The sequence below is a fragment of the Mycobacterium sp. NPDC003323 genome (assembly GCF_053589535.1).
The window spans coordinates 197,298-254,968 of record NZ_JBSFSB010000007.1; the positions used below are offsets into that span (position 1 = coordinate 197,298).

Here is a 57,671-nt window from a genome sequence, read left to right on the forward strand (position 1 = left end):
CTGATTTGTCGCTCAAAGGCACCGGCATACCCCACCCGGAAACAGCCCGCGAGTTCCGGTCCGCGGGGCGGGCAACCGCCCCAACCCGAGCTAGCAGTCGCCGCGCTTGTTCACCGCAATGGCGGTCCAGGTCTTGGCCTCCAGTGCCTTTCCGGCCGCCGGCTGCTGCTTGCAGACGTCGTACATCTTCGGCGCACGGATCGTCCAACCCTCGTGGTAGCCGTTGATGACCTCGAGCCACGGCCCACCGGTGTTCTTGATGGCCTCGTCGTACGCGATCTGCGCCTCTTCCAGGCTCATGCCCACCAGATCCGGCATCGTCCAGGCCGGCTCGGCGGCCGCGCTCGGAGCCCCCGCCACCGCCAGCGCAAACACCGCGGCACCGCTCACTGCAAGCGTCCTGATCAACGCGAACCCCCTCTGTCATCGTGCCGAGGCACACACCAAACTCGTCCCGCAGCGAAAACCGCTCCGGCAACCTTCATATTGTCATGTCGTCGTGTCAGACCCGCCCGTTACGCTGAGCGCGATGGCCTTGCACCTACACCGCGCCGAGCGGACGGACGTGCTCGCCGACGGCCTGGCGACACTGCTCGCCGACCCACTGCCCGACCCCTTCGCCACCGAACTGGTCCTCGTCCCCGCAAAGGGCATCGAGCGCTGGCTCAGCCAACGACTGTCCAACCGCCTCGGCGTATGCGCCGGCGTCGAGTTCCGCAACCCACGCTCCCTGATCGCCGAACTCACCGGCACCGACACCGCCAACCCCTGGGCCGCCGACGCCATGGCGTGGCCATTGCTCTCCGTCATCGACGACAGCCTGGACGAACCCTGGTGCGCCACCCTGGCCAACCACCTCGGCCACTTCGCCACCGGCGAGGAACGCGAACTGCGCCAGGGCCGTCGCTACGCCGTCGCCCGCCGACTCGCCGGCCTCTACGCCTCCTACGCCCGCCAACGCCCCCACCTGCTCACCGACTGGGACGGCCTACCCGACGACCTCGCCTGGCAGCGCCCGCTCTGGGACCGCCTGGTCGCACGGATCGACGCCGACCCGCCCCACCTCCGCCACTCCGAAACACTTGCCCGCCTTCATACTTCACCCAGCGACCTACCACCACGGTTGTCCCTGTTCGGCCACACCCGGATACCGGCTACCGAGATCGAGCTGCTGCAGGCCGTCGCCACCCACCACGACCTGCACCTGTGGCTCCCCCACCCCAGCGACCCACTGTGGCGCACCCTCGCCGACCGGCACGGCAACCTCCCGCGCCGCGAGGACACCGACCACCGCGACGTCGGCCATCCACTGCTGGCCACCCTGGGCCGCGACCTACGCGAACTGCAACGCGCCCTACCCACCCCGGACACCGACGAATACCTGCCCACCACAACATATCCCGACACCATGCTGGGCTGGCTGCAATCCGATATCGCCGCCGACGCCATCCGCCCCGCCGACCGTCGCCACCTGAAAACCGACCGCTCGGTGCAGGTACACGCCTGCCACGGACCGGCCCGCCAGATCGACGTACTGCGCGAGGTCCTGCTCGGCCTGCTCGCCGACGACCCCACCATGGAACCGCGCGACATCTTGGTCATGTGCCCAGATATCGAGACCTACGCCCCGCTGATCAGCGCGGGATTCGGGCTGGGCGACGTCGTGCACAACGCCCACCCCGCGCACCGGCTGCGCGTCCGCCTGGCCGACCGCGCACTGGTGCAGACCAACCCCCTCCTGGCGGTCGCCGAACAGCTGCTCGCCCTCGCCGGCGGACGCGCCGGTGCCAGCGAAGTGCTCAACCTGGCCGGCGCCGCCCCGGTCCGCGCCCGCTTCTCCTTCACCGACGACGATCTGGACGCCATCAGCGCCTGGGTCCGCGAGGCGAACATCCGCTGGGGCTTCGACCAGCAGCACCGCAAACCGTACGGCCTCGAGTTCCTGCACAACACCTGGAGATTCGGCCTGGATCGGATCCTGGCCGGGGTCGCGATGTCCGACGATTCACACGCCTGGTTGGGCACCACCCTGCCCCTGGACGACGTCAGCAGCAACCGCGTCGAACTCGCCGGCCGGTTCGCCGAGTTCGTCGAGCAGCTGCACGCCGCCGTGCGCGCCATGAGCGGCACCCGCCCGCTGACCGACTGGCTGCAGTCGCTCACCGAGGCGATCGACGCGCTGGCCCATGACGACGAGGAGTGGCCGGCGGCCCAGGTGCAACGCGAGTTCGCCGAGATCCTCGACGACGCCGACGGCACAACCCTTTTGCGGCTCAGCGATATCCGGGCCCTGCTGGGTCGCCACCTCGCCGGCCGGCCGACCCGCGCCAACTTTCGCACCGGCACCCTGACCGTGTGCACCATGGTGCCGATGCGCTCGGTGCCGCACCGGGTGGTGTGCCTGGTCGGCCTCGACGACGGCGTCTTCCCCCGCCAGGGCGCCATCGACGGTGACGACATCCTGGCCCGCGACCCGCGCACCGGTGAGCGCGACATCCGCTCCGAGGACCGCCAACTTCTGCTCGACGCCATCGGCGCGGCCACCGAGACACTGGTCATCACCTACACCGGGGCCAACGAGTACACCGGCCAGGCGCGCCCGCCCGCGGTACCCATCGCCGAACTGCTGGACACCGTGCGCGCCACCGCCGCCGAACCGCTCGACGACCTGGTCACGCGGCACCCGTTGCAGCCCTTCGACATCCAGAACGTCCAGCCGGACAAGCTGATCCCGGCCAAGCCGTTCACCTTCGACCGCACCGTGCTCGACACCGCCAAGGCGATGGCGGGCAAGCGCGCCGCGCAACCACCGTTCGTCGCGGGCCCGCTGTCCGAACCGCCGCTCGACGACGTCTCCCTGGCCGACCTGGTCGCCTTCTTCAAGAACCCCGTCAAGGGCTTCTTCCGCGCGCTGGACTACACGCTGCCCTGGGACGTCGACGGCGTCTCGGACGTGATGCCGGTGGAGATCGACGCGCTGCAGGAATGGACGGTCGGCGACCGCATGCTCGCCGACATCATGCGCGGTATGACACCCCAGGACGCGCAGCAGGCCGAATGGCGCCGGGGCACGCTGCCCGCCGGCAAGCTCGGCTGGCGTCGCGCCGTCGACCTGCGCGATCAGGCCGCGCTGCTCGCAGCCGCCGCACTGCGCTACCGCGGCACCGACGGCCGCGCCTTCGACGTCGCCGTCGACCTGGGTGCGGGACGGCGCCTGACCGGCACGGTGTCCTCGGTGTTCGGCGACCGGCTTGTCACCGTCACCTACTCCAAGCTCGGCGGTCAGCACCTGCTGGCATCGTGGATTCCCCTGCTGGCCCTGACCGCTGCGCACGGCACCCGCTGGAGCGCGGTGTGCATCGGCCGTCCCCCGCGCGGCACCGACCCGCGGGTGACCGCGCTCAGCGGACCCGCCGACGCACAGACCCTGCTGCGCGACCTGGTGGCCATGTATGACGAGGGCCGGACCCGTCCGCTGCCGTTGCCGATCAAGACGTCCTACGCCTGGGCGGCCGCCCGCCAGGCCGGTGAAGACCCGCAGCAGCCGGCCAACTACCGCTGGCGCAACGAACGCGACGACCCGGCCATCCAACGCGTCTGGGGCCGCGACGCCGATCTGGAGGACCTGGTCGGCCTGCCCGACTACGCACCGCGACTGTGGCTGCCGCTCCTCGACGCCGAGGAGGCCGCGCCGTGAAGACCTTCGACCTCACCGGGGCGCTGCCCCCACCCGCCACCACCACGGTGCTGGAGGCCAGCGCCGGCACCGGCAAGACGTTCGCCCTGGCCGGCCTGGTCACCCGGATGGTCGCCGAAAACCGCGCCGGACTGGACCAGATGCTGCTGATCACCTTCGGCCGCGCCGCCAGCCAGGAACTGCGCGAACGGGTCCGGGGCCAGATCGTCGAGGCGATCGCCGCCCTGGAGGATCCGGGCAAGGCGACCACCGACCTGCTGCGCCACCTGGTCCGCGATGACCGGCAGGCCCGCCTGCAGCGCCTGCGCGACGCACTGGCCGGCTTCGACGCCGCCACCATCGCGACCACCCACCAGTTCTGCAGCATCGTGCTGAAATCGCTGGGCGTGGCCGGGGACAGCGACAGCGGCCTCACCCTGGTGGAGAACCTGGACGAACTGGTGTCCGAGATCGTCGACGACCAGTACCTGGCCCGCTTCGGCCACGACGGCGACGACCCGGCGCTGTCCTATCGCCAGGCCCAGCAGCTGGCCAAGCAGGTGGTGCGCAACCCGGCCACCGAGCTACGGCCCACCGACCCGGACCCGGACCCGGACTCCGGTACCGCCGTTGCGTTGTCCTTTGCCCGGGATGTGCTGGCGGAGTTGGAGATCCGCAAACGCCGCAACGGCATCCTGGGCTACGACGACCTGCTGACCCGGCTGGCCCAGGCGCTGGCCGACCCGGATTCGCCGGCCCGGGTCCGAATGCCGCAGCGCTGGCCGGTGGTGATGGTCGACGAGTTCCAGGACACCGACCCGGTGCAGTGGCAGGTACTGGAACGCGCCTTCGCCGGGCAGTCCACGCTGATTTTGATCGGCGACCCGAAACAGGCCATCTACGGGTTCCGCGGCGGCGATATCGACACCTATCTGCACGCGGCCGAGACCGCCGGGGACAAGCAGACGCTGGGCACCAACTGGCGCAGCGACGCCGATCTGGTCGACCGACTGCAGGTGGTGCTCGGCGGCGCCCAACTCGGCGGCCCCGAGATCGTCGTGCACGATGTCCAAGCCCACCATCGCGGCCACCGGCTGGCCGGCGCACCGCGCAACGACCCGTTCCGGCTGCGGGTGGTCACCCGAACGGGCAAGGGCACCAGAACCATTCCGATGGACCGGCTGCGCACCCACATCGGTGCGGACCTGGCCGCCGATATCGGCGCGCTGCTGGCCGCCGGCACCACCTTCGACGGCCGTCCGCTGCAGGCCCGCGACATCGCCGTAATCGTCGAGACCCACCGCGACGCCCGCGCCTGCGATGCCGCACTGGCCGAAGCCGGGATCCCGGCGGTCTACACCGGTGATTCCAATGTGTTCGCCTCCCGCGCCGCGCAGGACTGGCTGTGCCTGCTGGAGGCCTTCGATCAGCCGCACCGCTCGGGTCTGGTGCGCGCGGCGGCGTCGACGCTGTTCTTCCGGGAGACCGCCGAGACGCTGGCCGCCGGTGGCGACGCGCTGACCGACCGGGTGGCCGAGGAACTGCGCAGCTGGGCCGGACATGCCCGCGAACGCGGGGTGGCGGCGGTCTTCGAGGCGGCCCAGTTGGCCGGGATGGGCAAGCAGGTGCTGTCCTGGCAGGGCGGCGAACGGTTGATGACCGATCTGGCCCATGTCACCCAACTGCTGCAGGACACCGCGCACCGCGAGGGTTACGGCCTGCCCGCCCTGCGTGATTGGCTGCGCGCCCAGGCCGGCGAGGAGGGCGGTTCGGCCGAACGCAACCGCCGCCTGGACAGCGACGCCGCGGCCGTGCAGATCATGACGGTGTGGGTGTCCAAGGGCCTGCAGTATCCCGTGGTCTATCTGCCGTTCGCGTTCAATCGGTATGCGCCCGACCCGAATCCGGTGCTGTACCACGACGACGGGATACGCTGCCTGCACGTCGGCGATGCCGGCCCGGGCGTACTGCGCGCCGGTAAGGCCGAGGCCGCCGCCAACGACAGCCGGCTGACCTATGTCGCGTTGACCCGGGCCTGCTCGCAGGTGGTGGCGTGGTGGGCGCCGTCCTGGGATGAGCGGCACGGCGGGCTGTCGCGGCTGATGCGCGGCCGCGCCCCCGGCGAGGCCGAGGTGCCCGCGGTGTGTTCCCCGGAACGGATCTCCGATGCGGACGCCCGGGCCCGGTTGCAGGCGTGGGCCGATGCGGGCGGACCGGTGCTGGAGGAGTCGGTGATCGACACCGTCGAGCCGCCCGACATCGGAATGCCGCCGACGGATCTGGCGGTGCGCCGGTTCCACCGGTCCATCGACCTGTCCTGGCGGCGCACGTCGTACTCGGGCCTGCTGCGCGCCGCGGAGGAAGCCCCGGTGTCCAGTGAGCCCGAGGTCGTCGAACTCGACGACGAGGTGGCCGACATCCCCGTGGTCGCGCCGGCGTCCGGGGCCGATGTGCCCTCGCCGATGGCGGCGCTGCCCACCGGCGCGGCGTTCGGGTCGCTGGTGCACGCGGTGCTGGAGACCGCCGACCCGTTCGCGGCGGACCTGACCGCCGAACTGCGCACGCATATCGAGCGGCACAGCGCGCGCTGGCCGGTGACGGTCGCGGCCGACGAGCTGGCCGCCGCGCTGGTGCCGATGCACGACACCGATCTGGGGCCGCTGGCGCCGGGGGTGACGCTGCGCCGGATCGGGTTGGCGGACCGGTTGCGGGAGTTGGACTTCGAGTTCCCGCTGGCCGGTGGCGACGGTACCGTCGGCGGCTTCGCCCGGTTGTCGAATCTGGGTGCCCTGCTGGCCGAGCACTTACCCGCCGACGACCCGATGGCCCGCTATGTCGACCGGCTGTCCTCGGGCGCGCTGGGCGGCCAGCCGCTGCACGGTTACCTATCGGGTTCCATCGACGCGGTGCTGCGCGTCGACGGGCGTTATGTGGTGGTGGATTACAAGACCAACTGGCTGGGCGTCGGTGACGCGCCGCTGACGGCGGCCGACTACGGCCCGGAACGGCTGGCCGAGGCGATGCTGCATTCGGACTACCCGCTGCAGGCGCTGCTGTACAGCGTGGTGCTGCACCGGTACCTGAACTGGCGGCTGCCCGGTTATGACCCGGACGTGCACCTGGGCGGCGTGCTGTATCTGTTCGTGCGCGGCATGTGCGGGGCCGACAACCCGGTGACCGAGGGCAGCCCGGCCGGCGTGTTCAGCTGGAAGCCGCCCGCTGCGCTGGTCATCGCGCTCACCGAACTGCTGGGGGGCCTGTGAACATCGACTTCGAACCCGCCGATATCCATGTGGCGCAACGGCTGACGGCCCTGGCCGAGGAGACCTCGCCCCAGGTCACACTGGCGGTGCAACTGGCGGTGCGGGCGTTGCGCGGCGGTTCGGTGTGCGTCGACCTGCGTGCGGCGGCGCGCGAGGTGGACCTGGTGGCCGACGAGTGGCTGGCCGCGGTGGCCGCCAGCCCGCTGGCCGGAACGCCGCCGGTGCTGCGACTGCTGGGCGATCTCCTGTATCTGGATCGGTACTGGCTCGAAGAGCAGCAAGTGTGCGCCGACGTGCTCACGCTGGTGGGCCACCGGCCGACCGGCGAGCTGCCGGATGTGTTGCGGCTATTCCCCGATGACTGGGCCGAGCAGCGCGCCGCGGCGCAGATGGCGCTGACGCAGGGACTGACCGTGCTGACCGGCGGACCCGGCACCGGCAAGACGACGACGGTCGCGCGGTTGCTGGCCCTGCTGGCCGAGCAGGCCGCACTGGCGGGCCGGCCGACACCGCGCATCGCCCTGGCCGCACCCACCGGCAAGGCCGCCGCCCGGTTGCAGGAGGCCGTGCAGATCGAGGTCGATGCCCTGCCGCCGCAGGACGGTTCGCGGCTGGCGGGTCTGCAGGCCACCACGCTGCACCGGCTGCTGGGCTCGCGCCCGGACACTTCATCGCGGTTCCGGCACCACCGCGGAAATCGGCTGCCGCACGATGTGATCGTCGTCGACGAGACGTCGATGGTGTCCTTGACGATGATGGCCCGGTTGTTGGAGGCGGTGCGCCCGGACACGCGGCTGTTGCTGGTGGGTGATCCGGATCAGCTGGCCTCGGTGGAGGCCGGGGCGGTGCTGGCCGATCTGGTCGACGGGCTGGGCGCCGACCGGGTGGCCGCGTTGCGGACATCGCATCGGTTCGGCGCAGCGATCGGGGCGTTGGCCGCCGCGATCAGGGCCGGCGACGCCGACGCCGCCTTGCAGGTGCTGGCCGCCGGTGGAGCGCATATCGAGTGGCTGCCCACACCCGGTGGGTTGCGCGACGTGCTGCTGCCGCATGCGCTGCGGTTGCGTGAGGCGTGCGTGCTCGGCGACGCCGGCACCGCGCTGGCCACGCTCGACGAGCACCGGTTGCTGTGCGCGCACCGGCACGGACCGGTCGGGGTGACGCACTGGAACCGGCAGGTGCAGCGCTGGCTGACCGAGGCAACGGGTGATCCGTTGTGGGCGACGTGGTATGCCGGTCGGCCAATTCTGGTGACCGCCAACGACTATGGACTCAAGCTCTACAACGGCGATACCGGCGTCACGGTGGCCGCACCGGACGGTCTACGGGTGGCGGTCGGCGGTATGTCGTTCGTCCCTGGGCGGCTGACCGAGGTCGAGACCATGCACGCCATGACGATCCACAAATCGCAGGGAAGTCAGGCCGACGAGGTGACGGTGCTGCTACCGACCGAGGATTCGCGGTTGCTGACGCGCGAGTTGTTCTACACGGCGGTGACGCGCGCGAAGACCCGCGTGCGGGTGGTGGGATCGGAGGCCGAGGTGCGCGCAGCGATCTCCCGCCAGGCCGTCCGGGCGACGGGCCTGGGACTGCGGTTGCGTGCCTAGACGGTCTTCGCCGCGAAGGCGGCGCTGGAGACGATGCCGATGGCCAGAGCCAACGTGCCGTAGCCGAGGATTGCGGCGGCCACGACGGCGCCGACCGCGCCGGCACCGAGCAGAACCATGATCACGCCAAGCAGAACACCGCTCATGTCCACCTCTTTCGTATGACTGCCGTCACAATGTAGCTCAGTGGGTGGTCTGAATCACACACAATCAGGTGTCCGTTCGGCGACGATCACTTACGCGCGTTTGCGCAGGCAGCCGTGCAGACTGATGCCCCGCGGGACGGAAGTTTTGTTAGCTCGGCATAGCACCGGTCGCGAACTGGTGCACTAAGGCGAACTAACGATCTCGGACCCTACGCTGGGCGCGAATTCGGCACAGCCGCAGCGCCGCGGTCCGATCCAGGTTCATCCGATCGGCGGACACCGTCACCCGCCCGGCTCTCCGGGCACCGCGAGGCGCACGTTGGTCCGCAGCGTCTGCAGGTACTGACGCGGCAGCGACCCGGTGGTGTAGGCGATGCCGTACTTCTCGCACAATTGCCGGACCCGCACGCTGATCTGCGCATACCGGTTGCTCGGCAGATCGGGGAACAGGTGGTGCTCGATCTGATAGCAGAGGTTTCCGCTGGAGAACGCCAGCACCGGCCCGGCCCGGAAGTTGGCCGCGCCCAGCATCTGGCGCAGATACCAATGCGACCGGGTTTCGTGCTCCAGGACGGCCGGCTCGAACTGCTGCACACCATCGGGGAAGTGCCCGCAGAAGATCACCATGTAGCTCCACAGATTGCGCAGCAGATTGGCCACGGTGTTGGCCGCCAGCGTCCGGCGCCAGCGGCGACCGCTCAGGGCGGGCAGCAGCACGTAATCCTTGGTCACCTGCTTGCCGATCTTGGCCAGCAACGTGCGGCCGACGGCACGGCGGGCCTGCGCGCTGTCGGCCCGCTCGCACTCGGAGTGATAGCCATGGCGCGCGATGCCCCATTCGAAGATGGCTCCCAGCAACAGGTTTCGCAGCGGCTGCAGCAGATGTTCGCGTTTCCACGGCTGATCGCGGGTGACCCGCAGGACCCCGAACCCGAGATCATCGTCCACGCCCAACACATTGCTGTACACGTGGTGGCGATAGTTGTGCGAGTAGCGCCACTGCACCGACGGGCCGACCATGTCCCATTCCCACGTGGTCGAGTGGATCTCCGGGTCGTTCATCCAATCCCACTGGCCGTGCGAGACGTTGTGCCCGATCTCCATGTTCTCCACGGATTTCGCGTACGCCAGCGCCGAGGTGCCGATCAGCCAGCCGGTCCGCGACCGGGTACCGGCGATCACCAACCGGGCCGCGGCGTCCAGGGCCCGCTGGAAGATGATCGCGCGGCGGATATAGGCCGCATCCGCCGCGCCGAGGCTGTCCTGCACGTCGGCTCGGATGCGGTCGAGCTCGGCACCGATCGCGTCGATATCGGTGTCGGTCAGGTTCGCGTATGCCGCGATATCGCTCAGAGCCACTGGAATCCCTGGTCCGTCTGTGTGCGGCGGGAAGCCCCCGGACCACTGTGGTGCGTCTGCGAGCCTAGGCCGCGCCGGGCCTGCGTGCCACGCGAGCGCGCGTGGGCCACACTGGACCGGTGACCGAAACCGCTCCCACCCGCGTCGCGGTCTACCTCGACTTCGACAACATCGTCATCTCCCGGTACGACCAGGTGAACGGGCGCAATTCGTTTCAGCGCGACAAACGCGACCAATCCGAGGGGTTGCCCGCCGAGGCACTGGAACGTTCGACCGTCGACGTCGGCGCGATCCTGGACTTCGCGTCCTCGTTCGGCACGCTCGTGCTCACCCGCGCCTACGCCGACTGGTCGGCCGAGGTCAACGCCGGCTACCGCCAACAACTCGTCGGCCGCGCGGTGGACCTGGTGCAGTTGTTCCCGGCCGCGGCGTACGGCAAGAACGGTGCCGACATCCGGCTGGCCGTCGACGCCGTGGAGGACATGTTCCGACTGCCCGACCTGACCCACGTGGTGATCGTGGCCGGTGACTCCGACTACATCGCCCTGGCGCAGCGCTGTAAACGGTTGGGCCGCTACGTCGTCGGCATCGGTGTCGCCGGATCGTCGAGCAAGGCACTGGCCTCGGCATGCGACGAGTTCGTCGTCTACGACGCGCTGCCCGGGGTGCCGGTGTACGAGCCGCCGGACCAACCGAAGAAGGGCACCAGGCGCACCAAGAAATCCGACGAGCCCGACCCGCAGGCGGTGGCCACCGCGCTGCTGGTGCGCGCGTTGCACATCGGCCTGGAGAAGGACGATGTGGACTGGCTGCACAACTCGGCGGTCAAGGCGCAGATGAAGCGCATGGACCCGTCGTTCAGCGAAAAGTCGCTGGGATTCAAGTCTTTCAGTGATTTCCTGCGGTCGCGCACCGATGTCGTCGAGCTCGACGAGAGTTCGACGACGCGAATGGTGCGACTGCGCTGATTCACAATCCATCGGGGTAGGTCTCGGATTCCGCGCCGGCGGGTTCGGCGACGACTTCGAGCGGTTCGAGCGCGGTGGTGCGGTCGATGTGGATCAGGGCGTCGTACTGGTCGGCGGGCCGGGCCATGAAGTAGTGGCTCTGCCGTTCGGTGGCGGGCCGATAGATCACCCCGATGGCGCGGTGCAGCAAGCGTTCGGCCGGCAGTTCGTCGGCCCGCAGCAGGAAGTCGCCGCCGGCCTGGTGGAACAACGCCTCGACGCTGCCGGGCAACGCCGGGCGCACCGTCATGGTCTGGGCCGGTTCGTCCCACTGGTCGGCCGCGGTGACCGTGCCGCTGTCGGTGGTGAAACCGATGGTGCAGCTGTGCCCGGGGAATTGTTCGCGCACCAACTGGCCGAGGTTGAGCTGACCGTCGTCGCCGAGTTCGGTGGCGCGCGCATCACCGAGGTGAGAATTGTGCGCCCACACCACGATCCGTGCCCCGCGTGAGAGACCGTCGAGATGGTCGGCCAGCTGCCGCAGGGTCTCCAGCATGTGCCGGTCCCGCAGGTTCCAGGATTCGTTGTGGCCGACGAACATGGTGCGGTAGTACTGCTCGGCGGCGGTGACCAGGCGGGCGTTCTGCTGCGCGTAGAACCGTTCGTCGTCCTCGGCCATCCCGTCACCACGCACCCGGTCCAGATCGAGGCGCTGGAATTCGGCGAGCTGCGCGACGACTTCGTCCTCGCAGGACTGGCCGGCCCCGAAGGCCGCGCGGTAGCCGTACCGCTGTTCATCGGTGATGTGCTCGAAGCAGCCGTAGCGCCGCCGGGCCCGCTGTGCGGCATCCGGATCGCGCCGGTCCAGATAGCTGATCACCTCGGTCATCGAGCGGCGCAGGCTGTACAGATCCAGGCCGAAGAAACCCACCGGCGTCGAGCGGCGACCGTTGAAGTCCTGCAGCCACTCCACGAAATCGCGGACGACGGTGTTGCGCCACATCCATTGCGGGAAGCGCTGAAATCCGGCCAGCGCGGCCTCGGCGAGCGCATCGGTGCCGGTGTGCCGGACATACCGGTTGACCCGATACGCGTCGGGCCAGTCGGCCTCCACCGCCACCGCCGCGAACCCCTGCTCCTCGATCAGCCGGCGGGTCATGTGGGCGCGCGCGGCATAGAACTCGTGCGTGCCGTGGCTGGCCTCCCCGATCAGCACGAACCGCGCATCGCCGACGAGGTCGAACAGCACCTCGTCGGGCAGGATGCCGTTGTGCGCGTCGATGCGGTGCAGGCCGATGGCATCCACATGATCCATATGACGGCGCTACCCGGTGGGCGGGCGTTCAAACCGCGTCGAACCGCCGACGCAACCTAGCGTGCGGCCCCGTTGAGCACGGGTTCGGTGATCATGCCGCGCTCGACACCCCACATCGTGGCGATGGTGCGGTACTCGCCGGTCTCGATCAGATGTTTCAGCGCGGCCAGCAGCGGTTGGGCCAGCGCCGAACCCTTGGCCACCGGCCACCCGTACGGCGCGGAGTCGAACACCTCACCGGCCGGGACCAGCGCCCCGCCGCTGAGTTTGATGGCGAACCCGGTGACCGGCGAATCCGCCGTCATCGCATCGATCTCACCGGCGATCAGCGCCGCGGTGACATCGTCCTGGCGGGTGTAGACCACCTTCTCGATCGGCGCGAGGCCCGCGGCGACGCACTCGTCGCTCTTGGCGGGCAGTTCCACCGTCTCCTGGATGACGCTGTACGCCACCCCGACGCGCAGCCCACAGGCCGCGGTGGGATCCACCGCCGACCCGCTGCGCTGCGCCCACAGCGTGCCCGCCTCGAAATAGGTGACGAAGTCGACGAGCTTCTGCCGCTCCAGGGTGTCGGTCACCGAGGACATCCCGACGTCCACCCCGCCGTCGCGCACGGCCGGGATGATGTCGTCGAATTCGCTTTCCCGGTACTCCGTCGTCAGGCCGAGCGTGCGGGCGACGGCGTCCATCAGGTCGACGTCGAAGCCGACGATCTCACCGTCGGAGTTGGTGAACTCGTTGGGCGCGTACGGCACGTTGACGCCGACGACCAACGTGCCCGCCTCGCGCACCGGCACGGGCACCGTCGACGCGATCGCGGGCACCGCGCCGTCGGGCCACTCGGTGGTGTCGCGGGAGTCCCACCACTTCCAGGCCCCGACCGCACCGGCGCCGACGAGCACCAGCACACCGGCGACGATCAGCGCGCGTTGCGGCAACCGGCCCGCACCCGAGGGCTGCCGGCGGGCGGTGTGCCTGCCGGAACCGGTCACCCGCACCGGAGCCCGCAGGGCCCGCGCCGCGGCGGCGGCCAGCTCGGCGCCCGACTGGTAGCGCTTCTCCGGCTTCTTGGCCATGCCCTTGGCGATGACCTCGTCGAACGGTGCCAGCCGGGGATTGGACTCCGACGGCTTGGGCACCGGCGCCACCATGTGCCCGGCGATCTGTTGTTCCAGGCTGTCGGCCGGGTATGGCCGCGCCCCGGTCAGGCATTCGTAGAGCACACAGGTCAACGCGTAGGTGTCGGCGCGGGCATCGGCGAACCCGCCGTCGAACCGTTCCGGCGCCATGTAGGCCAGGGTGCCCAACGTGCTGCCGGCCGTGGTCATACCGGATTCCCCGGCCGTGCGGGCCAACCCGAAGTCGATCAGGTAGGCGAAGTGCGACCGCGTCAGCAGGATGTTGGACGGTTTGATGTCGCGGTGGATCAGCCCCTGCTGGTGCGCGGCGTCCAGCGCCGAGGCGATCTGCTCGACCACCTGCACCGCGAACGCCGGGTCCAGCGGCTTGTCCGTCTCGGACAGCATCGCGCCCAGCGTGCGGCCCTCGATGAGGCGCATGTCGAGATACAGCCGGCCGTCGATCTCGCCGAAACCATGGATGGGCACCACATGCGGGTCGTTGACGCCGGCGGCGGCCTGCGATTCGCGCCGGAACCGCTGCTGGAACACCGCGTCCTGGGCCAGTTGCGGGGGCAGCACCTTCACCGCGACGACCCGGTCGGTCCTGGTGTCGTAGGCCCGGTAAACCTCGCCCATACCGCCCCGGCCGATCAGCTCCTGCAGCTGGTAATGGCCGAAAGGTGTCGAATCCACCTGTTTTCCTCTCGGCGCTGGCCCCCGGGCGTCGATGTGTCGATCGAAGTTACATCACAGGTGGCAAAAATGTCATGACGAGTCACTTGGGCCGGGGGCAGCTCGCGGCACCGGATGCGAAATCAGGGGTTATCTCACAGCGTCGATGGACCCGCTTCGCGCAGGAAGCCGTCCCGCCCGGTTACGTTTGTCCCCGTGCGAGTCGACGGCCGGGACATCAGCGTCACCGGCAGCCTGCTGCAACCGCTGACCCGGCGCACCAACGAGATCCTGCGGGTGGTGTTGTCGGCGCTGTTCCTCGCCGTCGTCATCACCAGCTCGCTGATCACCCGCAACGAGTGGGTGTCGCTGGAACGGTCGATCTCCGGGATCATCGGCGTGCTCACGCCGACCCAGTCCAATCTGGTGTACCTGGCCTACGGTGTCGCGATCCTGGCGTTGCCGTTCATCATCCTGGTGCAGCTGATCCTCGGCAGGCACTGGCTACTGCTGGCGGCCTACGGTGCGGCCGGGGTGATCGCGGTGCTCGCACTGTCCATCAGTGGTCGCGGAATCGCGGCGCCGCAGTGGCATTTCGACCTGCGCGACCGCCTCGACACCCAGCTGTCGCAGTTCCTCGACGACCCACGCTGGATCGCCCTGCTGGCCGCGGTGCTGACGGTGTCCGGTCCGTGGTTGTCGCGTCGGCTGCGCCGCTACTGGTGGGCGCTGCTGCTGGCGTTCGTACCGATCCACCTGGCCGTCAGCGCCGTGGTGCCGGCGCGCTCGCTGCTGGGTCTGGCCGTCGGCTGGTTCGTCGGTGCCCTGGTGGTGTGGGTGGTGGGCACCCCGGCGCTGGAGGTTCCGCTCGACGGTGCGGTGCGTGCGCTGACCCGGCGGGGCTTCATCGTCTCGGCGCTGGCCGTCATCCGGCCGCCCGGTCAGGGCGCGCTGGTCCTCGCGGCCACCGGCCCGGACAGCACCGCCGTCGTCGAGTTGTACGGACCCAACCAGCGCAGCGGCGGCGCCCTCACCCAGCTGTGGCGCAAGGTCCGGCTGCGCACCGACGAGACCGCCCCGCTGCACGCGTCGATGCGCCGCACCATCGAGCACCGCGCGCTGATGGCCATCGCGATCGACACCCTGGGGCTGTCGAACATCTCGTCGGTGTCGGTCAGCGCGCTGGACCGCGGCTGGACGCTGTATGCCCGCAAGCCCGCGCGCGGGGTGCGTCTGAGCCCGGAGTCCGCGTCGGTGACCGATGTCTGGAAGGCGCTGAAAACCCTGCAAGACAACCAGATCTCGCACGGCAGCCTGTGCCGCGACGAGATCACCGTGCATGACGGGCAGGTCCAGTTCGGCGGGTTCACCAACGCCGAATACGGCGCCACCGACGCTCAGCTGCAATCCGATATCGCACAGCTGCTGGTGACCACCTCGGACGTGTACGACCCGGAGACGGCCGTCGCCGCCGCCATCGAGACGCTGGGCCGCGACACCGTGCTGACCGCGTCGCGCCGCCTGACCAAGACGGCGGTGGCCGCGCGCATCCGCGATTCGGTGCACAACCCGAAGGCCGTCATCGAGGCCGCCCGCGAGCAGGTGCAGCAGCAGACCGGCGCCGACAGCATCCGCAACGAGACCATCACCCGGTTCACCCGGGTGCAGCTCATCCAGCTGGTGCTGCTGGTGGCGCTGGTCTACGTCGCCTACCCGTTCATCAGCACCGTGCCGACCTTCTTCGACGAGCTGGCCAACGCCAACTGGTGGTGGGCGCTGGTGGGGCTGATGGTCTCGGCGCTGCGTTATGTCGGTGCGGCCGGCGCGCTGTGGGCGTGCGCCGACGGGCTGGTGGCCTACCGGCACCTGGCGATCATGCAGGTGGCCAACACCTTCGCGGCCACCACCACGCCCGCCGGGGTGGGCGGACTCGCGCTGAGCACCCGGGTGCTGCAGAAGGGCGGGCTGAGCACCATGCGCGCCACCGCGGCGGTCGCGCTGCAGCAGAGCGTGCAGGTGATGGTGCACGTGCTGCTGCTGATCCTGTTCACCACCATCGCCGGCGCGTCGGCGAACCTGTCGCATTTCGTGCCGAGCGCGACGGTGCTGTATCTGGTCGCCGGTGTCGCGCTCGGACTGGTCGGGGTGTTCCTGGCGGTGCCCAAGCTGCGGCGCTGGCTGGCCTCATCGCTGGCGCCGAAACTGCAGGAGGTCAAGACCGACCTGTGGGAGCTGTCCAAGGAACCCAAGCGGCTGGCGCTGATCGTGCTGGGCGCGGCGGGCACGACGCTCGGGTCGGCGCTGGCGCTGTGGGCCAGCATCGAGGCCTTCGGCGGTGACACCTCGTTCGTCACCGTCACGGTGGTGACGATGATCGGCGGCACGCTGGCCTCGGCGGCGCCGACCCCCGGCGGTGTCGGCGCGGTGGAGGCCGCCCTGATCGGTGGCCTGGCCGCGTTCGGTGTGCCCGCGGCCATCGCGGTGCCCGCGGTGCTGCTCTACCGGGTGCTGACCTGCTGGCTGCCGGTGTTCGTCGGGTGGCCGGTGATGCGGTGGCTGACCCGCAAGGACATGATCTGAGCGTTTGACGCTTGCGTCGACTGGATACTCCGGGGTGACCGTTCAGCCCGAACTTGGAGCATCCCTTGCAGATTCGCACGTTCGTCCCCACCGCGCTGGCCGTCGCCGCGACCGCCGCGGTCGGCAGCCTGGCCAGCAAACCCGCCGTCGAATCCGCGTGGTACGCCAAGCTCCGCAAGCCCCCGTATCAGCCGCCGCGCCAGGCGTTCCCGATCGCGTGGACGTCGCTGTACGCCGATATCGCGACCGTGTCCGCGCAGACGCTGGACGACTCCCCGCCCGAGGTGCGCCGCACCTACATCCGGGCGCTGGTGATCAACCTGATCCTCAACGGCGGCTGGTCGTGGCTGTTCTTCAACCAGCGCAAGCTGGGCGCCTCGGCGATCGCGTCCGGCGCGTTGACGGTCAGCAGCGCCGATCTCACCCGCCGCGCGGCCGCGGTGCGCGGCGTCAAGGCCGCGCCGCTGGGGCTCTATCCGTTGTGGTGTGCGTTCGCCACCGCCCTGTCCACCCATATCTGGGTGCTCAACCGGCGCTGATTTGCCCCGCTCGAAGATCTGGCGGACGGGCTCCGGCGCCTACTACCGCCAGCAGTTCCAGCTGTGGTGGAACGACGACGTCGACCACACCTGGATGCTTGATTTCCTGCGCACCCGCGGGTTCATGCTGCCGCTGCGCGCGGTGGTCGCCGCCGTCGGCGTCGGGATGGGCGTGGCGCTGCTGAGCCTGCAGTTCGTCGCGCTGGCGGAGCCCGTCGGCGTCAGCCGCGGAATTCTGGCGCTGATGGCGGTCGCCGCGTTCGTCTGGCCGGTCTACTGGCTGCTGTTCCCGTGGCCGTCTCCGCGCACGTCGATCGTCCTGTTCCTGGCCATCGATCTGAGCATCGCGGTGGCCGCCGCCGTCCGCGCCGACCCGCTGGCCGGGCTGACCAGCACCCCGCTGTTCGCGGTGACCGGCATCTACATCATGTTCTTCCACGGCGCCCGCGCGACGGCGGTGCACCTGCTGATCGCGGTGGTCGCGATCATCGCGCTGGCAACGCGGCTGGGCACCTCCGACTATGCGGACGCGGTACCGCTGGCGGTCGGCAAATCGGTGATCTCGTTTCTGGTCACCGTCTTCATCCTGCCGTTCGCCCAGTTCGGGTTCTGGTTGATCCGTAACAGCTCGGTGGAATCACTGGCCGACCCGTTGACCGGGCTGGCCAACCGGCGCGGGCTGCGCGATCACGTGGCGCGCATGATCGACACGGAGGCCGAACCGGAATCGGTGTGCGTGTTCGTCATCGACATCGACAAGTTCAAGAGCGTCAACGACCGTTACGGCCATGCCATCGGCGACGACGTGCTGGTGCAGACGGCGGCCGCACTGCGCGGGATCCGGCGGCGGCCCGCCTTCGCGGCGCGCACCGGCGGCGAGGAGTTCGTCATCGTCGACCTGCTCGACGCCGACGGCGCCGAATCGGTCGGTGACCGGCTGCGCGCGGCGATCGCCGCGGTCGGGCCGCCCGCGGTGACCGCCAGCGTCGGTGCGGCGTGCGGGCCGGTGGCGAGCATGGAGGCGTTCGAGTTGCTGCTGCGCCGGGCCGATACCGCGATGTATGCGGCCAAGCGCGGTGGCGGGGACAGGGTCGTCATCGCCGACTGAAGATCCGGCGCCGATATGCTCTGCACCTTGCACACGACACAGCTGACCCCGGTTTATCTCGCGCCCGCCGGGCGCCGGGCGCGTCCCGATCTCGACGCGCTGGCCGTCGTCGCCGTCACCCTCGTCGTCATCGGCCACCTGTGGCTGGGCCGGGTGTCCGGCGGGGTCGACGTACTGCTGGTGCTGGCCGGCTACTTCTTCGGCTCGCGACTGCTGGCCCGTGACGGCTCGGTGTGGGCCGAGGCGGGGCGGTGGGCGCGGCGGTTGATCCCGGCGCTGGTGCTGATGCTCGCGGTGTCGGCAGGGCTGACCGTGCTGGTGCAACCGCAGACCCGGTGGGAGTCCTTCGCCGAGCAGACGCTGCCGAGCCTGGGCTTCTTCCAGAACTGGACGTTGGCCACGACGGCCGGCGATTACCTGCAGGCCGGCGAGACGGTCACCCCGCTGCAGCATCTGTGGGCAGTGTCGGTGGCCGCGCAGGTCCTGCTCGCGGTCGTCGTGGCGGCGTGGCTGATCCGTCGACGCGGTGCGCTGATCGCGGTGCTGGCCGCGGCCGCGGTGACGTCGCTGGTGTGGGCGTGGGTGCAGAGCGACCCGGCGCTGGCCTACTACAGCAGCCTCACCCGGGCGTGGGAGGTGCTGGCCGGGGTGGTCGCCGCCGCGGCCGCCGGCCGGCGGGCATGGCCGTTCTGGTTGCGGCAGGTGGCCGTCGTCGTCGGCGTGATCGCGATCGTGGCGTCCGGGTTGTTGGTGGACGGGGTGGCCGAGTATCCGGGGCCGTGGGCGCTGGTCCCGGTGCTGGCGACGGTGCTGGTGGTGGTCAGCGGTCCGGCAGGGGCGCCCTCGCCCGGTGTCGTGGGCTGCGCGTACGCGCTGTATCTCTGGCATTGGCCGCTGCTGATCTTCTGGCTGGCGCACACCGACAACGACTCGGTGGGGATCGGCGAATCGGCGGCGATCCTGACCGCCGCCGCCGTGGCGTCCTGGCTGACCTGGTGGTGTGTGCGGGGTTCGTCGGACGGTTGGCGGCCGGTGGTGTCCGGCGCCGTGACGGCCTGTCTGGTGGTGGGGCTCGCGGCCGGTGCGACGGGCTGGCGCGAACACGTCGCGCAGGTCCGTGACAGCGGCACCGAGTTGGCCGCGCTACCCGCGCGGGACTATCCGGGTGCGAGCGCGATCCTGGAGCAGCGCCGGGTGCCCAAGCTGCCGATGCGCCCGACCGGACTGGAGGCCTCCGACGATGTCCCGGCCTCGACCATCGACCGCTGCCTGGCCGACTTCGGCGGCGAGGATGTCGTCACGTGCGTGTACGGCGACCCTCGGGCGTCGCGCACCATCGCCCTGGCCGGTGGCTCGCATTCCGAGCATTGGCTGACCGCGTTGCATGCGCTGGGGCGCCAGCACGGTTTCCGGGTGGTGACGTATCTGAAGATGGGTTGCCCGCTGACGACCGCAGAGGTGCCGATCATCGCCGGGCCGTTCACGCCGTACCCTTCGTGCCGTACCTGGTCGGACAATGCGCTGGCGCAGATCATCGCCGACCGTCCCGATCACGTGTTCTTCACGACCACCCGCCCGATCCTCGACGGTGACGGCGACTATGTGCCCGACCACTATCTGGGCATCTGGGATGAGCTGTCCGACAACGGGATCGGCATGCTCGGCATCCGGGACACCCCGTGGATGCTGCGCGATGGACGGTTCTTCTCACCGGTGGACTGCCTGGCTGTCGGCGATGACGCCGACACCTGCGGGGTGCCGCGCTCGGAGGCGCTGGCCGACCGCAATCCGACGCTCGATGTCGCGCAGGCCTATCCGCTGCTGCAATTGCTGGACCTCTCGGATGCGGTGTGCCGGCCCACCATCTGCCGCGCGGCCGAGGGCAATGTGCTGATCTATCACGACGCGCATCACCTGTCGGCGACGTATGTGCGCACCATGGCCGAGGAGTTGGGTCGTCAGATGGGTGCGGCGACCGGGTGGTGGACGCAGTAGAACCCCTGATCGAGGCGCTGCCATTCCGCTACCTGAAGTGAGATGGATCACGTGATCTTGGTGGAATCCCGCTCCCGCCCGCCCGCTTGTAGCAGGTAGCTGCCACCACTACCGAAGAGCGATGGCACAGCGGATTCCAGAAGGGACATCTCATGAGTGCATCGCCACTGACCAGCAGCGCACGGGCCGTGCGGGCAGCGATCTTCTCGGCACTGGCCGTCTTCGCCGTCGCCGCCGGCATGTTCGCCGGGCCCGCGGCCACCGCCAACGCCGCCGACGACTCCTGTGTGGACGTCGCGGTGGTGTTCGCTCGCGGCACCTTCGAGGGCCCCGGCGTCGGCGCGACCGGGCAGGCCTTCGTCGACGCGCTGAACGCGCGACTGCCCGGCCAATCGGTGAGCGTGTACGGCGTCAACTACCCGGCCTCGCTGGACTTCGGCCGCGCGGTCGACGGAATTGCCGACGCCACCAATCGGATTCAGCAGATCGCCGCCGAATGCCCCGACACCAAGATCGTGCTGGGCGGTTACTCGCAGGGCGCCGCCGTCGCCGGCTACAGCACCAGCAGCAGCGTGCCGGCCGGGTACGTGCTGCCGGCCGGGCTGTCCGGACCGATGCCGGCCGAGGTGGCCCCTCACGTCAGCGCGGTGGTCCTGTTCGGCACCCCGAACAACTGGTTCCTGAGCCTGGCCGACCGCAGCGCTCCCCCGATCGCCGTCGGCGATTTGTACGCCGGCAAGACCCTGCAGCTGTGCGCCGTGGGTGACCCCATCTGCTACCCCGGTGGACTGGACCGCTCGGCCCACAGCTCCTACAAGGTCAACGGGATGGCCGATCAGGCTGCCGATTTCGTGGTGAGCCGGCTGGGCGTGCCCGCCCCGTCCGCCACCCTGGTGCAGGCGGCCGCACACGCCGGCTGAACGGCTTTCACGAATCAGGCCCCCTCGGTTGAGGGGGCCTGACTGCTATTCGGTGTCGGTGTCGGTGTCGGTGCCGGGATCGGAGGCTGGGGACTGCTTTTCGGTCTCCGTCGGCTCCGGTGCACCGGCTTCCTCGTCGTTCTCCTGCGGGTCCGGTTCGGAGGTCTCCGTCACCTGCTCCTCCCCGAGGTCCTCGTCGATGTCGGCGTCGAGTTCGGTTGACTCGTCCGCATCCTCGACCGAGGGCGTCGAGTCCTTGTCGCCGACGAGTTCAGGCTCCCCGACCACGTCGTCGACCTCCCGGACCGCCGCGAACCTGGCCTCCTGAATGGTCGTGCCGTTGAGTTCCGCGTCGCGGTCCTCCATCGCGTCGATGATCTCGGGCGTGGTGTCCGGCGCGGTGACCACGGGAGGTTCCTGCGGCTCTTCGGGTTCGGGGTAGTTGCCGGCCAGGATCTGGCCGGCGCGCTCGAATCCCGCTGCGACCGCCTGCAGTTGCTCGAACAACTTCTGCGGGGACGGCAGCAGCCCGACCCTGCCGGTTTCGTACATGCCGGTGCTCTCGACCATCGGCTGCAGGATCGCCTGGAACGCATCGATGATCCGGGTGGGCACCCCGAGAAGCTTCAACGGCATCAACAGCGGCATCACCGGGCTGTTGACCCGCACGGTGACGACGTTGCCGTCGACGGTCACCACGTTCTCCGGATCCTCGAAGTCGAAGTCCTGCAGCCGCGAGTGCTCGAAGACGAACCCGGCCGCGAGCTGGATCCAGCTCATCGGGTTCAGAAGGTACTTCGGGAAGTACGCGATCGGGTCGTACTCACGGTTGACCCGCAGATAGGTACCGTCCGGCAGCGCGACGGCCCCGCCCAGCACGTCGGAGCCGAAGGTGGGCTCATCGGGACGGTATCGGGAGAAGATGCCGGTGCCCGGTGTGTTCGAGTCGCCGTAGAAGACGCCGAACACACTGGACATGTCATAGCCCGTGGCGGCCAGCCGATTCAGCGCCTCGGCGGCGACGCGGCCACCGAAGGAGCCGGTGTTGATGGCGCTGACGGTCGTCGACGGATCCCGGGCCAGCAGTAGTTCGGTCAGCCAGGTGACGCCGGCCTCCACGGAGTCCCGGGTGACGGTGCCCGGGTAGCGCTGCGGGTCGTTGAGCACGGTCAGGTCGGGGATGCGCAGCCACACACCACCGTCCTGATCGCCGATGGCGCCCTCGGGGAACTGGACGCCGGCACCCGGCACGGCGAACAGTGCCAGCGCGGCCAGCGCGACGGCGTCGGTGGACACCGTGCGGTGCTGCTGATGGAGCGGGGCCGGCTCGGGCGGGGCGGCCACCGAGTGGTCGACGACTCCGCCGGCGAGCAATGCGGCCGCCGCCGGAACGGCCACGGCCCTGGCCACCCGATTGCGCTTCTTGACTCGATGCCGCCCGCTCATCCTGGCTCCCCCACACGAATGCCCACCTGTTCCGGGGGATCGTACGACCGAGTTCGCAGACCGTGCTGCCCGCGTTTTCGCGGTCCGATTTGCTCGCATCATCACCGCGAGTTCGCTATGAGCGGGCCCGCTCGGCGGCGCGGCCGCGCGTCACATCGGTAGCTCGGCGGGCGAGCTCGGGCGCGGCCGCGGTGGCCACCGCAACGGCCGTCGGCGCGCCTTGCTGCAGCATCCGCGGTGGGGTCGGCCGCGTCAGCGATCGGTGCCGGCGGCTGTGATTATTGACGCAGGGGTTAGCCGCTGTGCGCGACGCGGGGCAGGGTTCGTGACGGTTGGGCGCATCAGCCGGCCGTAGCTGCGCGCGTTCGTCGAAGTTGACGGGTGTCGGAGAAGTTCACCCGATCGGCGGACGCCAACGGTAATCGCAGGCCAAGCGGCCCGGGCTGGCGCGCAGGTCGGTTGCCTGAGGCCGCGGCGACGTGCTCCACAGACACGTCAGGCCCCCTCGAAAGGGGGCCTGATCAGCGTGGCAGGTACAGGATTCGAACCTGTGTAGGCGTTAGCCGACGGATTTACAGTCCGCTCCCATTGGCCGCTCGGGCAACCTGCCGGAATTTGGTGCGAGTAGCAGGGTACAACGAGGATGTACTGAAGACGAAAACGGCTGGTACCAACAGGAGGGTCCAATGGCGGATTCAAGCTTCGACATCGTCAGCAAGGCCGATCGCCAGGAGGTCGACAACGCGCTCAACCAGGCCGCGAAGGAACTGAGCACCCGGTTCGACTTCCGCGGCACCGACACCACGATCGAGTGGCAGGGTGAGGAAGGCATCATCTTGGTGTCCTCCACCGAGGAGCGTGTGAAGGCCGCCGTCGACGTCTTCAAGGAGAAGCTGATCCGCCGCGACATCTCGATGAAGGCATTCGAGGCCGGCGACCCGCAGCCCAGCGGCAAGACCTACAAGGTCATCGGCGGCATCAAGCAGGGCATCGACAGCGAGAACGCCAAGAAGATCACCAAGCTGATCCGCGACGAGGGCCCCAAGGGCGTCAAGGCGCAGATCCAGGGCGACGAGATCCGGGTCAGTTCGAAGAAGCGCGACGACCTGCAGGCCGTCATCGCCCTGCTGAAGGGCGCCGATCTACCCGTGGCGCTGCAGTTCGTGAACTACCGGTAGCTCCGCGGCACATACCCGTCCCGGCCCTATGGCGAGATCGACACCAGGGTCGCGAAAGCAGGCACGAGGCGCCGGATCGGCGGCCATGGTGTCGATCTGGCTGTAGGGCGCCGAGAGCTATCTTGGGAGAAACCTCGATCAGGTTCCAACGAACTCCGGCCGCAGGATCGGGCTCAGCGCCGACAGCGGGATGTGCGCCTGCACCGTGCCCCCGTCCATCGACCACTGCATGATCCCGGGCGTGAAGTTGACCGGAGTGTCATGTCCCACCGGATAATCCGGCATGTACAGGATCAGCTCATCGGGTGTGAGCGCCCACGCCTGGTACCCGCCGGAATAGACATTGTCGGGCGTCCAGCGATCCGCGGTGAACGGGTAGCTGCCCGGCTGATGCGCCGGCGGCGCCTTGTCCAACGCGGCCACCACGAACGGTCGGGCCAGCGGCTCGATGGCGGTCAGCGGATCAACACCGGGCCGCACCAGATCGGCCAACTGCAACTGACGACCCCCGCCGAAGGTGAAGGTGCGATAGGCGTTGTTGAAGTCCGGTCCATCGGCATGGTAGGTCTCGCGGAACACCACCGATACCGCGTCACCTCGCCCGAACACCTGAAAGTTGGCCTCACCGAAGCTGTCTGCGACCATCCCCCGCCCGACCCGGCGCCAGTTGCCCACCAGGGTGCTCAGGTAATCGCGCAGCACCGGCCCGGCCACCGGATCGTCGACCAGGTCCGGGATCGCCACCTTGATATCGCGAACCGCCTTGCGGTCGGACTCCACGGAAGTGTGGCAGTACGGCCCGCTCCGCTGTCCGCCCAGTTCCGCGCAGAACGACTGCGGGGACGCCACCGCCGCCGGCGCGCACACCAGCCCGGCCACCGCCAGGGCACCGATCAGGATCCTCATGGCGCTCAGGGCAACTCGACCTTCGAGGCCCGCCACTGGCCGTCCACCTTGTCCATCGTCATCTTGATGCGGCTGCGGTCGATGCGCGGATCCGGCACGGTGGAATTGGTCACCGACTGGTCGACGAACAACAACACCACCACCTGGTCGGGGCTCGCCGACTGCACCGCGGACTCGACCACGACGCCGTGCGCGGACGCCTTGTTGTCGATCAGCAACTGCCGCAACTGCATGCTGGACTCGGAGTACATGTCCTTGAACTCGCCGGTGGCACCGGCGAGCACCTGGTCGAAGTTCTCGTCGACCTTGTCGGAGTCGATGCTCGTCAACACCGGGGCGTACGCCACGGCGGCGTCGCGGGCCTGCTGCGCGGCCTGATCCACCCGGTGGTCCTGCCACACCAGCCACCCCAGGAAGCCCGAACCGCCCAGCAGCGCAGCGACCGTCACGGCCGCCGCGGCGATGACCAGTCGTCGGCGACCGGGCCTGGTGGTCTCGGTGTCCGTCTCGGCTTCGGCTTCGGCCGCCGCCTCCACCTCGCTTTCGTCGGCCGGCGTGGTGTTCTCGCCATCGCACTTCTTGTCGGTCGTCACAGTCACAATGTGTCCTTTCTCAGCGAGGCGGTTCGATGGGCAGCACCGGACCCCCGTACGGCGTGGGAATCGTGTAGCGGCCCTTCGGTGTCGGATCGGTGGTGCGGCCCAGATCCGCCCCGGGCGGCGGGCCGGCGGTGTCATCCCCCGCAGGCCTCGGCGCGTTCTTCGCGCCGCGCACCAGCAGACCCGGGTGATCGTCGCGGCAGTAGGTGTACATGAACGGCTCGGGGTAGTCCGCGTTGGACGGTGGCCGGCGCGGCGTCCCGTAATCACAGGAGTACCGCGGGTAGATGTCACCGGTCACCCACAACCCGTTGTCGTGCATGATGCTGCCCAGTGCATCGAGCACCGAGGTGCGGTAGGTCGGGAACAGTGCGTTCAAAGCCGGCACCCGCAGATACAACAGTTCCGCGGTGGTGGTGAGATCGCCCAGCAACTGCACCATGGTGTCGGAGTTGTCGACGAACAGGTTGTCGACGTGGGTGAGCGTGCCCGGCGCGCGGTCGGTGAGCCGACGGAACCCGTCCCGCATGCGGTTCACCCCGTCGAAGGTTGCGGTCAGGTTCTCCGAGGCCACCCCGATGCCCTCGTTCTTGTCAGCGGCCAGTTCCAGCACCACACGACTGGTGCGCAACAGGCTCGACGTCTCTGGCAGCACCGTGTCCAGTGTGGACAGCAGGAAGGTTCCGCCGTCGATGATGTCCTTGAGCTTGCCGGGCCCGGCCTCGCTCATGCTCAATTCGCGCCGGATGATCTCCAGTTTGTCGACGTCGACCTGTGCCAGTGCACCATCGGCGTCGGCCAGCAGCTCGGCGAGACTGACCGGCACGGTGGCCCGCCCGAGCACCACCGTGCTGCCGTCCTGCAGGAAGGGCCCCTGGTCACCGTCCGCCGAGAAGTCGATGTATTGCTCACCGGCCGGCGACAACCCCGACACCCGCACAGCGCTGGACTGCGGAATCGGCACCGAGGAACGGATGTTCACCACCGCGTTGACGCCGGCGGGGGTGATGTCGAGGCGCTCCACCCGGCCGATCGGCACACCGCGCAGCGTCACATCCTGATTCGGCAGCAGACCGGCCGACTCCGGAAGCTCCACGGTGACGCGGTAATCGGAGGCGAACAGCCGGATCCGCAACGCGCCGACCAACAGATACCCGGTCGCGACGACCAGCACCATCACCAGGGCGATCGCCGACAGCCAGGCGCGCTTGCGGTGGCCGAACCGGACGACGTCGACGACGGTGTTCGCGACGGTGTTGATCATCGGGGCGCCTCCACGGGCAGCTGCGGCACCCCCGGCCCGCGGCCCACCACCCGTTCCTGCAGTCGCAGCAACGTGTACTGCAGGCTGCCGACGAGCTTGTGCCAGTCATAGCGTTTGGGTCCGTGCAGGCCGGGGTCGCCGGCGAAACCGATGTCCGGGATCGAACCCAGCACCAACCGGTCGATACTGGCCCGTGTCGAGATCGCATTACTGGCAGTGGCTTTGACGAACGGCGGCATCAACTTGTTCAGCTTGTACAAGGTGGCATCCGGGGTCAGTGCCACATCGTTCCAGGCCTCGGCGACCTGGTTCGCGTCGGCGATGACGCTGCGCCCACTGGTGTCGGTACCGGCGATCGACGGGAACTTGCGCAGTTGCTCGGTGGTGTCGCCGATCTGCACCACCAGGTCGGCGATATCGCTGGTGTGCTCGGCAAGCGTCTCGGTCGCCGGCGCCGCGGCATCCATCAATTCACCCAGCGCATCGTTCTTCGCCGCGAGTTGATCGACCAATTCGGAGGTCGCGGTCATCGCGTCGGACAGCTGATCGGCGCGCGCATTCAGCGTCCCGAGGGTGTTGTTGGTCTTGGCGATCAACGTGCCGAAGGCTTGGCCCTGGTCACCCGTCGCCTTGCCCAGACCGTTGATGATGTTGGTGAAGTTGCGCACGGCTCCGCCGTTGACCAGGACCGCCGCCGAACTGAGCAGCGACTCAACCGTTGCGGCCGCCTGCGTCGACTCCAACTCGATGGTGTCGCCGTCCCGCAACATGGGGGTACCGGCGACTATCTCACCGGCCGGCGGCCGGATCGAGACGAACACATCTCCCAACGGTGTGGCCGAACGCAATTCGGCCGTGCTGCCGTGGGGCAATTGCACCCCGTTCATGATCCGCAGGGTGGTGACGGCGGTGTAGTTGCGAGCCTCCATCGACTCCATCTCGCCGATATCGGCGCCCGCGAGTTTGACCTTCGCATTGGCCGGCAAATTCAGCGCGTTGGAGAATACCGCGGTGATCGTGTAGCCGCCGGCGCCGGAACCGGGCGCAGGCAGCGGCAGGTCGGCCAGCCCCTCGGTGGCGCAACCGGTGGCCAGCAACCCCGCCAACGCCAGTGGGAGAACCCGTTTGGTGACGATGTTCATCAGCGCTGCCCCATCGCCGTCATGCCGTCGAGAATGTAGGACAACCCGAAGTCCGGTCCGAAGTCCTGCAACGTTCCGGTGCTGCAACCCAATTGGCGCAGACCCATCATGTTGCACATCTCCTTGACCGTCTGGGTGTCGAACAGCACCTTGTCCACCAGCACGTGCGCACGCGCCGACCCGTTGGTCTTGTCCACGATGTTGTAGAGGTTGTCCAGCGTCATCGGGGTGAGGTCCAGGAACTCGGCGAGATCACGCTGATGGTCGGTCAGGGTGGTCATCGCGACGTCGCCGTTGGCCACGATCGCCTTGATGGCGTCACGATGGGTCTCCAGCACCTCACCGACCTGAGTCAGCACCTCGTCGATCTTCTTGCCGGTGGTGCCACTGCCGAAGTGCTCGTCGGCCAGCACCTGGCTGAGTTGGCGCACGCTGGAACCGAACTCGCGCAGAGTGGCGTCATTGTCGGCCGTCGCCTGCATCAGCGAACTCAGGTTCTCGATGATCGTCGTCAGCTGATCACCGGTGACCTCGCCGCGGTCCGAGCTCATCCGCAACGCATCCGAGAGCGCGCCGAGCGCGTCCTTCATCTGCTGCCCGTTCCCGTCGGCAATCGCGGCGCTGGCGTTCACCACATCGGCCAACGGCCCGTTGCCCTTGCCGTCACCACGCAATGAGGACGACAGCTTGTCCAACACATCGAGCACCCTGGCGAACTCGATCGGGGTCTTGGTCCGGTTCAGTCCGATGGTGTCACCTGCCACCAGGACCGGGCCCTCTCGGTAGGGCGGGGTGAGTTCGATCTGCCGGTCGGTCAGGATCGAGTTCGAGATGGTGACCGCCTGCGCGTCGGCGGGGATCTTCACGTCAGCGTCGACGGTGAACTCGACCTCGACGTAGCCGCCCTTGGGGGTGATCGTGGTGACCTGGCCGACCGGCATGCCGAGGACCGCGACCGTGTTACCGACGTAAAGACCAGCCGCACTGTCGAACTGCGCGGTCAGCGTGATGGTGTTGAACCGATCGCCGAGGTAGGACCAGCCGACGACGCCGGCCACCAGGGCCAGCACCGCACCGACGGCGCCCAGCAACAGCAGTCTGCCTCGTGTCATTTGCAGTCCTGGAAATACTCGATCATGCCGAACTGTTCGGCTCGTCCGCTGATCGCACACATCCACGAATCGATCAGCAGACCGTTGCTCACATTGATATCGGCGGCATTACCGCTTCCGGTGGCATTGGCCAGCCCGCGCAGGGCGACCGGCCCCGACTGCAGGATGCTGCGCAGCAGATCATCATGCTTGCCCAGCAGGTCCGACAGTTCGCGCAGATTGACCAGCGTCTTCTCCAGTTCGGGGCGGTCTTCGATGATGATGCCGCTCAGTGTCTCGACCAAGCTCGTCAGCGCGGCCATCATCGACTGGAAGGACGCCCGGCGTGCCACGAACTCGCCGACCAGGGCATTGCCCTGGTGGACCAGATTGCCGACGGTGGACTGCTGCGCGCGCAGCGTGTTGGCCACCGTCTCGGTGGTCTGCAGCAGACTGCCCAACTGGTCGCGCCGGCCGGCGATGATATTGGCCAGGTTCTGGGTGTTGGCCAGCGCCTGGGGCACCACCTGCGGCAGGCCGTCCATCTGCTTGCCCAGCACGCTCAGCGTCTCGGCGAACTTGTCCGAGTCGACCTGTTCGTAGGTGGTGGTGACATCGGCCAGCGCCTCCTGCAGGTCGTAGGGCACCTCGGTGCGCGACAGTTCGAAGGTCCGGTTCGGCAGCGATCCGGAACCGGCCGGCTCCAACGACAGATAGCGCGAACCGAGGATAGTGGTGATCTTGATGATCGCCCGCGAATCCTCGCCGAGGGCAACGTCATTGCGCACCTTGAGTTTCGCCTCGACGTGATCGCCCATCAGCTTCATGCTCTTGACCTCGCCCACCGGGATACCGGCGACGGTGATCGGGTTGCCCACCTTCAGCGCCGCGGCCTGCAGGAAGCGCGCCGTGTAGCTGGTGTAGCCCACATCGGCGACCTTGACGATCATCAGGATCCCTACCAGCACCGACACCGCGGCAATGGCCATCACCCCGAGCCACAGCCGGTTGTAACTCTCCAGAATCCGCCTGCTGCTCTTAACCATTGGCCATATTCCTGCACCGCGGCGTGTACGCCGTCTTGTTTCCGGGGGTGGCCGCCGCGACGATGATCGGCGTCACGTCGTTGAGGCCGGGGAAGAATCCGGTCGCGTTCAGATCACATGCGTAGGTGTTCGCGTAGGCACCCTCGTTGGTGATGCGGGCAAAACCCTTCAGCAGCAGCGGCAGATTCGCGCCGGTGAAGGCCAGCTGCGGCTCGATGGTCACCAGGTGCGCGGCGAAGCCGGGCTGCCGGACCACCAGCTCGTTCAGCGGCGGGTACACATCGTCGGCGACGACCGAGAGCTGCTGCACGACACGCGAGATCGACCCCATGGACTGGACGAGTTCGGGCCGGCGCGCATCGAAAGTGCTGACCAACGTGCGGGCCTGACCGATCACATGGTCGAGTTCGGAATTGTGTGCCGCCAGGTTCGACGCCACAAGGTTCAGATCGGTGATGACATCGCCGAGTTCCTCGTCGCGCCCGGCGAACGCATCGGTCAGCTGAGCGGTCTGGTCGACCAGCGCGACGATTGAGGCGTCATCGCCCTGCAGCGAGGCGATGACCCCCTTGGTGAGGTTGTCCGCGTCGCGGGGGTTCAGCACGCTGAACAGCGGCTCGTACCCGTTGAGCAGGGCACCGACATCGAACGACGGATCGGTCCGCTCGATCGGGATGGTGCTGCCCGCCGGCAGCGGATCCGGATCACCCACGTTGCCCAACGACAGACCGAGATAACGCTGACCCACGATGTTCTGATAGGTCACCGATGCCACGGTGTTGCCCAGCACCTGCTGATCGGCCTGCACCACAAAGGACACCTTGGCGTCGGCACCTTCGAGTTCGACCTTCTCGACCCGGCCGACGCGGACCCCGGCCATGCGCACGTCGTCGCCCTCACGCAGACCGAACACATCCGTGAACACCGCCGCATACGGCACCGTCTGCCCGGCGACATCGCGCCGCAGCGTGACATACACCAGCCAGGTCAGCGTCACCGAAACGACCATGAACAGCGACAGCCCGACGAGCGCGCCGCGATATCTGATCATGCTGCTCCTCCCGCCGAGATCGTGGTGCCCCGAGCGACCGGACCCAACAGCAGTTGGGTTGCCGTGCTGGCAGGTTGGCCGATCGCCGCGCTCAGCACATCACGCTCCTGGGTGCTGCCGACCGGACCGACGTTGCCGCCGAACGACGCCGGGGCGGCCTCGGCGGCTCCGGGCGCGGGCAGTGAAGGAGGCGGCGCGCCGGGTTTCGGCGCGACCGGCGCCAGCGGTGACAAAATCACCGGGGGCGGTGGCACCGGCACCAACGCCGGGTTGGCGGTCAACGGCACCGGCGGTGACGGGAACATCCACGGCGGCAGCGGCGGATTCGGTTCCGCCAAGCTGGGATTCGGATTGATCAGCGGCGGACCGACGGCCACCAGGTTGCCGTTCGGGCCGACCACCGTGCCGGGCGGCGGCGCCAGGTCCTCGGGTGGCTGGTAGTTCTGCGGCAACAGCACATCGGGCAGGTTGGGCCGGGTGGGCACGAGTGGCGCGGTGAAACAACTGGGCCCCTTGAGCCCGGCGTACTGCGGGCAGTCCGCGCGGGTGTAGGTGTGGCTCGGCGTGAAGGACAGGTTGATCCGCATGTTCCCGAAATCGTGCTCGGCGATCCACGCGTGCTCGAAGAACTTGTCGGACAGCTGATTCAGCTTGACGAAGGCGGGCACCCAGTGGTGCGAGGTGTCGGCGAGCTGGCCCAGTACCGGCGTCAGGTCCTTGGTGATCTCCACCATCCGGTCGGTGTGATTGTTCAGTGCGGTGTGAGTGGTGCCGACGGTGTACATACCGCCGTTGATCAGCGACGTGAGTTGCGCGCGCTGCTGAACCAGCGTCTGCATGGGCGCCACGGCCTTGTGCAGCGAGTTCACCAGTTCCGGTGCGGTCTGCTGCAATCCGTTCGCGGCGTCGATCAGGGCGGAGACGGTGGTGCCGTCGGGTTCGGTGGCGACGATGGCGTCGAGCTGGTCGATCAGCCGGTTGAGCTGAGCACCGCTGGTGAGCAGCTCGGTGCGGCGGTTCTCGGTGGCCGCGTTGACCGCGGCCAGGACACCGATCGTCTTGTCCTCGCGACCGCGCCCGGTCGCGGCCAGGATATCGCGCAGCTTGCTGATGGTCGTCTGGAACAGCACCGTCGGCAGCTCGGTGTCCTCGGGGATTTTCGCCCCCGCCTGGATCGCGGGCCCCGGCCCGTTGTCGACCAGCTGCACCGAGGACACCGCGAACACGTTGCTCGGGACGACGCGAGCCGTCACGGTGCTGGGAATCGATCCCGCGTAGGTCGGATCGAGGTTGATGTCAACGTAATTGGGGTGACCGTGGGTGGCCGGGGTGACGGCGTCGACCATGCCGACGAGCAGCCCGTGGTACTTGACGTCGGAACGTTGCGGCAGCCCGTCACCGACGTTCTGCAGCGCGGCGACGATGCGCACGTAGGGGTCGAGCCGACCGGTCGATTTGATCAGCAGCAGTCCGGCCACCAGCGCGCCCACCAGCGCCACCGCGATACCGCAGATCAACAGCTGGGTGTTCGAGGGCCCGCGCCCGTCCATGTCCAGGGAGTTGCTCATCTAACCTCCGAACCTCGCACCGGAGTCGACCGTCCACAGCGCCATGGTCAGCAGCATGTTCACCAGGATCACCACCGTGATGCTGGCCCGCATGGCGTGCCCGGCCGCGACGCCGACGCCGACCGGGCCGCCGGATGCGTAAAAGCCGTAGTAGCACTGGATCGTCGAGGCGATCCAGACGAAGATGACCGCTTTGATGAGCGAGTAGATGATGTCCTGACCCGACAGCATCAGCGAGAAGTAGTGCATGTAGGAGCCGTCGGACCCGCCGCTGATCACCAGGACCACGATCTGCGTGGTCAGATAGCTGACCGCAAGGCAGGCGACGTAGAGCGGGATGGTGGCCACCGTGGCGGCCATAAGCCGGGTGGTCACCAGATACGGGATGGGCCGGATGGCGATGGCGTTGAGCGCGTCGATCTCCTCGGCGATGCGCATGGCGCCCAGTTGCGCGGTGAATCGGCAGCCCGCCTGCGTGGCGAATGCCAAAGACAGTGCGATGGGCGCCAATTCGCGGGTGTTGACCAGCGACGAGATGATCCCGGTGGCCGGTCCCAATCCGAGCAGGTCCAGGAAGTTGTAACCCTCGATACCGACCAGCGCACCGACGGTGACGCCGAGGACGACGGCGACGCCGACGGTGCCGCCGCCGACCACCAGAGATCCGTTGCCCCAGGTGACATCCGAGAGCAGCCGGATGAATTCCTTGCGATAGTGCCTCAGCACCAACGGAACCGCGGCGATCGCCTGGCAGAAGAACACCACCATGTGCCCGAGCCGGGTGAACGGCATCGCGATGCGCCGGCCCCCTGCCTTCCACGGCGCCAGCAGCTTCGGTACGTAGGTCGTGGCCGCCATGTCAGAGCCCGACCCTCGGGAACAGCATGATGTAGAGCTGGCTGATCACGACATTGACGACCATCAGCAGCAGGATCGATTCGACGACCGCGGCGTTCACCGAGTTGGCCACACCCGTCGGACCGCCGGCGGTGGACAGCCCCTTCTGGCACGAGACGACGGCGACGATGGCGCCGAAGATCACCGCCTTGACCAACGCGACGACCATGTCGCCGGTGGTCGCGAAGGACGCGAACGTCGCCACGAAGCTGCCCGGCGCACCGTTCTGGAAATACACGTTGAAGATGAAGCTGGCCAAAAAGCCGACGAAGCACACCATGCCGGTCAGCGCGACGCCGATCATGATCGCGGCGGCGAACCGCGGGACGACCAGGCGGCGGATCACGGAGACACCCATGACCTCCATGGCGTCGGTCTCTTCACGCATGGTCCGCGAACCCAGGTCGGCGGTGATGGCCGAACCCACCGCGGCCGCCATCAGGATCGCCGCGGTCAGCGAGGCCGCCTGCCGGATCACCGCCAGGCCGCTGGCCGCACCGGCCAGTGAGGTCGCGCCGACCTGACCGGCCAGCAACGCGAACTGGATCGACAGCGTCACCCCGATGGGCAGCGCCACCAGAACCGTCGGCACCACGGCAGTGCCCGCCATGAAGGCGCCCTGCCGAACGAACTCCTGCCACTGGAACTTCCCGGTGAACAGGTCGACGAACAGATGCTGGATGGTGCGGACGCCGAGGACGAACTGGTCGCCGACGGTCTGCAGCGACGCGATCGGATGACGTCTGGTGAATCCGGCGGTCCACTCGCCGATGGCGTCGAGCCCGTTCGTCGGCCCGCCGGCACCGGACACACGCTCGGTTGAGGAGGTCATCCTCTCCCGTTCGGCAGCTGAGTAGACGGCAGCTGAACAGACACAGCGAATCCCTCCCGACACCGCGCCACGGCCACCTCCTGGCCGATCACTCACGGTGGTTGGCACGGTATCGGCGACGCTCGATCATCGTCAACATTTTGAAGAATTTTCATTCACATATTTCGAGCGAGCAGCCTAACACTTACAGCGAACATCGGATCTGGGCGCTCTATGCTGCGGATCAGCGGCCGACGGATCCTGTCGTCGATGCACACATAGCCATTAACTTAGCCGCGCCGGGCACGCGACAACGACGGATACAGTTGCCCAACTCGCGGTCAACGGACCCTCACCGCAATACGCTGACCGGATGGCACCTGCACAACGCGAACCGAACGTCGTCGTCCTCGGCGGCGGATCTTGGGGAACCACCGTCGCCTCCATCTGTGCGCGGCGCGGGCCGACCCTGCAGTGGGTGCGTTCGGAGGAGACCGCCAAGGACATCAACGACAACCACCGCAACGCGCGGTATCTCGGCGACGCGTGCGCCCTGCCCGAGGGATTGAAGGCCACCACCGACTTCTCCGAGGCCGCGCGGTGCGCCGATGTCATCGTGATGGGCGTGCCGTCCCACGGGTTCCGCGGCGTGCTGATCGAACTGGCCCGCGAGTTGCGGCCGTGGGTGCCGGTGGTGTCGCTGGTGAAAGGCCTTGAGCAGGGCACCAATATGCGGATGAGTCAGATCGTCGACGAGGTGTTGCCCGGGCATCCGGCCGGGATCCTGGCCGGACCCAATATCGCCCGCGAGGTCGCCGAGGGGTACGCCGCGGCGGCGGTGTTGGCCATGCCCGACCAGCATCTGGCCGCCAACCTGGCCGGCCTGTTCCGCACCCGGCGGTTCCGCACGTACACCACCGACGATGTCGTCGGCGTCGAGATGGCGGGCGCGCTGAAGAACGTCTACGCCATCGCCGTCGGCATGGGCTACTCGCTGGGCATCGGGGAGAACACCCGCGCGATGGTGATGGCCCGCGCGGTGGCCGAGATGTCCAAGCTGGGTGTGGCCATTGGCGGGCACCGCGACACGTTCGGTGGGCTGGCCGGGATGGGCGACCTGATCGTCACCTGCACCTCGCTGCGCAGCCGCAACCGGCACGTCGGTGAGCAACTCGGCTCGGGCAAGACCGTCGAGGAGATCATCGCCGCGATGAATCAGGTCGCCGAGGGCGTCAAGGCCGCGTCGGTGATCATGGAGTTCGCCGAGAAGTACGGCTTGACCATGCCGATCGCACGCGAGGTCGACGGCGTCATCAATCACGGGCGCACCGTCGAGGACGCCTACCGCGGCCTGATGGTGGAGAACCCCGGCCACGAGGTGCACGGCTCGGGGTTCTGAGCTCAGTTGAAGTACGGGTTGCGACCCTCGGGCCGGTCCAGCAGCGGGTTGGTCGGGTTGACGATCCAGCTGCCGCCCGGGCTGATCACGAAACCCGACTGGTCGAACGAGTTCTGGCACGTCACCATGGCGCCGTCGGTGCCACACGTGACGTGCTGGAAGCTGATCCGCGAGTTCGCCGGCAGCGGTGTGGCCGGCTTGTCCCCCACGTACACCGGATTGGCGGCGGTGGCGAAGCCCGGCGCGCCGACCTGTCCACCGCTGACGACGTTGGCTCCGTTGGGTGCGCCCGGGAAGGCTCCGCTGCAACCGTAGCTACCGTTGGTGCGGCTGAGCACGCAGGTGATCCCGGCACCGGCGGTGAAGGCGTACAGGCTGCCGTCGTTGACCGCGTACTCCGACGGCTTCACCAGGGCGTAGCCACCGATGTTCGGCGCCGGCGGCGGAGGTGGCGGCGGCGGGGGTTCGGCCGACGCCACGGCGGCGGTGCTCACAGCGGCAGCGGCCGCCACCGCAAACAGCAGACCACGGGTACGCATGCGCCACACCCTATCTCTTCTCGCGATTTCGGTGAGGGTACGTGCGGCAGTCGCACGAATCCTCACCGAAACCGCAGAGAGTGGAACCGGTCGGGGCGGTGCCGCGTCCGAGTAAGCATGTTGAACGATCACCTGCGGTGCCACGACGGCGTCATCACCCTGACGCAGGCCCGTGCGCTGGGATTGAGTCCTGACGCGGTGCGGCGGCGGGTACGGTCCGGCCTCTGGCGACGTTGTGCACCGGGGGTGTACTTCGTCGACGACCGTCCGTTCGGGGATGCCGCGCGGGTGCGGGCCGCGGTCTGGTCCTATGGACATACCGCCTGCGCCAGCGGACTTGCTGCGGCATGGTGGCACGGACTCACTCGTTTCGCACCCAAGGTGGTGGAGGTGACGTTGGCGCGCAATGGATACGGCCGCGCCCGTCCGGGCTGCCGGCCCAGGCGGCGCGATCTCGATTCCCGCGACGTCATCGAACTGCGAGGTCTGCGCGTCACCGATCTCTGCCTGACAGCGGTCGAAGCAGCCGCCCGCCGCGGCGGCGGGCCGAAGATCATGGATTCGGCTCTACAGACCAGCACCACGCTGCCCGACCTGTGGGACGCACACATGCGCAACAAGGGCCGGTACGGGTCGCCCGCCGCGCGACGACTGCTGCGCGCTGCGGCGAGCGGTGCCCAATCCGAAGCTGAACGGCTGCTGATCAAGCTGCTGGAGGAGCACGGCATCACCGGATGGGTGGCCAACTATCGGGTCGGACCATACAAGGTCGACGTCGCGTTCCCGGGTCTCATGGTGGCCATCGAAGCCGACGGCTGGGCCTTTCACAGCGATCCGGACAAGTTCGTCAAAGACCGCCGCCGGCAGAATTATCTCGTCCTCAACGGGTGGACGGTGCTCCGGTTCACCTGGCTGGACCTCGTCGAGTATCCGGAGCGGGTCATCGCGGTGATCCTGGCCGCGATTTCGGTGAGATAACGTGCGCGCTCCGCACGTATCCTCACCGAAATCGCAAACACTAACCGCGGGCCATCTGCTCCAACCGGCGGATGCGGTCCTCGATCGGCGGGTGCGTCGAGAACAGCTTGCCGATCTTCTCCCCCGCCCGGAACGGGTTGGCGATCATCAGATGGGCCTGATCGGCCAGCTGAGGCTCCGGCGGCAGCGGGGCGGCCTGCACGCCGTAGGCGATCTTGCGCAACGCACTCGCCAGTGCCAGCGGATCCCCGGTCAGCTCGGCGCCGGACTGATCGGCCTGGTACTCGCGCGAACGTGACACGGCCAGCTTGACGACGGTGGCCGCGATCGGGCCGAGCAGCGAAACCAGCAGCATCGCAAACGGATTCACGCCACCCTCACGGTTCCCGCCGAACATGCCGGCGAACATCGCGATATTGGCCAGCGCGGTGATGACCGACGCCATCGCACCGGCGACGCATGAGATCAGGATGTCGCGGTTGTACACATGGGACAGCTCGTGACCCAGCACCGCGCGCAGTTCACGCTCGTCGAGGATCTGCAGGATGCCGGTGGTGCAGCACACCGCGGCGTTACGGGGATTGCGGCCGGTGGCGAACGCGTTGGGCGCGGCGGTGTCACTGATGTAGAGCCGCGGCATCGGCTGGCGCGCGGTGGTCGCGAGCTCGCGCACGATGCGGTACATCGCCGGGGCCTGCATCTCGTTGACCGGCTGCGCGTGCATCGCCCGCAGCGCCATCTTGTCGCTGTTGAAGTAGACATAGGCGTTCATGCCGACGGCGAACAGCACCGCCAGCATGAGGATCGACTGGTTGCCGAACAGCGAGCCGATGAAGACGATCAGCGCGGACATGCCGACCAGCAGCACGAACGTCTTCATCCGATTGGCATGAGGATGCCAGGTCATCAGCTTTTCCTCCTACGAAAGTCTTCGCTGACCTAACGAACGAACGACCCCCGCGGGTTCCACTAGCCGTGCCGGTTGACGGTGTAGTCCACCAGGGTGGCCAGCGCCGCCCGGCCCGGACCGTCGGGCAGATTCGCCAACTCGTCACGCGCCCGCACCGCGTAGTCGGCGACGGTCTCCTTGGCCTTGGCCATGCCCGGCGAGCGGCGCAGCAGCGTCAGCGCCTCGGCGACCTCGCCGTCGTCCTCCAGCGGCTTGGCCAGCAGCACGCGCAGCCGCTCGGCGTCCTCGCCGGTCTCGCGCAGGGCGTACAGCACCGGCAGGGTGTGCACGCCTTCGCGCAGGTCAGTGCCGGGAAGCTTGCCCGACTCGTCGGGGTCGCTGTCGATGTCGATGATGTCATCGGAGATCTGGAACGCCGTCCCGACGATCCCGCCGAGCCGCGACAACCGCTCGATCTGCTCGGTGTCGGCGCCGGAGAACGTCGCCCCGAACCGGCCCGACGCCTCGATCAGGCAGGCCGTCTTCTCGTAGACGACCTTGAGATAGTGCTCGATCTCGTCGGTACCGTCGGCGGCCCCGCGAGTCTCGCGCATCTGTCCGGTGACGAGCTGGGCGAATGTGTCCGCAATCACGCGCACCGCATCGGGCCCGAGCCGCGAGACCAACCGCGACGCGGTGGCGAACAGGTAGTCGCCGGCCAGGATCGCGATGTTGTTGCCCCAGCGGGCGTTGGCGCTGTCCGCCCCGCGGCGCACCTGCGCCTCGTCCATCACATCATCGTGGTACAGCGTCGCCAGGTGCACCAGTTCGATGACGGCCCCGGCAATGGTGACCTCGGGATCCTCCGGCCGCGGCCCCAGCGACCCCGCCAGCACCGTGAACAGCGGCCGGAAGCGCTTGCCACCGGCCTGGAACAGGTGCTGGACGGCCTCGGCCATCAGCACGTCGGCCTTGCCCAACTCGGTGGACATCAGGTCCTCGACACGTGCCACGCCGTCACGCACCCGCGCCGCGAAATCGGGGTCCCCGAAATCCACGCCCGCCACCACGCTCGCCGGTGTCCTCATTGTTCCAACATACTGTGGGGGTGCCCAGTCCAGCAGATGTGGTTGTTGTCGGCGCCGGTCCCGCCGGTTCGTCGGCGGCCGCCTGGGCCGCCCGCACAGGTCGCGACGTGCTCGTCATCGACTCCGCGCAATTCCCCCGCGACAAGGCCTGCGGTGACGGACTGACCCCGCGCGCGGTCGCCGAGCTACGTCGACTGGGCCTGGGCGACTGGCTGGCGGGCAGGATCCGCCATCACGGGCTGCGGATGTCGGGCTTCGGTGCCGATGTCGAGGTGCGGTGGCCCGGCCCGTCGTTCCCCGCGGTGAGCAGCGCGGTGCCGCGCACCGAGCTGGACGACCGGATCCGCATGGTCGCCGCCGACGACGGCGCCAAGATGCTGCTCGGCGCCAAAGCCGTTGACGTGCGTCATGATTCGTCGGGCCGGGTTCGCGAGTTGATCCTCGACGACGGATCCGAGGTCGGGGTGGGTCAGCTGATCGTTGCCGACGGCGCGCGCTCGACGCTGGGTCGGGTGCTGGGCCGGACCTGGCACCGCGAGACCGTCTACGGCACCGCCATCCGCGGCTACATCGCCACGCCGCGGGCCGACGAACCATGGATCACCTCGCATCTGGAGTTGCGCTCCCCGACGGGTGAGGTGCTGCCCGGGTACGGCTGGATCTTTCCGCTGGGCAACGGCGAGGTGAACATCGGCGTCGGCGCGCTGGCCACCGCGAAACGCCCCGCCGATGCCGCGCTGCGACCGCTGATGTCGTATTACTGCGGGCTGCGGCGCGAGGAGTGGGGGTTCGAGGGTGAGCCCCGGGCCGGCCTGTCGGCGCTGCTGCCGATGGGCGGGGCCGTCTCCGGCGTCGCGGGACCCAACTGGATGCTGATCGGGGACGCCGCGGCGTGCGTCAACCCGCTCAACGGCGAGGGCATCGACTACGGCCTGGAGACCGGACGGTTGGCCGCCGAGATGCTCGGGTCCGGCGATTTGAGCGCCGCCTGGCCGGCCGTGCTGACCGAGCATTACGCCCGCGGCTTCTCCGCCGCGCGGCGCCTGGCGCTGTTGCTGACGCTGCCCCGCTTCCTGCCCGCCGCCGGGCCGGTGGCGCTGCGCTCGCATTTCCTGATGCAGGTCGCGGTGCGGATGATGGGCAATCTGGTCACCGAGGAGGACGAGGACTGGATCGCGCGGGTGTGGCGATCGGCGGGCAAGCTGTCGCGGCGTTTCGACGAGCGCACACCGTTCAGCTGACCGGCGCGCGCCCCAGCAGCGTCAGCTCCATCATCAACCGGACACACGCCCGGGAATAAGCGGTGTCCTCGTACTGCACCAACCGGCCCAGGTCCACCACCAGTCCGAAGGCGGCGTGTACGGCGAATCGTGCTTGCGCAGCACTGAATTCGGTGCGCGCCTCGGACACCAGGCGTGCCCACTCGTCGATGGTGGCGCGCTGGATGTTGCGCAGCACCATGCGGTCGGGTTCGGGCACGTTGCCGCGCTCGGTGTAGTAGACGTAGGCCAGTTCGGGTTCCCGGAAGGACCGGCTGACGTACAGGTCGATCAGTTGGCTCAGCGCGCGTCCCGGATCCGGTTCCTCGGAAAGGACATTGGAGAGGTCTCCGGACACCCGGTCCGCGCTGCGCCGGTAGGACGCGGCCAGGATATCGGCCTTGGCCGGGAAGAACCGGTAGATGCCCGACGGTTGCATCCCCACCGCCGCGGCGATGTCCTCCATGCTGGTTTCGCGGAACCCCTTGCGGTGAAACAACATCAGGGATTCGCGCAGCAGGATCTCGTATTTGCCGCCGACCGCAGAACCACTGTGCGACAACCGCTTGCGCGGCGGTGAATCGTCGGGCGGCGGTAGCGGCGCCCACAACACCGCCGAGGCCAGACCGGCCAGCAGCGCCCGCATCTCACCCAGCGGCAGCGCGGCGCGATGATCGGTGACACTGCCGATGACGCTGAGCGCCGCCGACGACAGCGTCCACCGTTCCCGCGAGGTCAGGTCGGGACGCAGCCGCATCAAGGGCTGCTGCAGCCGGCGGTTCACCAGTTCGATCTGACCGTTGAGGATCTCCTGATCCTCCGGATTGAGGTAGCGACCTTCCCAGCGGTAGAGCCCGCCGCTGCTGCGGTTGGCGATGGCTGTGTCGACCAACGCGTCGACCAGGTCGTCGAGCAGCGCCGCCGGATCGGAGTCGGGGCTGACCACCTCGGTGCCGTCCACCAACTGCTGTCCGAGGCCGATCACGGCGTCGCGGAACAGTTCGTATTTACCCGGCGAGTGCCGGTACAACGCCGCCGCGGAGATCCCGACCCGCGAGGCGATGTCCTCCATGCTGACGGCGTGGTAGCCCAGCGCGCTGAACGCATAGGCGGACGCCTTGACGATCTGCGCCTTGCGGTCCCGCGGACGCCGCCGCACGACCGGTTGCGCGGGACGTCCGACGGTTGCCATGGTCTCACGGTAACGCATCTGGTACCGGCCGCGTACCACGCCGAATGATCCTTCACGCTGTACCGTCAAAATCTCTGCCAAAAGCCGGTCCCGAACACATATGCATGCACGGGACTGAAGAATGACCATTCACATATCCTTGCCCCGTGGCCGATCGCTGTGCCAGGCTGTGATCGGACAGGGAGGTCTGATGATGACGGCGCACGCAGACGATTCCGGACCGCGGCCGCAGCCGACGACCGCCGAGACCCGGATCACCATCGAGCAGCGCACATCGCGCTGGGACCACGGCGAGGTCGACCTGCGCGACGCCGTCGATTTCTGGTCGTTCGCCGGGGCCGCGGCCAACGTCATCATGCAGATGGCCCGCCCGGAGGTCGGCTACGGCGTGGCCGAGAGTCGGGTCAAGTCCGGCAGCCTGATGGAACATCCGTGGAAGCGGGCCCGCACCACCACCCAGTACCTGGCGGTGGCGGTGCTGGGCACCGACGAGGAGCGCGCCGCCTACCGCGCCGCCGTGGACGTGGCGCACCGTCAGGTGCAGTCCACCCCGACCAGTCCGGTGCGCTACAACGCGTTCAACCGGGAACTGCAGATGTGGGTGGCGGCGTGTCTGTTCGTCGGATTCGAGGACACCTTCCAGCTGTTGCACGGCCCGATGTCGCCGGAGCAGGCCGAGCAGTTCTACCACTCGGCGCAACCGCTGGGCACCACCTTGCAGGTGACGGCCGACCAGTGGCCGCCGACCCGTGCCGAGTTCGACGACTACTGGAACATCGCCTGCCAGAAGGTGGTCATCGACGATCACATCCGTGACTACCTGATGGCCCTGGTGGATCTGAAGATGATCAACTGGCCGCTGCGCGTCACCTTCGCCCCGCTGCTGCGGTTCCTGACCATCGGGTCATTGGCGCCGATCTTCCGCGATGCGATGGGCCTGCGCTGGTCGGCCGCCGACCAGCGCAGGTTCGAGAACCTGTTCGCCTTCGTCGCGTTCGTCAACCGCTTCATCCCGCGGTTCATCCGGCACGGCGGCAGTCAGATCCTGCTGGGTGATGTCCGGCGCCGGATCCGCACCAAGAAAGCGCTGATCTAGCGGTACTGGCAGAGGTAGGCGGTTTCCACCTCGACCCGCACCGTGAACTTGCTGTCCGCGGGCACCGTGAACTGCGTTCCGGCGGTGAAGGTTTCCCAGCTGTCGTTGCCGGGCAACCGCACCGTCAGCGCACCGCTGACCACATGCATGATCTCCAGCTGCGAAGTCCCGAACTCGTACTCGCCGACCGCCATCACGCCGACCGTCGCCGGGCCGTCCGCCGGTGCGAACGCGATGGAGGCGACGGCGCCGTCGAAGTACTCGTTGACTTTGAACATGCGCGCACACTAGCGAGTGCGCGCGGACAGCCCGTCGGCCGGGGCCAGCATGGCCTCGAGCTCGGTACGCCCCTGCGCGTCCAGCGGCAGCAGCGGCGCCCGCGGATCCCCGACGTCGGTGCCGAGCAGTTCGAGCCCGGCCTTGACGGTGGTGGGCAGACCGCCGGCGACGATGAACCGCAGCAGCGGCGCGAGATCGTCGTAGATGCGCTGGGCGCGAGCGCGGTCGCCGGCGCGGACGGCGTCGTACAGGTCCACGCACGGTTGCGGCCGCAGGTTCGGCGCCGCGGTGCACCAACCCGACGCGCCCTCGGTGAGCGCGTCGAGCACCAGCGGATTGCTGCCGTTGTAGAACGGTAACGCGCCCCCGGAGAGCTCCTTGATGCGCCGCATGCGGGTGAGGTCGCCGGTGGACTCCTTGACCATCTGCACGTTGTCGATCTGGTCGGCCATCTGCACCAGCAATTCCGGGCTCATGTCGATACCGCTGGTCGCGGGGTTGTTGTAGACCATGATCGGCAGGTCGACGGCGGCCGCGACGCTCGCGTAGTGCTGTGCGATCTCGCGGTCGGTGAGCTTCCAGTACGACACCGGCAGGATCATCACCGCGTCTGCGCCGGCCCGTTGCGCGTGCCGGGCCCGCCGGATGGTGTTGGCCGTGGTCAGGTCGGAGGCCCCGACGATCACCGGCACACGGCGGTCGACGACGTTGACGGTCGTGTCGACGACGGTGTCGAACTCGGCCTCGGTCAGATAGGCCGATTCGCCGGTGCTACCGAGCGGGGCGATGGCATGCGCGCCGGTGACGACCAGCTGATCGACGAGGCCGGCCAGTTTGGCGGTGTCGATGGCGCTGCCGTCGGAGTTGAACGGGGTGACGGGGTAGGCGATGATGCCGTGGATGTTCGTCATGATGCGACCTTTCAGGCGGTGAGGGTGTCGGGATGGGCGGCCAGCGCACGGCGGGCGTAGTAGGCGAAGTTGGCCTGGCTGCGTTTCGGGGTCAGAGTCCAGTCGTGGGCCTCGCGCGCCAACCGAGCCGGTAGCGGCGCAATGGTTCCCGCCGCCATCGCCGCGAGTTGCAGCTTGGCGCCGCGTTCGATCAGCATGGCCAGCGAGCACGCCTCCTCGATGCTGGCGCCGGCCACGACATGGCCGTGGTGGGCCAGCAGGATCGCCTTCTTGTCACCGAGGGCCGCGGAGATGATCTCGCCCTCCTCGTTGCCGACCGGCACCCCTGGCCAGTCCGGCAGGAAGGCGCAGTCGTCATATAGCGGCGCGATGTCCATCTGGGACACCATCAGCGGCACCTCCAGCATGGACAGCGCCGCGACGTGGAAGGGATGCGTGTGCACGATGCAGTTGACATCGGGACGGGCCCGGTAGATCCACGAGTGGAAGCGGTTGGCGGGGTTGGCCATTCCCGATCCGTCGAGGACGTTGAGGTCTTCGTCGACGAGCAGCAGGTTGCCCGCGGTGATCTCGTCGAACCCGAGCCCCAGGCGCTGGGTGTAGTAGGTGCCCGGTTCTTCGGCGCGGGCGGTGATCTGGCCGGCCAGACCGGAGTCGTGACCGGCGTCGAACAGTGCGCGGCAGGTCAGGGCGACCTTCTCCCGGTCGGTCAGGCCGGATTCGGCGATATTGCGGTTCAGGCCGTCGAGCGCGCGACGCATCAGGTCGGACTTGGAATCTCCGAGGGTGCTGGTCATCTCTTTCTCCTTTCACAATGACACTGTGGTCACGATAGGACACCTTGTGTCATATCGTCAATGAGGTAATCTGGTCGGCGTGAGTGGCTTGTTACGCGCGGTGCGCCAGCAGCGGGGCATGACGCTGGACGAGGTGTCAGCGGCGACCGGGCTGACCAAGAGCTACCTGTCCAAGGTCGAGCGCGGACACAGCGTGCCCTCGATCGCCGCCGCGCTGAAGATCTCACGTGCACTGGATGTTGATGTGGCACAGCTGTTCTCCGAGGACGCCGAGGAGTCGACGCTGACCGTCGAACGCGCGGCCGACCGCGGCGCGGAGCGGCATCACGCGGTGGCCGCGGCCATGCTGGGCAAGGCGATGTCACCCTTCGTGGTGCGTCCGGGCCGCCAGTTCGCCACACACCCGCATCCGTCCCACCCCGGCCAGGAGTTCGTCTTCGTACACCTGGGCGCGGTGGAACTGAACCTCGACGGCCGCGTGGTGCGCCTGGACACCGGCGACTGCGCCTATTTCGACGCCTCGGTCTCCCACAAGTTGCGCCAACTCGGCGATGATCCCGCCGAGGTCGTGGTGGTGGCGCATAGCAATCCGGGGCGCCGGTAGTTTCCGCGACGCTCGTTCAGCTCGACCTCAATTCAGCCGGGAGCCCGCCATCCACGACTCGGCTGAAGCCAGGTGGACAAATCGCGGCACAGGCCTACCCCAGCTCAGTCCAGACCCGTTGCGCAGGCCCTCGCCGCCGGCTGACGCGCCCGTCAGCGCCGCGTCAACCAGTCCGTCAGCCGCGTGCTGCACAGTTCTGCTGCCGGTCCGGTGACCAGCGTCGTGTCGTCGACCGGCAGCCCCTCATAGGTCGCCTCCGGATCGTCGATCACCGACAGGATGCGCCCTTGGTGTTCCAAGACCGCGCGGGCCATCTCGGCGAAGGGCATCTGCTCCGGGCCACCGACCTCGTGGATGACGTTGAGTGGGATGCCGGTGGCCACCCGCGCCAGTACCGCGCTCACCTCGCCCGAGTCGACGGTCTGGATCGACGCCACCGGCGCTCGTACTTCGGCACCCCGGACCAGCGATTCGGTGATCGGTATGGCCAGCTCATGAAACTGCGTCGCCCGCACCACGGTCCACGGTGCGCCGGATTCGGCGGCCGCTTCCTCCTGAGCCATTTTGCCGCGCAGGTATCCCGCGAGCGGGGCCAGCCGATCAGCGCCGACGATCGACAGCACGACGTAGTGCTTTACGCCGGCGCGTCGGGCGCCGGCGGCCAGGTTCGATGACGTCTGCTCGAAGAAGGCCTGCGATGAATCCTCCGGTGTCGCGGAGTTGATCACATCGATGACCACGTCGGCCCCTGCCAACGCGTCATCGAGCCCGTCCCCGCTGAGCAGGTCCACTCCGGTGGCACGGGACGCTTCGACGACATCGTGGCCGGCCGCGGCCAACAGCGGCACCAGTTGCCTGCCGATCAGGCCTGATGCGCCCACGACGGTGATCCTCTTCTTCACTGCGGTCATTTCCATGACTCCGACGCTCTCACCGGTCGGCGTCGTCCGGAGTCCTGGAAAACCCGTAGTCGCGCATCGATACCGGAGTTCAGCATGGTTGCGAGCAACCCGACCAGACCGACACCAGGTCGGCCGGTTCGCCCGCGTCGTGGCTAGACGACGTACTTACCGATGCCCAGCATCGCGTTCTCGTCGGCGGGTTCGCGGGTGCAGTCCCGCAGCGCAGCCGTCAGGGCGGCCGCATCCATGCCGGTGCCGATGAGCACCAGTTCGGTGCCGCGGCCCCGCTTCTTCGAAAACCGCAACGAGCTGCCGACCAGCTGCACCAGGAATCGTCCGTTCGTCCCGAAGTCGACGAAACCCTTTGCCCGATAGAGCCCGTCGGGTCGGTCGTGCAGGAACTGCAGGAAGTGCCGCGGATTCATGGTGTCGGCGGTGGCAAACTCGACGCTCTGATATTCGGGATGGTCATGGCTGTGGTGCTCGTGCAGCAGTTCGTCGAAGGACAACTGGGCTTGCGGTTTCCGCCTGGTCGGCGGATCGATCAGCAGGTCGGGGTCGATGCGGGCGAAATCGGTGGGCAGCACCGGCACCCGGGGGTTGAGTTCGCGGATGCGGGCGAGCACCTCATCGGTTGACGCATCACCGATCTTGTTGAGCACCACCAGATCCGCCACCGCGACGCCATGGCCCAAGTCGGCGGGCTGCACGGCGTCGACCACCAGGACCAGCCCCGCGTAGTGGAAGCGGTCATCCTCGGCGGTGGCGATGGTGCGGGCCAGCACCGGCGGCTCGGCGACGCCGCTGGCCTCGACGATGATCAGATCGAGTGCCGGGCGCACCGACGCCAGCTTGCCCAGCATCTCGGCGGCCTCGGAGGCGTCGACCGCACAGCAGATACAGCCGTTGGACAGCGAGGCCATCGCGTCGACCTGACCGGCCACCAGCATGGCGTCGATGTTCACCGCACCGAAATCGTTGACCAGGGCGCCGATTCGCACGCCGCGGCTGTTGCGCAGCAGGTGGTTGAGCAGGGTGGTCTTGCCGGCGCCGAGGAAGCCGGCCACCGCCAGCACGGGGGTACTCATAACTCAAATCTCATAGCTCGGCTCCGCCTCGCTCAAGGCTTGACGGCGGCGTGCAGCGCGACGATCCCCCCGCTCAGGTTGCGCCAGCGCACGGCCTGCCACCCCGCCTCGCGGATGCGCTCAGCCAGTTCGGCCTGCGTCGGCCAGGCCCGGATGGACTCGGCCAGATAGACATAGGCCTCCGGATTGCTCGACACCGCCCGCGCCATCATCGGCAGCGCCTGCATCAGGTACTCCTTGTACGCGGTGGCGAACAGCGCGTTCGTCGGGGTGGAGAACTCACACACCACCAGCCGGCCACCGGGACGGGTCACCCGCGCCATCTCCCGCAATCCCGCCACGTGGTCGACGACGTTGCGCAACCCGAAGCTGATGGTGACGGCATCGAAAACGTCGTCGGCGAACGGCAGTTTCGTGGCGTCGGCGCCCACCTTGGGCACCTCGCGCGTCGCGCCGGCGGCCAGCATGCCCACCGAGAAGTCCGCGGCCACACACCACGCCCCGGACGTCGCCAACTCGACCGTCGACACCGCGGTGCCCGCGGCCAGGTCCAGCACCTTGTCGCCGGGGCCGATTCCCAGCGCCGCGCGGGTCTCCCGACGCCAGAACCGGTCCTGGCCCAGCGACATCACGGTGTTGGTGATGTCGTAGCGGCGGGCCACGGCGTCGAACATCGACGCGACCTCGTGCGGGTTCTTCTCCAGTGACGCCCTGCTCATCGGTTTAAAACTACCTGTGGATCCCGGGGTTGGCGGAATGGGTCGGACGTGGTGACGTTGATACCGGTCGTAGGCTCGCGAGAAAGGCATGCACATGACCGAGAAGATCTGGTTCATCACCGGCGCATCCCGCGGTTTCGGCCGGGAATGGGCCATCGCCGCACTCGAGCGCGGGGACAAGGTCGCCGCCACCGCCCGGGACACCTCCACCCTGGACGACCTGGCCGCCACGTACGGCGCAGCGCTGCTTCCGCTGCAGCTCGACGTCACCGACCGGGCGGCCGATTTCGCGGCGGTGGCGCAGGCACACGCCCACTTCGGCCGCCTCGACGTGGTGGTCAACAATGCCGGGTACGGGCAGTTCGGGTTCATCGAGGAGCTGTCCGAGGCCGAGGCTCGCGACCAGATCGAGACGAACGTGTTCGGCGCGCTGTGGGTCACCCAGGCCGCCCTGCCGTTCCTGCGCGCCCAGCGCAGCGGCCACATCATCCAGGTGTCCTCGATCGGCGGCATCACCGCTTTCCAGAACGTCGGCATCTACCACGCCTCCAAGTGGGCGCTGGAGGGCTTCTCCCAGTCGTTGGCCCAGGAGGTCGCCGGCTTCAACATCCACGTCACCTTGATCGAGCCGGGTGGCTTCGACACCGACTGGGCGGGTTCCTCGGCCAAGCGCGCCACCCCGCTGCCCGATTACGCGGACGCGCACGCCGCCGCCGATGCGGCCCGCGCCAAGCGCACCGCCAGGTCCGGTGATCCAAAGGCGTCGGCGGCCGCGGTACTCAAGATCGTCGACGCCGACAAGCCGCCGCTGCGGGTGTTCTTCGGCGAGATACCGCTGCAGCTTGCCGAGGCCGATTACGCGCAGCGGCTGGAGACCTGGCGGCAGTGGCAACCGGTGTCCATCGAGGCCCAGGGCTGAACCCCGGGCGCGAGCGACCGTGGACTGCGTGTCTAACCGGCGTGTCGGCGCGCCGACACGGTCGCTCGCGACTGCATGACGGCCTCGTAGTGGCCCAACAGTTCATCGCAGACGGCCGGCCAGGTGCGGGCGAGCACGCTGCGCCGGGCCGCGGCCGAATATCGGGCACGCTCGGCGATCAGATGGTCGACGGCACCGGACAGCCGGGACTCGAACTCGTCGACGCCCAGCAGCATGCCGGTGTGCATCGGGGTGACCAGATCGCGCGGGCCGCCGGCGTTGGGCGCCACCACCGGCAGACCGGAGGCCATGGCCTCCTGGACCGCCTGACAGAACGTCTCGTGCTCGCCGGGGTGGACGAACACATCCATGCTGGCATAGGCCGCCGCCAGCGCCGAACCCCGCAGTTCACCGGTGAAAACGGCTGCGGGCATTCGTGATTCAAGCTTGCGACGGTCGACGCCATCACCCACGACGACCACCTGCAGGTCATCGCGGTCGGCCAGGACGGCCAGCCGCTCCACATGCTTTTCCGGTGCCAGTCGGCCGACGAAGCCGATGACCGGCTTACCGGCCGGGGACCATCGGGCGCGCAGCGCCTCATCGCGGGCCGACGGCACGAAGCCGGTGATGTCCACCCCGCGGCCCCACTTGTGCAGCCGCGGAACACCATGGGCGGCAAGATTTTCCATCGCCGAGGTGGACGGTGCGAGGGTACGGTCGGCCTTGCTGTGCAGCCGTCGCGTCCAGGCCCAGGAGGCGCGTGACAACACGCCCACACCGTAACTCTCGGCGAATCCGGCGACATCGGTCTGGAACACCGCCACGGTCGGCACGCCCAGGTGGCGTGCGGCGTGCACACCGCCCCAGCCCAGCAGCGCGGGTGAGGCCAGATGCACCACGTCGGGATCGAATCCGCGCAGCACACCGACGATGCGCGGGCGCGGCACACCCAGCGGCAACGAGGTGACCTTGGGGAACATGTGCGACGGCACGCGGTGCACGCGGACGCCGTCGTGCACGCGATCGGCGGGTGCCTGGCCGCGCGGGGTGTCCGGGGCGATGACCAGCACCTCGTGACCGGTGCGGCGGAGATGCTCGATCACCCGCAACACCGAGTTGGTGACGCCGTTGACATTCGGGAGGAACGATTCGGCAACGATTGCAACGCGCACGGCTTGACTGTCGCAGCGGTGGTTGACCACACGGTTGCGTACGGGCATATGGCATGCGAACACCACGACAGCGGTACGGTGGTTTGCGTGCATCGAATGTTGGCCGTGCTCACGGGTTTGACGCTGCTGGTCGGCGTGGGCTGCACGAAACAGATCGAGGGCAGCGCGCAATCCGATCCGAATCAGCCGCTGACGCAGGTGAGCGAGGACGGGTACGGCGTGACCGCCGGTTTCCCGCAGGCACCGGTGCAGATCGAGATCTTCGCCGAACCGCAGTGCTCACACTGCGCGGACCTACAGCGCGATTTCGGGGAGGACCTCCGCCACCACATCGGCCTGGGCCGGCTGGCCGTCACCTACCGGCCGATGACGTTCCTGGAAGCCGCCGATTTCCACTACTCCGAGCGGGTCAGCAACGCCCTGTTCGTGGCGGCGTCCGAGGGCGACAGCCCGGCGGTGGCGTTCCAGTCGTTCGTCGAGGATCTGTGGGCCGACCAGGACCCGTCGGGCCGGGGTCCCACCGAGGAGGAGATCGCCGAAAAGGCCCGCGCGGCCGGGTTACCCGATGAGGTCGCCCAGCGCATCGCCGGGGGCAAGGCCGCCGTCGACGCCGTCGAGATGGACGCGATGAACTACGACCTGCTCTACCTCATCGACCCGATAGACACCGGGACACCAACGGTTTACGACCTGACCAACGACGAGAAACTCGACATCTACGACGAGGACTGGCTCGACAAGCTGATGTCGTCGGTCTGATCCTCCGCGGGCTGCGCTGCGTCGAGGCGGCGCGCGACGACGGCCACCACCAGCAGGGCGGCACCGGCAACCAGCCAGCCCAGCACCGCGATCGAGGCGGCCGGGATGATGGCCAGCGCCGCGTTACGGTCCTGCACCCGAACCAGATCCGGGTCGGTGCGGTCGTATTCGACGTAGATGCGCATCCCGGTGTCCAGCTCGGACGGATACAGCACGCCCAGTTCGGGCCGGTAGGTCACCCGATCCGGGGTGACGAACTCGATGGTGGAGCGCCGCGGGCCGGCGTCGAGCACCTCGGCGGCGGCCACGCCCATATTGCGTTCGATCTGCCGGTCGTTCTCCCACGCGCCGAGCACCAGCAGCACCGATTGGAACGACGCCAGCGCTGCCATCAGCAATATGCCGACCCGGACCCGCCGGATGATGCGCTGCCGACGGGTTTCGGTGCCGTCGCCGAACATCCGCGGCATCCGGCGCCACAGCTGCGCCAACGCGGCGGGCACCTTCACTACAGCGCCGCCCGGATCGAGGCGTGCAGGGCACGCAGCGAGGACCGGTCGGCCTTGACCTCCAGTACCCGCATACCGTCGGCCGGTTCGCGCAGCACCTCGGCCAGCGCGTCGACGTCGACCTGCTGATTGGGCACGTGGTAAGCCCGGCACAGTGCGGCGATATCGACATCGTGCGGGGTGCCGAACACCCGGGAGGAGACGTCGGAGAACCGAGGGTCCCCTTGTTCCAGCAGCTCGAAGATGCCACCGCCGTTGTCATTGGACACCACGATGGTCAGGCTGCGCGGAGTCGGTTCGGTCGGGCCGATCAGCAATCCGGAACTGTCGTGCACGAAGGTCAGATCGCCGACCAGCGCCACCGTCGCGCCGCCCTCGCGCTCATGCGCCAGCGCCGCGCCGATGGCCGTCGACAGCGTGCCGTCGATGCCGGCCACCCCGCGATTGGAGCGCACCTTGACCCCGTCGGCGCGGAAGCCGACCAGGGCGATATCGCGGACCGGGTTGGACGCGCCCAGCACCAGCTGGTCACCGTCGCGCAGGCCGTCGGCCACCGCAGCCGCGACATGCAGGCCGGTGGTGTGCGGATGCCGGTCCAGCTGGGCGCGCACCGCCGCGCAGGTGCGTCGGTGCAGTTCGGCGCTGCGCTGCAACCAGGCCGGGTCAGGGCTGCCGCTGGTGACCGCGCGGGTGCCGGTGGCCTGCGAGTTGCCCGACACGTCGGGCCAGCGCGGGCCGGTGGTCAGCGCGAACACCGGCACCGACGGGTCCGCCAGCAGGCTGGACACCGTGCGGTGCAGGGTCGGGCGGCCCAGCATGATGACCTGCTGGGGCCGCAGCAGCGGCAGGGCCAGCGGGTGCAACGGGTTCGCTGCCGCAGGTGCGGTCGGTTCGGCGACGGTGGGCAGCGCGGCCAGGTTGGGGTGGCTGCCCGCGCCGTGGCCGGCGATGACGACGGTGTCCGGCGTCAGGTCGATGTCCAGCGGCTGGTCGAAGCTGACCGGCGGGGTGTGCGTCCACGAGCGACCGTCGGGCCGGCCGGCCGGGGTGTCGGCGTTGTCGTCGGGGTCGGGCACCAGTGGCTCGCGCAGCGGGATGTCGAACTGCACCGGGCCGGCGTTGGCACTGCGAGATCCCTTGGCGGCCACCAGAACTCGACACGTTGCCGAACGCCACTGGGCGTTCAGCGCGGTCAGGTCACCGCTTTCGGCCAGACCGAGACTGATGCTGGCGCGCACCTGGTTGCCGAAGTATCCGAGCTGTTCCATGGTCTGGTTGGCCCCGGTGCCCAGCAGTTCGTAGGGCCGGTTGGCGCTCAGCACGATCAGCGGTACCCGCGCGTAGTTGGCCTCCACCACCGCCGGGCCGAGGTTGGCCACCGCGGTGCCCGAGGTCATGGCGATCGGCACCGGCGCCTGCCCGGAGATCGCCAGACCGATCGCCAGGAAACCGGCGGTGCGTTCGTCGATCCGGACGTGTAACCGGATCCGGCCGGCGCGGTCGGCGTCGTGCAGCGCGAACGCCAACGGCGCGTTGCGTGACCCGGGGCACAGCACCACATCGCGGACGCCGCCGCGGATCAGTTCGTCGACGACGATGCGGGCCTGGGTCGTCGAAGGGTTCACCAACCCAGCCTATTGCTTGGCTTCGGCAAAGAAATCGAGGATCGCCTGGTTGACGACCTCGGGGTGCTCGATGAAGCCCAGGTGCCCGGCGTCGGGGATCTCCAGGTAGCGGCCGGACGGGATGGCATCGGCGACCTCACGGCTCAGGTGCGGGGCCATCAGCACATCGTCGGCGAACCCGATGACCAGCACCGGCACCTTGATGTGCTGGTAGGCGGGCAGCCGGTTGCCCTCCGGTGAGACAGCGAGCTGGCTCTTCAGGCCCGGGGTGTACTGGGTGGGCCACATGGTGAACATCTCGGCCCAGTCCATGACCGCGCGGTCGTCGTCGAGGGTCTTGGGTGAGAAGTTCTCCATCAGGCGGATCTTGGCGTCATAGCTCGGCGGCAGGGTGATGCCGGCGTCGTGGAAGTCCCGTTCGGCCTTGTTGAAGAAGTCGCGGGCCTTGTCGTGGCGACCGCGGGTGGCCATCAGCACGGCCTGGCTGACCAGCTCAGGGCGGGCCACCATCAGCTCCTGGGCGATGAACGAGCCCATCGAGACGCCGACGACGCGGACCGGTCCGCCGACCACCTTGGTGATCAGGTTGGCGGTGTCGGCCACCACCTGCTCGGTGGTGAATCCGCTGGCGTTCTCGGTGGCGCCGACCCCGCGGTTGTCGAAGGTGATGACGCGGTAGCCGGCGCGCTGGAATGCCGGTACCTGGTGCAGGTGCCAGGTGCGCCCGGCGCCGCCGCGGCCCGCGATGAAGAGCACCGGTTCGCCGGTGCCGCCTTTGTCGACGTAAGCGAGATTCACCCGCTCGAGCCTACTTGCGGGCGCGGACCTTGCGGATTGCCTGGTCCCAGAGCAGCTGGGTGCTGGCCTTGAGGATGGTGGGTTTGAGCACGTCCCGCGACAGCAAAGCGGTGGCGGTGGCCTTGGTGGCCGTCGACGCCTTCGAGATGTGGCCGGAGTCGAACGGCGGTTGCGGGTCGTATTCGATGCCCAACTGGATGGCCTTGGCCCGGGCGTCGCCGGCGATCTGGCCGGCCAGCCACAATCCGAGGTCGATACCGGCGGACACCCCGGCCGCGGTCACGTACTTGCCCTGGTGCACGATGCGCTGGTCGCCGACGGCCGTCACGCCCTCGAAGGTCTTGAGCATCGGGACCACCAGCCAGTGCGAGGTGGCGCTGCGTCCGGCGAGCAAACCGGCCGCGGCCAGCAGCACCGAGCCCGAGCACACCGACGTCGTCCAGGTCGAGGTGGCGTCGGCGCTGCGCAGCCAGGCCAGGACCGACTCGTCGCGGGCGTGCTCGAAGGTGGTCGGGCCGCCGGGGACCAGGATGATGTCCGGCGACGGCGTCTCGTCGAACGAGTAGGTGGCCCCGATGGTGAGCACGCCGGAGTCCGCGGTGACGGGACCGGGCTCGTGCCAGAGGAAGCGCACCTCGGCGTCGGGCAGGTAGTGCAGCGTCTCATAGGGCCCGATGAGGTCGAGCGCGGTGAAACCCGGGTAGAGGACGATGGCGATCTGGGTCATGCGATTTCCTTTCAGCAGAACGTCTTGCGGTACTGGTCGGGTGAGACGCCGACGCGTCGGACGAAGTTGCGCCGCATGGTTTCCGCGGTGCCGAACCCGCAGCGGGCGGCGATGACGGTGACGGTGTCGTCGGTTTCCTCGAGCTGGCGGCGCGCGGCCTCGGTGCGGATGCGTTCGACGTAGCTGCCGGGCGCCTCGCCCACCTCGTCGGTGAACACCCGGGTGAAATGCCGCGGGCTCATCGACGCGCGCCGGGCCAGTTCGCTGATGCTGTGTGCGCCACCGGGTTCGGTCTCGATGGCCTCCTGCACCTCGCGGATGGGAGCGCGTTTGGCGCGCGGCGCCCACACCGGAGCGGCGAACTGGGTCTGGCCACCGGGGCGGCGCAGGTACAGCACCAGCCAGCGCGCGACGGATTGGGCGATCTCCGTTCCGTGGTCCTCTTCGACGAGGGTCAGTGCCAGATCGATACCGGAGGTGACGCCGGCCGCGGTCCACACCGTCTCCGAGCTACGCACGAAGATGGGGTCGGGATCGACGGTGACTCGCGGGAATTGGTCGGCCAGATGATCGGCGAACGCCCAGTGGGTGGTGGCCCGGCACCCGTCGAGCAGGCCGGCCTCGGCGACCAGGAAGGCGCCGGTGCAGACGCTGACGATCCGGCGCGCGGTCTTGGCCGATCGTTGCAGCCAGGCCAGCAGATCGCGGTCTTCGCGCAGCGCGTCGATGCCGGCACCGCCGGGGATCAGGACGGTGTCGACGGGGTCGCGGGGCAGGGGTTTTGCGACGATCTGCAGGCCCTGCCAGCTGGTGGCCGGGCCGCCATCGGGTGAGGCGATGAGCACGTCGTAGCCGTCGTCGTGGCGGCCCTGCGCCGCCAGCGTGAGGGTGGCCGCGGTGAACACCTCGAACGGGCCGATCAGGTCGAGGGCCTGCACGTTGGCATAGCCCAGCAGCACCACCGATCGCTTCACAGGTCTCATCGTGGCCGCGATCGTCGATGGCGTCTATGCCATGGACCCCACAGATCAGGACATTGGCGGTCCTGGCGGTGATGCTGCCGCGTATGACCGAATACACCTATCGGGCGATGTGGTCGCCCAATGACGCGTCCTATATCGGCACCTGCCTGGAATTCCCCGGGCTGCGGGGCCGCGGCCAGACCGCGGGCGCGGCCGTCGCCGCGATCGAGAAGTTGGTGAACGAGGACGTCGCGGCGGCGGTGGCGACGGGATGGGAGCCGCCGGAGTCGCTCACCGACCGCGAATACAGCGGGCGGTTCGTCCTGCGGGTCTCCCCCGAGTTGCACGCCCGCCTGCGCGTCGAGGCCGCCGAGCAGCAGGTGTCGCTGAATCAGTGGGTGGTCCGGTTGCTGGTGGGTCGCACGGGTGCCTACTACTGAGCGCCGGAGCAAGTTTCTGAGGCGTAAAGCGTCTCCAGACGTGGTATCACCGGCAGTACTACGGATTCGGCAGTACCACCGGCAGTACTACGTTTCGCGGTGCTTTGTCGGTCCGGAATCGGGTCATGCCTACAACAACGCGTGACAATCCCGCACCCGGTCGATCCACCACTGCCGGCGGTCGGCGGGCGCGGCCAGTGCCGAAAGCCGGGCGGGATCCGGAGCCACCGCGCCCACCGGCAGGTACCCGTCGACCGGAACCACCGGCTCCACAACGTCTTCGACGAACAATCCGCCGGTGCCCAGACCGCAGGCGTGCGGCAACTCCGGCAGGCAGCCGGCCGCCAGCAGACCTCGCGACATCCCCACCGCGGTGTCCAGGGCGCTCGACACCACCACCGGTATGCCGATCCGGGCGGCGATGATCAGCAGCGGTTCCACACCGCCCAACGGTGCGACCTTGACCACCGCGACATCGGCGGCGCCCAGGGCCACCACCCGGAACGGGTCGGCGGCCTTACGGATCGACTCGTCCGCCGCGATCGGCGTCGAGATCTGTTGGCGCAGCGCCGCCAACTCCTCGACGGTGGCGCACGGTTGTTCCAGATACTCCAGCGATCCCAGCGCGGCCGCGGCCCGCACCGCCTCGGCCACGGTCCACCCGCCGTTGGCATCGACGCGCACCGTGGGCACCAACTCGCGGACGGCCTCGACGCGCGCGACGTCATCGGCCAGGGTCTGGCCGGCCTCGGCGACCTTCACCTTCGCGGTGCGGGCCCCCGGGAACCGCGCCAACACCTCGGCGACGCGGGCGGGTTCGACGGCCGGGACGGTGGCGTTGACCGGGATCCGGTCGCGCGCCGGCGCCGGGGCCTCGCGGTAGGCCGACTCGACGGCCGACAACAACCACTGCGATGCCTCGGCCGGGCCGTACTCGGGAAAGGCCCCGAACTCGCCCCAACCCGCGGGCCCCTCGAACAGGGCCACCTCGCGAACGGTTATGCCGCGGAACCGGACCCGCATCGGCAGGGCGACGACGTGCATGCGCTCCAGCAGGTCGTCCAGCGCGGGGAACTCAGATGGTGGCGCGATCGCGACCCTCCCAGTGCGGCCGGCGCATATCCTTCTTCATGATCTTGCCGGTCGGGTTGCGTGGCAGTGCGTCCACGAAGTCGACGGCCTTCGGACACTTGTAGGCGGCCAGGTGCTGACGGGCCCAGGCGATCAGATCGGCCTCGCCGACATCGTCACCCTGCAGCGCCACAACGGCTTTCACCGCCTCGCCCCATTTCTCGTCGGGCACCCCGAACACCGCGACCTCCACCACCGCCGGATGCTCGGCCAGGATCCGCTCGACCTCGATGGAGTACACGTTCTCGCCACCGGTGATGATCATGTCCTTGAGCCGGTCCTCGACGAACAGGTACCCGTCCTCGTCGAGGCGGCCGATATCGCCGGTGCGGAACCAGCCGTCGGGGGTGATCGCCTCGGCCGTCGCCTCGGGCTTGTTGTGATAGCCCTTCATCAACTGCCTTGTCCGGAACCAGATCTCACCCTGCTTGCCGGTCGGCTGGTCCACGAGCGTGTCGGTATCGACGATGCGGATCTCGACACCGTTGATCGGTTGGCCCGCACTGACCAGGCGCTCCTGGTTGTCGCCGCGGTGGTCCTCGGGCCCCAACCGGGTGGCGACGCCGCACACCTCGGTCAGCCCGTACACCTGGATGAAGTCGGTGTCGGGCCACGCCTTGAGCGCGTCGCGCAGCAGCG

The 57,671-nt window shown here is 68.5% G+C and carries 51 protein-coding genes, 1 tRNA gene and 1 pseudogene (1 of these 53 only partly in view); 18 read left to right on the forward strand and 35 right to left on the reverse strand.

Annotated features, from left to right (window positions below):
- Nucleotides 1-90 precede the first annotated feature (90 nt).
- Nucleotides 91-390: a PASTA domain-containing protein gene (locus ACWDUN_RS18215; RefSeq protein ID WP_449931035.1), complete on the reverse strand. Its 300-nt coding sequence runs from the start codon at nt 388-390 to the stop codon at nt 91-93.
- Between the two features lie 139 nt (nt 391-529).
- Here ACWDUN_RS18215 and recC point away from each other — a divergent pair, with 139 nt between their 5' ends.
- Genes recC through recD form a run of 3 tightly spaced genes read left to right on the forward strand, consistent with a single transcriptional unit; the run spans nt 530 to nt 8,546 of the window.
- Nucleotides 530-3,697: an exodeoxyribonuclease V subunit gamma gene (gene recC / locus ACWDUN_RS18220; RefSeq protein WP_449931037.1), complete on the forward strand. Its 3,168-nt coding sequence runs from the start codon at nt 530-532 to the stop codon at nt 3,695-3,697.
- A complete protein-coding gene (recB, locus tag ACWDUN_RS18225) occupies nt 3,694-6,939 on the forward strand; it encodes an exodeoxyribonuclease V subunit beta (protein WP_449931039.1) in 3,246 nt (1,081 codons plus the stop codon). The genes recC and recB overlap by 4 nt, the downstream gene beginning before the upstream one ends.
- Nucleotides 6,936-8,546, forward strand: a complete 1,611-nt coding sequence (recD, locus tag ACWDUN_RS18230; RefSeq protein WP_449931041.1) for an exodeoxyribonuclease V subunit alpha — start codon at nt 6,936-6,938, stop codon at nt 8,544-8,546. Before recB ends, recD begins: the two co-directional genes overlap by 4 nt.
- Here the strand turns inward: recD and ACWDUN_RS18235 are convergent.
- Nucleotides 8,543-8,692 carry a hypothetical protein gene (locus ACWDUN_RS18235; protein WP_449931043.1) on the reverse strand — a complete coding sequence of 50 codons (150 nt, stop codon included), beginning with the start codon at nt 8,690-8,692 and terminating at the stop codon, nt 8,543-8,545. The two genes, recD and ACWDUN_RS18235, sit on opposite strands and share 4 nt — an antisense overlap.
- Nucleotides 8,693-8,974: 282 nt before the next feature.
- Complete coding sequence (locus ACWDUN_RS18240; RefSeq protein ID WP_449931045.1) at nt 8,975-10,051, reverse strand: fatty acid desaturase family protein; 1,077 nt, start codon at nt 10,049-10,051, stop codon at nt 8,975-8,977.
- Nucleotides 10,052-10,170: 119 nt separating this feature from the next.
- Here ACWDUN_RS18240 and ACWDUN_RS18245 point away from each other — a divergent pair, with 119 nt between their 5' ends.
- Nucleotides 10,171-11,019, forward strand: coding sequence for an NYN domain-containing protein (locus ACWDUN_RS18245; RefSeq protein WP_449931046.1), 849 nt, complete (start codon nt 10,171-10,173; stop codon nt 11,017-11,019).
- Nucleotide 11,020: 1 nt separating this feature from the next.
- Here ACWDUN_RS18245 and ACWDUN_RS18250 read toward each other — a convergent pair.
- Together ACWDUN_RS18250 and stpK7 are read right to left on the reverse strand one after the other, a co-directional pair.
- Nucleotides 11,021-12,280, reverse strand: a pseudogene (locus ACWDUN_RS18250) (erythromycin esterase family protein); the annotation flags it as partial.
- An 89-nt stretch (nt 12,281-12,369) separates the two neighbouring features.
- Nucleotides 12,370-14,127 (reverse strand): serine/threonine protein kinase StpK7, encoded by a 1,758-nt coding sequence (gene stpK7 / locus ACWDUN_RS18255; protein WP_449931048.1) that lies wholly within the window; start codon nt 14,125-14,127, stop codon nt 12,370-12,372.
- A gap of 195 nt (nt 14,128-14,322) precedes the next feature.
- On the opposite strand from stpK7, the gene ACWDUN_RS18260 reads away from it, so the two are divergent.
- The 5 genes from ACWDUN_RS18260 (at nt 14,323) to ACWDUN_RS18280 (ending at nt 21,248) form a co-directional block, all read left to right on the forward strand.
- Nucleotides 14,323-16,686 carry a lysylphosphatidylglycerol synthase transmembrane domain-containing protein gene (locus ACWDUN_RS18260; RefSeq protein WP_449931050.1) on the forward strand — a complete coding sequence of 788 codons (2,364 nt, stop codon included), beginning with the start codon at nt 14,323-14,325 and terminating at the stop codon, nt 16,684-16,686.
- Nucleotides 16,687-16,751: 65 nt separating this feature from the next.
- Entirely contained in the window at nt 16,752-17,225 is a 474-nt protein-coding gene (locus tag ACWDUN_RS18265; RefSeq protein ID WP_449931051.1) for a TspO/MBR family protein, read from the forward strand.
- 1 nt (nt 17,226) lies between these two features.
- On the forward strand, nt 17,227-18,333 hold the full coding sequence (locus ACWDUN_RS18270; RefSeq protein ID WP_449931053.1) for a diguanylate cyclase domain-containing protein: 1,107 nt from the start codon (nt 17,227-17,229) through the stop codon (nt 18,331-18,333).
- A gap of 27 nt (nt 18,334-18,360) precedes the next feature.
- The gene (locus ACWDUN_RS18275) at nt 18,361-20,328 is read left to right on the forward strand and encodes an acyltransferase family protein (RefSeq protein ID WP_449931055.1); all 1,968 of its coding nucleotides are present in this window, start codon (nt 18,361-18,363) and stop codon (nt 20,326-20,328) included.
- A gap of 152 nt (nt 20,329-20,480) precedes the next feature.
- A complete protein-coding gene (locus tag ACWDUN_RS18280) occupies nt 20,481-21,248 on the forward strand; it encodes a cutinase family protein (RefSeq protein WP_449931057.1) in 768 nt (255 codons plus the stop codon).
- 45 nt (nt 21,249-21,293) lie between these two features.
- On the opposite strand, the gene ACWDUN_RS18285 is transcribed toward ACWDUN_RS18280, so the two are convergent.
- A complete protein-coding gene (locus tag ACWDUN_RS18285; RefSeq protein WP_449931059.1) occupies nt 21,294-22,694 on the reverse strand; it encodes a PE-PPE domain-containing protein in 1,401 nt (466 codons plus the stop codon).
- Nucleotides 22,695-23,221: 527 nt separating this feature from the next.
- Nucleotides 23,222-23,304 (reverse strand) — tRNA-Tyr (locus ACWDUN_RS18290).
- A gap of 76 nt (nt 23,305-23,380) precedes the next feature.
- On the opposite strand from ACWDUN_RS18290, the gene ACWDUN_RS18295 reads away from it, so the two are divergent.
- The gene (locus ACWDUN_RS18295; RefSeq protein ID WP_449931060.1) at nt 23,381-23,872 is read left to right on the forward strand and encodes a YajQ family cyclic di-GMP-binding protein; all 492 of its coding nucleotides are present in this window, start codon (nt 23,381-23,383) and stop codon (nt 23,870-23,872) included.
- A gap of 138 nt (nt 23,873-24,010) precedes the next feature.
- On the opposite strand, the gene ACWDUN_RS18300 is transcribed toward ACWDUN_RS18295, so the two are convergent.
- Genes ACWDUN_RS18300 through ACWDUN_RS18345 form a run of 10 tightly spaced genes read right to left on the reverse strand, consistent with a single transcriptional unit; the run spans nt 24,011 to nt 34,268 of the window.
- Nucleotides 24,011-24,778 carry a DUF3298 domain-containing protein gene (locus tag ACWDUN_RS18300; protein WP_449931062.1) on the reverse strand — a complete coding sequence of 256 codons (768 nt, stop codon included), beginning with the start codon at nt 24,776-24,778 and terminating at the stop codon, nt 24,011-24,013.
- A 5-nt stretch (nt 24,779-24,783) separates the two neighbouring features.
- Complete coding sequence (locus ACWDUN_RS18305) at nt 24,784-25,377, reverse strand: Mce protein (RefSeq protein ID WP_449931064.1); 594 nt, start codon at nt 25,375-25,377, stop codon at nt 24,784-24,786.
- Between the two features lie 13 nt (nt 25,378-25,390).
- Nucleotides 25,391-26,641, reverse strand: a complete 1,251-nt coding sequence (locus tag ACWDUN_RS18310) for an MlaD family protein (RefSeq protein ID WP_449931066.1) — start codon at nt 26,639-26,641, stop codon at nt 25,391-25,393.
- The gene (locus ACWDUN_RS18315; RefSeq protein ID WP_449931068.1) at nt 26,638-27,783 is read right to left on the reverse strand and encodes an MCE family protein; all 1,146 of its coding nucleotides are present in this window, start codon (nt 27,781-27,783) and stop codon (nt 26,638-26,640) included. The genes ACWDUN_RS18310 and ACWDUN_RS18315 overlap by 4 nt, the downstream gene beginning before the upstream one ends.
- Complete coding sequence (locus ACWDUN_RS18320) at nt 27,783-28,895, reverse strand: MCE family protein (protein ID WP_449931070.1); 1,113 nt, start codon at nt 28,893-28,895, stop codon at nt 27,783-27,785. The genes ACWDUN_RS18315 and ACWDUN_RS18320 overlap by 1 nt, the downstream gene beginning before the upstream one ends.
- The gene (locus ACWDUN_RS18325) at nt 28,892-29,920 is read right to left on the reverse strand and encodes an MlaD family protein (RefSeq protein WP_449931071.1); all 1,029 of its coding nucleotides are present in this window, start codon (nt 29,918-29,920) and stop codon (nt 28,892-28,894) included. The genes ACWDUN_RS18320 and ACWDUN_RS18325 overlap by 4 nt, the downstream gene beginning before the upstream one ends.
- On the reverse strand, nt 29,913-30,968 hold the full coding sequence (locus tag ACWDUN_RS18330; RefSeq protein ID WP_449931159.1) for an MCE family protein: 1,056 nt from the start codon (nt 30,966-30,968) through the stop codon (nt 29,913-29,915). Before ACWDUN_RS18330 ends, ACWDUN_RS18325 begins: the two co-directional genes overlap by 8 nt.
- Entirely contained in the window at nt 30,968-32,539 is a 1,572-nt protein-coding gene (locus ACWDUN_RS18335) for an MlaD family protein (protein WP_449931073.1), read from the reverse strand. The genes ACWDUN_RS18330 and ACWDUN_RS18335 overlap by 1 nt, the downstream gene beginning before the upstream one ends.
- Nucleotides 32,540-33,397 carry an ABC transporter permease gene (locus ACWDUN_RS18340; RefSeq protein WP_449931075.1) on the reverse strand — a complete coding sequence of 286 codons (858 nt, stop codon included), beginning with the start codon at nt 33,395-33,397 and terminating at the stop codon, nt 32,540-32,542. It abuts the gene before it with no gap.
- Between the two features lies 1 nt (nt 33,398).
- Nucleotides 33,399-34,268, reverse strand: coding sequence for an MlaE family ABC transporter permease (locus ACWDUN_RS18345; protein WP_449931077.1), 870 nt, complete (start codon nt 34,266-34,268; stop codon nt 33,399-33,401).
- A gap of 352 nt (nt 34,269-34,620) precedes the next feature.
- Between ACWDUN_RS18345 and ACWDUN_RS18350 the strand changes: the two genes are divergently transcribed.
- Entirely contained in the window at nt 34,621-35,646 is a 1,026-nt protein-coding gene (locus ACWDUN_RS18350) for an NAD(P)H-dependent glycerol-3-phosphate dehydrogenase (RefSeq protein ID WP_449931079.1), read from the forward strand.
- A 2-nt stretch (nt 35,647-35,648) separates the two neighbouring features.
- On the opposite strand, the gene ACWDUN_RS18355 is transcribed toward ACWDUN_RS18350, so the two are convergent.
- Entirely contained in the window at nt 35,649-36,185 is a 537-nt protein-coding gene (locus ACWDUN_RS18355; protein WP_449931081.1) for a hypothetical protein, read from the reverse strand.
- A 117-nt stretch (nt 36,186-36,302) separates the two neighbouring features.
- On the opposite strand from ACWDUN_RS18355, the gene ACWDUN_RS18360 reads away from it, so the two are divergent.
- Entirely contained in the window at nt 36,303-37,163 is an 861-nt protein-coding gene (locus ACWDUN_RS18360; protein WP_449931083.1) for a type IV toxin-antitoxin system AbiEi family antitoxin domain-containing protein, read from the forward strand.
- Nucleotides 37,164-37,203: 40 nt separating this feature from the next.
- On the opposite strand, the gene htpX is transcribed toward ACWDUN_RS18360, so the two are convergent.
- Nucleotides 37,204-38,070, reverse strand: a complete 867-nt coding sequence (gene htpX, locus ACWDUN_RS18365) for a zinc metalloprotease HtpX (protein WP_449931085.1) — start codon at nt 38,068-38,070, stop codon at nt 37,204-37,206.
- 62 nt (nt 38,071-38,132) lie between these two features.
- Nucleotides 38,133-39,140, reverse strand: a complete 1,008-nt coding sequence (gene grcC1, locus ACWDUN_RS18370; protein WP_449931087.1) for a nonaprenyl/(2E,6E)-farnesyl/geranylgeranyl diphosphat synthase — start codon at nt 39,138-39,140, stop codon at nt 38,133-38,135.
- 20 nt (nt 39,141-39,160) lie between these two features.
- On the opposite strand from grcC1, the gene menJ reads away from it, so the two are divergent.
- Nucleotides 39,161-40,381, forward strand: a complete 1,221-nt coding sequence (gene menJ / locus ACWDUN_RS18375; protein ID WP_449931088.1) for a menaquinone reductase — start codon at nt 39,161-39,163, stop codon at nt 40,379-40,381.
- Here menJ and ACWDUN_RS18380 read toward each other — a convergent pair.
- Entirely contained in the window at nt 40,374-41,591 is a 1,218-nt protein-coding gene (locus ACWDUN_RS18380; RefSeq protein WP_449931090.1) for a TetR/AcrR family transcriptional regulator, read from the reverse strand. The genes menJ and ACWDUN_RS18380 overlap by 8 nt on opposite strands.
- Nucleotides 41,592-41,781: 190 nt before the next feature.
- On the opposite strand from ACWDUN_RS18380, the gene ACWDUN_RS18385 reads away from it, so the two are divergent.
- On the forward strand, nt 41,782-42,687 hold the full coding sequence (locus ACWDUN_RS18385) for an oxygenase MpaB family protein (RefSeq protein ID WP_449931092.1): 906 nt from the start codon (nt 41,782-41,784) through the stop codon (nt 42,685-42,687).
- On the opposite strand, the gene ppnP is transcribed toward ACWDUN_RS18385, so the two are convergent.
- The 3 genes from ppnP to ACWDUN_RS18400 are packed head-to-tail and all read right to left on the reverse strand — an operon-like array spanning nt 42,684 to nt 44,674.
- Nucleotides 42,684-42,965, reverse strand: coding sequence for a pyrimidine/purine nucleoside phosphorylase (gene ppnP / locus ACWDUN_RS18390; protein ID WP_449931094.1), 282 nt, complete (start codon nt 42,963-42,965; stop codon nt 42,684-42,686). The two genes, ACWDUN_RS18385 and ppnP, sit on opposite strands and share 4 nt — an antisense overlap.
- A 9-nt stretch (nt 42,966-42,974) precedes the next feature.
- Nucleotides 42,975-43,877 carry a dihydrodipicolinate synthase family protein gene (locus tag ACWDUN_RS18395; protein ID WP_449931096.1) on the reverse strand — a complete coding sequence of 301 codons (903 nt, stop codon included), beginning with the start codon at nt 43,875-43,877 and terminating at the stop codon, nt 42,975-42,977.
- Between the two features lie 11 nt (nt 43,878-43,888).
- Nucleotides 43,889-44,674: an aldolase gene (locus ACWDUN_RS18400; protein WP_449931098.1), complete on the reverse strand. Its 786-nt coding sequence runs from the start codon at nt 44,672-44,674 to the stop codon at nt 43,889-43,891.
- A gap of 79 nt (nt 44,675-44,753) precedes the next feature.
- Here ACWDUN_RS18400 and ACWDUN_RS18405 point away from each other — a divergent pair, with 79 nt between their 5' ends.
- Nucleotides 44,754-45,278 carry a helix-turn-helix domain-containing protein gene (locus tag ACWDUN_RS18405; RefSeq protein WP_449931099.1) on the forward strand — a complete coding sequence of 175 codons (525 nt, stop codon included), beginning with the start codon at nt 44,754-44,756 and terminating at the stop codon, nt 45,276-45,278.
- Between the two features lie 152 nt (nt 45,279-45,430).
- Here the strand turns inward: ACWDUN_RS18405 and ACWDUN_RS18410 are convergent, their stop codons facing one another.
- The 3 genes from ACWDUN_RS18410 to ACWDUN_RS18420 form a co-directional block, all read right to left on the reverse strand.
- Complete coding sequence (locus tag ACWDUN_RS18410) at nt 45,431-46,189, reverse strand: SDR family oxidoreductase (protein WP_449931161.1); 759 nt, start codon at nt 46,187-46,189, stop codon at nt 45,431-45,433.
- A 143-nt stretch (nt 46,190-46,332) separates the two neighbouring features.
- The gene (locus ACWDUN_RS18415) at nt 46,333-47,268 is read right to left on the reverse strand and encodes a CobW family GTP-binding protein (protein WP_449931101.1); all 936 of its coding nucleotides are present in this window, start codon (nt 47,266-47,268) and stop codon (nt 46,333-46,335) included.
- A 32-nt stretch (nt 47,269-47,300) separates the two neighbouring features.
- A complete protein-coding gene (locus tag ACWDUN_RS18420) occupies nt 47,301-47,987 on the reverse strand; it encodes a demethylmenaquinone methyltransferase (protein WP_449931103.1) in 687 nt (228 codons plus the stop codon).
- Between the two features lie 94 nt (nt 47,988-48,081).
- Here ACWDUN_RS18420 and ACWDUN_RS18425 point away from each other — a divergent pair, with 94 nt between their 5' ends.
- Entirely contained in the window at nt 48,082-48,906 is an 825-nt protein-coding gene (locus ACWDUN_RS18425; protein WP_449931105.1) for an SDR family oxidoreductase, read from the forward strand.
- A gap of 32 nt (nt 48,907-48,938) precedes the next feature.
- Here the strand turns inward: ACWDUN_RS18425 and ACWDUN_RS18430 are convergent, their stop codons facing one another.
- Nucleotides 48,939-50,081: a glycosyltransferase family 4 protein gene (locus tag ACWDUN_RS18430; RefSeq protein WP_449931107.1), complete on the reverse strand. Its 1,143-nt coding sequence runs from the start codon at nt 50,079-50,081 to the stop codon at nt 48,939-48,941.
- A 96-nt stretch (nt 50,082-50,177) separates the two neighbouring features.
- On the opposite strand from ACWDUN_RS18430, the gene ACWDUN_RS18435 reads away from it, so the two are divergent.
- A complete protein-coding gene (locus tag ACWDUN_RS18435; protein WP_449931163.1) occupies nt 50,178-50,840 on the forward strand; it encodes a DsbA family protein in 663 nt (220 codons plus the stop codon).
- On the opposite strand, the gene ACWDUN_RS18440 is transcribed toward ACWDUN_RS18435, so the two are convergent.
- From ACWDUN_RS18440 to ACWDUN_RS18460, 5 genes are read right to left on the reverse strand one after another with little or no spacing between them, the layout of a single operon-like run.
- Complete coding sequence (locus ACWDUN_RS18440; RefSeq protein WP_449931165.1) at nt 50,798-51,310, reverse strand: DUF3592 domain-containing protein; 513 nt, start codon at nt 51,308-51,310, stop codon at nt 50,798-50,800. The genes ACWDUN_RS18435 and ACWDUN_RS18440 overlap by 43 nt on opposite strands.
- Nucleotides 51,311-51,348: 38 nt before the next feature.
- The gene (gene menD / locus ACWDUN_RS18445) at nt 51,349-52,974 is read right to left on the reverse strand and encodes a 2-succinyl-5-enolpyruvyl-6-hydroxy-3-cyclohexene-1-carboxylic-acid synthase (RefSeq protein WP_449931108.1); all 1,626 of its coding nucleotides are present in this window, start codon (nt 52,972-52,974) and stop codon (nt 51,349-51,351) included.
- 9 nt (nt 52,975-52,983) lie between these two features.
- Nucleotides 52,984-53,772, reverse strand: a complete 789-nt coding sequence (locus tag ACWDUN_RS18450; RefSeq protein WP_449931110.1) for an alpha/beta fold hydrolase — start codon at nt 53,770-53,772, stop codon at nt 52,984-52,986.
- Between the two features lie 10 nt (nt 53,773-53,782).
- The gene (locus ACWDUN_RS18455) at nt 53,783-54,499 is read right to left on the reverse strand and encodes a DJ-1/PfpI family protein (RefSeq protein ID WP_449931112.1); all 717 of its coding nucleotides are present in this window, start codon (nt 54,497-54,499) and stop codon (nt 53,783-53,785) included.
- 11 nt (nt 54,500-54,510) lie between these two features.
- Nucleotides 54,511-55,482, reverse strand: a complete 972-nt coding sequence (locus tag ACWDUN_RS18460; protein WP_449931114.1) for a GlxA family transcriptional regulator — start codon at nt 55,480-55,482, stop codon at nt 54,511-54,513.
- 83 nt (nt 55,483-55,565) lie between these two features.
- Here ACWDUN_RS18460 and ACWDUN_RS18465 point away from each other — a divergent pair, with 83 nt between their 5' ends.
- Nucleotides 55,566-55,901 carry a type II toxin-antitoxin system HicB family antitoxin gene (locus tag ACWDUN_RS18465; RefSeq protein ID WP_449931116.1) on the forward strand — a complete coding sequence of 112 codons (336 nt, stop codon included), beginning with the start codon at nt 55,566-55,568 and terminating at the stop codon, nt 55,899-55,901.
- Nucleotides 55,902-56,030: 129 nt separating this feature from the next.
- Here ACWDUN_RS18465 and ACWDUN_RS18470 read toward each other — a convergent pair whose 3' ends face one another.
- A complete protein-coding gene (locus tag ACWDUN_RS18470; protein ID WP_449931167.1) occupies nt 56,031-56,993 on the reverse strand; it encodes an o-succinylbenzoate synthase in 963 nt (320 codons plus the stop codon).
- A protein-coding gene (locus ACWDUN_RS18475) for a long-chain-fatty-acid--CoA ligase (protein ID WP_449931118.1) crosses the window boundary here: on the reverse strand, nt 56,977-57,671 show its 3' portion. It continues 871 nt past the right edge of the window; only the last 695 of its 1,566 coding nucleotides appear in the window; the start codon falls outside the window, past its right edge; it ends in the stop codon at nt 56,977-56,979. Before ACWDUN_RS18475 ends, ACWDUN_RS18470 begins: the two co-directional genes overlap by 17 nt.

Coding starts and splice junctions, on each gene's coding strand:
- recC (WP_449931037.1), top strand. CDS start 530: ATGGCCTTGCACCTACACCGCGCCGAGCGGACGGACGTGCTCGCCGAC.
- ACWDUN_RS18235 (WP_449931043.1), bottom strand. CDS start 8,692: ATGAGCGGTGTTCTGCTTGGCGTGATCATGGTTCTGCTCGGTGCCGGC.
- ACWDUN_RS18280 (WP_449931057.1), top strand. CDS start 20,481: ATGAGTGCATCGCCACTGACCAGCAGCGCACGGGCCGTGCGGGCAGCG.
- ACWDUN_RS18285 (WP_449931059.1), bottom strand. CDS start 22,694: ATGAGCGGGCGGCATCGAGTCAAGAAGCGCAATCGGGTGGCCAGGGCC.
- ACWDUN_RS18295 (WP_449931060.1), top strand. CDS start 23,381: ATGGCGGATTCAAGCTTCGACATCGTCAGCAAGGCCGATCGCCAGGAG.
- ACWDUN_RS18300 (WP_449931062.1), bottom strand. CDS start 24,778: ATGAGGATCCTGATCGGTGCCCTGGCGGTGGCCGGGCTGGTGTGCGCG.
- ACWDUN_RS18310 (WP_449931066.1), bottom strand. CDS start 26,641: ATGATCAACACCGTCGCGAACACCGTCGTCGACGTCGTCCGGTTCGGC.
- ACWDUN_RS18315 (WP_449931068.1), bottom strand. CDS start 27,783: ATGAACATCGTCACCAAACGGGTTCTCCCACTGGCGTTGGCGGGGTTG.
- ACWDUN_RS18320 (WP_449931070.1), bottom strand. CDS start 28,895: ATGACACGAGGCAGACTGCTGTTGCTGGGCGCCGTCGGTGCGGTGCTG.
- ACWDUN_RS18325 (WP_449931071.1), bottom strand. CDS start 29,920: ATGGTTAAGAGCAGCAGGCGGATTCTGGAGAGTTACAACCGGCTGTGG.
- ACWDUN_RS18335 (WP_449931073.1), bottom strand. CDS start 32,539: ATGAGCAACTCCCTGGACATGGACGGGCGCGGGCCCTCGAACACCCAG.
- ACWDUN_RS18340 (WP_449931075.1), bottom strand. CDS start 33,397: ATGGCGGCCACGACCTACGTACCGAAGCTGCTGGCGCCGTGGAAGGCA.
- ACWDUN_RS18345 (WP_449931077.1), bottom strand. CDS start 34,268: ATGACCTCCTCAACCGAGCGTGTGTCCGGTGCCGGCGGGCCGACGAAC.
- ACWDUN_RS18350 (WP_449931079.1), top strand. CDS start 34,621: ATGGCACCTGCACAACGCGAACCGAACGTCGTCGTCCTCGGCGGCGGA.
- ACWDUN_RS18355 (WP_449931081.1), bottom strand. CDS start 36,185: ATGCGTACCCGTGGTCTGCTGTTTGCGGTGGCGGCCGCTGCCGCTGTG.
- ACWDUN_RS18360 (WP_449931083.1), top strand. CDS start 36,303: ATGTTGAACGATCACCTGCGGTGCCACGACGGCGTCATCACCCTGACG.
- htpX (WP_449931085.1), bottom strand. CDS start 38,070: ATGACCTGGCATCCTCATGCCAATCGGATGAAGACGTTCGTGCTGCTG.
- grcC1 (WP_449931087.1), bottom strand. CDS start 39,140: ATGAGGACACCGGCGAGCGTGGTGGCGGGCGTGGATTTCGGGGACCCC.
- ACWDUN_RS18380 (WP_449931090.1), bottom strand. CDS start 41,591: ATGGCAACCGTCGGACGTCCCGCGCAACCGGTCGTGCGGCGGCGTCCG.
- ACWDUN_RS18385 (WP_449931092.1), top strand. CDS start 41,782: ATGATGACGGCGCACGCAGACGATTCCGGACCGCGGCCGCAGCCGACG.
- ppnP (WP_449931094.1), bottom strand. CDS start 42,965: ATGTTCAAAGTCAACGAGTACTTCGACGGCGCCGTCGCCTCCATCGCG.
- ACWDUN_RS18395 (WP_449931096.1), bottom strand. CDS start 43,877: ATGACGAACATCCACGGCATCATCGCCTACCCCGTCACCCCGTTCAAC.
- ACWDUN_RS18400 (WP_449931098.1), bottom strand. CDS start 44,674: ATGACCAGCACCCTCGGAGATTCCAAGTCCGACCTGATGCGTCGCGCG.
- ACWDUN_RS18410 (WP_449931161.1), bottom strand. CDS start 46,189: ATGACCGCAGTGAAGAAGAGGATCACCGTCGTGGGCGCATCAGGCCTG.
- ACWDUN_RS18415 (WP_449931101.1), bottom strand. CDS start 47,268: ATGAGTACCCCCGTGCTGGCGGTGGCCGGCTTCCTCGGCGCCGGCAAG.
- ACWDUN_RS18420 (WP_449931103.1), bottom strand. CDS start 47,987: ATGAGCAGGGCGTCACTGGAGAAGAACCCGCACGAGGTCGCGTCGATG.
- ACWDUN_RS18425 (WP_449931105.1), top strand. CDS start 48,082: ATGACCGAGAAGATCTGGTTCATCACCGGCGCATCCCGCGGTTTCGGC.
- ACWDUN_RS18435 (WP_449931163.1), top strand. CDS start 50,178: ATGTTGGCCGTGCTCACGGGTTTGACGCTGCTGGTCGGCGTGGGCTGC.
- ACWDUN_RS18440 (WP_449931165.1), bottom strand. CDS start 51,310: ATGCCGCGGATGTTCGGCGACGGCACCGAAACCCGTCGGCAGCGCATC.
- ACWDUN_RS18455 (WP_449931112.1), bottom strand. CDS start 54,499: ATGACCCAGATCGCCATCGTCCTCTACCCGGGTTTCACCGCGCTCGAC.
- ACWDUN_RS18460 (WP_449931114.1), bottom strand. CDS start 55,482: ATGAGACCTGTGAAGCGATCGGTGGTGCTGCTGGGCTATGCCAACGTG.
- ACWDUN_RS18465 (WP_449931116.1), top strand. CDS start 55,566: ATGACCGAATACACCTATCGGGCGATGTGGTCGCCCAATGACGCGTCC.